52 protein-coding genes (1 of these 52 running past the window's edge) are annotated in these 57671 nt (G+C 60.4%); 31 read left to right on the top strand and 21 right to left on the bottom strand.

The features are described 5' to 3' along the window. Positions 1-383, bottom strand: the 5' portion of a protein-coding gene (locus ADG881_RS12400) for a hypothetical protein (protein ID WP_155131905.1). It extends 16 nt beyond the left edge of the window; only the first 383 of its 399 coding nucleotides appear in the window; the start codon lies at positions 381-383; the stop codon falls past the left edge of the window. A gap of 179 nt (positions 384-562) precedes the next feature. Between ADG881_RS12400 and ADG881_RS12395 the strand changes: the two genes are divergently transcribed. Further along, positions 563-805, top strand: a complete 243-nt coding sequence (locus ADG881_RS12395; RefSeq protein ID WP_007150877.1) for a hypothetical protein — start codon at positions 563-565, stop codon at positions 803-805. Positions 806-821: 16 nt separating this feature from the next. On the opposite strand, the gene ADG881_RS12390 is transcribed toward ADG881_RS12395, so the two are convergent. The 3 genes from ADG881_RS12390 to nudE form a co-directional block, all read right to left on the bottom strand. Further along, the gene (locus ADG881_RS12390) at positions 822-1709 is read right to left on the bottom strand and encodes an alpha/beta hydrolase (protein WP_039926725.1); all 888 of its coding nucleotides are present in this window, start codon (positions 1707-1709) and stop codon (positions 822-824) included. Positions 1710-1880: 171 nt separating this feature from the next. Continuing rightward, complete coding sequence (gene cysQ, locus ADG881_RS12385) at positions 1881-2696, bottom strand: 3'(2'),5'-bisphosphate nucleotidase CysQ (RefSeq protein ID WP_156790410.1); 816 nt, start codon at positions 2694-2696, stop codon at positions 1881-1883. A gap of 186 nt (positions 2697-2882) precedes the next feature. Next, complete coding sequence (gene nudE, locus ADG881_RS12380) at positions 2883-3428, bottom strand: ADP compounds hydrolase NudE (RefSeq protein WP_007149595.1); 546 nt, start codon at positions 3426-3428, stop codon at positions 2883-2885. Between the two features lie 56 nt (positions 3429-3484). On the opposite strand from nudE, the gene yrfG reads away from it, so the two are divergent. The 7 genes from yrfG to ADG881_RS12345 all read left to right on the top strand — a co-directional run bounded on the left by yrfG (position 3485) and on the right by ADG881_RS12345 (position 10372). Beyond that, positions 3485-4138: a GMP/IMP nucleotidase gene (yrfG, locus tag ADG881_RS12375; protein WP_007150574.1), complete on the top strand. Its 654-nt coding sequence runs from the start codon at positions 3485-3487 to the stop codon at positions 4136-4138. Positions 4139-4159: 21 nt separating this feature from the next. Beyond that, entirely contained in the window at positions 4160-4546 is a 387-nt protein-coding gene (locus ADG881_RS12370; protein WP_007149216.1) for an RNA-binding S4 domain-containing protein, read from the top strand. A gap of 45 nt (positions 4547-4591) precedes the next feature. Further along, complete coding sequence (gene hslO, locus ADG881_RS12365; RefSeq protein ID WP_007150498.1) at positions 4592-5446, top strand: Hsp33 family molecular chaperone HslO; 855 nt, start codon at positions 4592-4594, stop codon at positions 5444-5446. A gap of 359 nt (positions 5447-5805) precedes the next feature. Beyond that, entirely contained in the window at positions 5806-7347 is a 1542-nt protein-coding gene (locus tag ADG881_RS12360; RefSeq protein WP_007150625.1) for a phosphoenolpyruvate carboxykinase, read from the top strand. A gap of 215 nt (positions 7348-7562) precedes the next feature. Beyond that, on the top strand, positions 7563-8855 hold the full coding sequence (locus tag ADG881_RS12355; protein ID WP_007148839.1) for an NAD(P)/FAD-dependent oxidoreductase: 1293 nt from the start codon (positions 7563-7565) through the stop codon (positions 8853-8855). 122 nt (positions 8856-8977) lie between these two features. Next, entirely contained in the window at positions 8978-9391 is a 414-nt protein-coding gene (locus ADG881_RS12350) for a 3D domain-containing protein (protein ID WP_007150459.1), read from the top strand. Between the two features lie 69 nt (positions 9392-9460). After that, positions 9461-10372 (top strand): YihY/virulence factor BrkB family protein, encoded by a 912-nt coding sequence (locus ADG881_RS12345; RefSeq protein WP_007150093.1) that lies wholly within the window; start codon positions 9461-9463, stop codon positions 10370-10372. An 18-nt stretch (positions 10373-10390) separates the two neighbouring features. Here ADG881_RS12345 and ADG881_RS12340 read toward each other — a convergent pair whose 3' ends face one another. Continuing rightward, a complete protein-coding gene (locus ADG881_RS12340) occupies positions 10391-11752 on the bottom strand; it encodes a TrkH family potassium uptake protein (protein WP_007148882.1) in 1362 nt (453 codons plus the stop codon). Then, positions 11749-12399, bottom strand: a complete 651-nt coding sequence (locus ADG881_RS12335; RefSeq protein ID WP_007150526.1) for a TrkA family potassium uptake protein — start codon at positions 12397-12399, stop codon at positions 11749-11751. The genes ADG881_RS12340 and ADG881_RS12335 overlap by 4 nt, the downstream gene beginning before the upstream one ends. Positions 12400-12585: 186 nt before the next feature. On the opposite strand from ADG881_RS12335, the gene ADG881_RS12330 reads away from it, so the two are divergent. Continuing rightward, entirely contained in the window at positions 12586-13782 is a 1197-nt protein-coding gene (locus ADG881_RS12330) for a lytic murein transglycosylase (RefSeq protein ID WP_007150633.1), read from the top strand. A 163-nt stretch (positions 13783-13945) separates the two neighbouring features. Here the strand turns inward: ADG881_RS12330 and ADG881_RS12325 are convergent, their stop codons facing one another. Next, the gene (locus ADG881_RS12325) at positions 13946-15337 is read right to left on the bottom strand and encodes a PLP-dependent aminotransferase family protein (protein ID WP_007150219.1); all 1392 of its coding nucleotides are present in this window, start codon (positions 15335-15337) and stop codon (positions 13946-13948) included. A gap of 176 nt (positions 15338-15513) precedes the next feature. Here ADG881_RS12325 and ADG881_RS12320 point away from each other — a divergent pair, with 176 nt between their 5' ends. From ADG881_RS12320 to ADG881_RS12310, 3 genes are all read left to right on the top strand, one after another. Continuing rightward, positions 15514-16215, top strand: a complete 702-nt coding sequence (locus tag ADG881_RS12320) for a DJ-1/PfpI family protein (RefSeq protein WP_007148348.1) — start codon at positions 15514-15516, stop codon at positions 16213-16215. 163 nt (positions 16216-16378) lie between these two features. Beyond that, on the top strand, positions 16379-16816 hold the full coding sequence (locus tag ADG881_RS12315) for a carboxymuconolactone decarboxylase family protein (protein WP_007151287.1): 438 nt from the start codon (positions 16379-16381) through the stop codon (positions 16814-16816). A gap of 61 nt (positions 16817-16877) precedes the next feature. Continuing rightward, positions 16878-17999, top strand: a complete 1122-nt coding sequence (locus ADG881_RS12310; RefSeq protein ID WP_007150390.1) for a PQQ-dependent sugar dehydrogenase — start codon at positions 16878-16880, stop codon at positions 17997-17999. 72 nt (positions 18000-18071) lie between these two features. Here ADG881_RS12310 and ADG881_RS12305 read toward each other — a convergent pair whose 3' ends face one another. Next, positions 18072-20828, bottom strand: a complete 2757-nt coding sequence (locus ADG881_RS12305; protein WP_007149438.1) for a hypothetical protein — start codon at positions 20826-20828, stop codon at positions 18072-18074. A 293-nt stretch (positions 20829-21121) separates the two neighbouring features. Here ADG881_RS12305 and ADG881_RS12300 point away from each other — a divergent pair, with 293 nt between their 5' ends. Further along, positions 21122-23092, top strand: a complete 1971-nt coding sequence (locus ADG881_RS12300; RefSeq protein WP_007150273.1) for a CocE/NonD family hydrolase — start codon at positions 21122-21124, stop codon at positions 23090-23092. A 41-nt stretch (positions 23093-23133) separates the two neighbouring features. Here ADG881_RS12300 and ADG881_RS12295 read toward each other — a convergent pair whose 3' ends face one another. Beyond that, the gene (locus tag ADG881_RS12295) at positions 23134-23484 is read right to left on the bottom strand and encodes a VOC family protein (RefSeq protein WP_039926722.1); all 351 of its coding nucleotides are present in this window, start codon (positions 23482-23484) and stop codon (positions 23134-23136) included. Positions 23485-23645: 161 nt separating this feature from the next. On the opposite strand from ADG881_RS12295, the gene ADG881_RS12290 reads away from it, so the two are divergent. Next, positions 23646-24848, top strand: coding sequence for an MFS transporter (locus tag ADG881_RS12290; protein ID WP_007151395.1), 1203 nt, complete (start codon positions 23646-23648; stop codon positions 24846-24848). Here the strand turns inward: ADG881_RS12290 and ADG881_RS12285 are convergent. The 3 genes from ADG881_RS12285 to ompR all read right to left on the bottom strand — a co-directional run bounded on the left by ADG881_RS12285 (position 24842) and on the right by ompR (position 28135). Then, a complete protein-coding gene (locus tag ADG881_RS12285; protein WP_198005010.1) occupies positions 24842-25405 on the bottom strand; it encodes a porin family protein in 564 nt (187 codons plus the stop codon). The genes ADG881_RS12290 and ADG881_RS12285 overlap by 7 nt on opposite strands. A 603-nt stretch (positions 25406-26008) precedes the next feature. Then, entirely contained in the window at positions 26009-27328 is a 1320-nt protein-coding gene (locus ADG881_RS12280; RefSeq protein ID WP_007150769.1) for an ATP-binding protein, read from the bottom strand. A 96-nt stretch (positions 27329-27424) separates the two neighbouring features. Continuing rightward, on the bottom strand, positions 27425-28135 hold the full coding sequence (ompR, locus tag ADG881_RS12275) for a two-component system response regulator OmpR (protein ID WP_007150894.1): 711 nt from the start codon (positions 28133-28135) through the stop codon (positions 27425-27427). Between the two features lie 181 nt (positions 28136-28316). Between ompR and ADG881_RS12270 the strand changes: the two genes are divergently transcribed. The 10 genes from ADG881_RS12270 (at position 28317) to rsd (ending at position 41013) form a co-directional block, all read left to right on the top strand. After that, positions 28317-29672: an HlyD family secretion protein gene (locus ADG881_RS12270; protein ID WP_039926720.1), complete on the top strand. Its 1356-nt coding sequence runs from the start codon at positions 28317-28319 to the stop codon at positions 29670-29672. Continuing rightward, complete coding sequence (locus tag ADG881_RS12265; protein ID WP_007151507.1) at positions 29665-33276, top strand: efflux RND transporter permease subunit; 3612 nt, start codon at positions 29665-29667, stop codon at positions 33274-33276. Before ADG881_RS12270 ends, ADG881_RS12265 begins: the two co-directional genes overlap by 8 nt. A gap of 137 nt (positions 33277-33413) precedes the next feature. Then, positions 33414-33776, top strand: a complete 363-nt coding sequence (locus ADG881_RS12260; RefSeq protein WP_007150289.1) for a PleD family two-component system response regulator — start codon at positions 33414-33416, stop codon at positions 33774-33776. A gap of 182 nt (positions 33777-33958) precedes the next feature. After that, a complete protein-coding gene (locus tag ADG881_RS12255; protein WP_007148410.1) occupies positions 33959-36334 on the top strand; it encodes a Tex family protein in 2376 nt (791 codons plus the stop codon). A gap of 104 nt (positions 36335-36438) precedes the next feature. Next, positions 36439-38001 carry a glutamate--cysteine ligase gene (gene gshA / locus ADG881_RS12250; RefSeq protein WP_007150972.1) on the top strand — a complete coding sequence of 521 codons (1563 nt, stop codon included), beginning with the start codon at positions 36439-36441 and terminating at the stop codon, positions 37999-38001. A gap of 254 nt (positions 38002-38255) precedes the next feature. Then, complete coding sequence (gene rmf / locus ADG881_RS12245) at positions 38256-38447, top strand: ribosome modulation factor (RefSeq protein ID WP_007150230.1); 192 nt, start codon at positions 38256-38258, stop codon at positions 38445-38447. Positions 38448-38623: 176 nt separating this feature from the next. Continuing rightward, positions 38624-39127: a disulfide bond formation protein B gene (locus ADG881_RS12240; RefSeq protein WP_007148921.1), complete on the top strand. Its 504-nt coding sequence runs from the start codon at positions 38624-38626 to the stop codon at positions 39125-39127. 7 nt (positions 39128-39134) lie between these two features. Then, positions 39135-39518 (top strand): CidA/LrgA family protein, encoded by a 384-nt coding sequence (locus tag ADG881_RS12235; protein WP_007150322.1) that lies wholly within the window; start codon positions 39135-39137, stop codon positions 39516-39518. Continuing rightward, positions 39508-40233 (top strand): LrgB family protein, encoded by a 726-nt coding sequence (locus tag ADG881_RS12230; RefSeq protein ID WP_007151085.1) that lies wholly within the window; start codon positions 39508-39510, stop codon positions 40231-40233. The genes ADG881_RS12235 and ADG881_RS12230 overlap by 11 nt, the downstream gene beginning before the upstream one ends. Before the next feature lie 279 nt (positions 40234-40512). Further along, positions 40513-41013, top strand: coding sequence for a sigma D regulator (gene rsd, locus ADG881_RS12225; protein ID WP_007149591.1), 501 nt, complete (start codon positions 40513-40515; stop codon positions 41011-41013). A gap of 323 nt (positions 41014-41336) precedes the next feature. Here rsd and ADG881_RS12220 read toward each other — a convergent pair whose 3' ends face one another. Further along, entirely contained in the window at positions 41337-42059 is a 723-nt protein-coding gene (locus tag ADG881_RS12220) for an FKBP-type peptidyl-prolyl cis-trans isomerase (RefSeq protein WP_007148505.1), read from the bottom strand. Positions 42060-42081: 22 nt separating this feature from the next. Further along, complete coding sequence (locus ADG881_RS12215; RefSeq protein ID WP_007149274.1) at positions 42082-42423, bottom strand: DUF4124 domain-containing protein; 342 nt, start codon at positions 42421-42423, stop codon at positions 42082-42084. A gap of 198 nt (positions 42424-42621) precedes the next feature. On the opposite strand from ADG881_RS12215, the gene ADG881_RS12210 reads away from it, so the two are divergent. Further along, positions 42622-43359 carry a ParA family protein gene (locus ADG881_RS12210; RefSeq protein ID WP_007149675.1) on the top strand — a complete coding sequence of 246 codons (738 nt, stop codon included), beginning with the start codon at positions 42622-42624 and terminating at the stop codon, positions 43357-43359. Between the two features lie 185 nt (positions 43360-43544). On the opposite strand, the gene bioA is transcribed toward ADG881_RS12210, so the two are convergent. Both bioA and ADG881_RS12200 read right to left on the bottom strand, forming a co-directional pair. Further along, entirely contained in the window at positions 43545-44819 is a 1275-nt protein-coding gene (gene bioA, locus ADG881_RS12205; RefSeq protein WP_007150651.1) for an adenosylmethionine--8-amino-7-oxononanoate transaminase, read from the bottom strand. A 213-nt stretch (positions 44820-45032) separates the two neighbouring features. Further along, the gene (locus ADG881_RS12200) at positions 45033-45515 is read right to left on the bottom strand and encodes a TIGR02444 family protein (RefSeq protein ID WP_039927441.1); all 483 of its coding nucleotides are present in this window, start codon (positions 45513-45515) and stop codon (positions 45033-45035) included. A 116-nt stretch (positions 45516-45631) separates the two neighbouring features. On the opposite strand from ADG881_RS12200, the gene ADG881_RS12195 reads away from it, so the two are divergent. Further along, positions 45632-47548, top strand: coding sequence for an ATP-binding cassette domain-containing protein (locus tag ADG881_RS12195; RefSeq protein ID WP_007151413.1), 1917 nt, complete (start codon positions 45632-45634; stop codon positions 47546-47548). A 41-nt stretch (positions 47549-47589) separates the two neighbouring features. Here ADG881_RS12195 and ADG881_RS12190 read toward each other — a convergent pair whose 3' ends face one another. Continuing rightward, the gene (locus ADG881_RS12190) at positions 47590-48306 is read right to left on the bottom strand and encodes an anti-sigma factor domain-containing protein (protein WP_007148917.1); all 717 of its coding nucleotides are present in this window, start codon (positions 48304-48306) and stop codon (positions 47590-47592) included. After that, on the bottom strand, positions 48303-48848 hold the full coding sequence (locus ADG881_RS12185; protein ID WP_007149568.1) for a sigma-70 family RNA polymerase sigma factor: 546 nt from the start codon (positions 48846-48848) through the stop codon (positions 48303-48305). The genes ADG881_RS12190 and ADG881_RS12185 overlap by 4 nt, the downstream gene beginning before the upstream one ends. A gap of 167 nt (positions 48849-49015) precedes the next feature. Here ADG881_RS12185 and ADG881_RS12180 point away from each other — a divergent pair, with 167 nt between their 5' ends. Genes ADG881_RS12180 through ADG881_RS12165 form a run of 4 tightly spaced genes read left to right on the top strand, consistent with a single transcriptional unit; the run spans position 49016 to position 53069 of the window. After that, positions 49016-50536 (top strand): DUF4331 domain-containing protein, encoded by a 1521-nt coding sequence (locus ADG881_RS12180; RefSeq protein ID WP_050760157.1) that lies wholly within the window; start codon positions 49016-49018, stop codon positions 50534-50536. Between the two features lie 25 nt (positions 50537-50561). After that, entirely contained in the window at positions 50562-50801 is a 240-nt protein-coding gene (locus ADG881_RS12175) for a hypothetical protein (RefSeq protein WP_007149977.1), read from the top strand. Next, the gene (locus tag ADG881_RS12170) at positions 50788-51954 is read left to right on the top strand and encodes a lipopolysaccharide assembly protein LapB (protein WP_039926715.1); all 1167 of its coding nucleotides are present in this window, start codon (positions 50788-50790) and stop codon (positions 51952-51954) included. Before ADG881_RS12175 ends, ADG881_RS12170 begins: the two co-directional genes overlap by 14 nt. Then, the gene (locus tag ADG881_RS12165; protein ID WP_007148865.1) at positions 51951-53069 is read left to right on the top strand and encodes a HupE/UreJ family protein; all 1119 of its coding nucleotides are present in this window, start codon (positions 51951-51953) and stop codon (positions 53067-53069) included. Before ADG881_RS12170 ends, ADG881_RS12165 begins: the two co-directional genes overlap by 4 nt. 711 nt (positions 53070-53780) lie before the next feature. Here ADG881_RS12165 and ADG881_RS12160 read toward each other — a convergent pair. Next, complete coding sequence (locus ADG881_RS12160; RefSeq protein WP_007148333.1) at positions 53781-54947, bottom strand: acetyl-CoA C-acetyltransferase; 1167 nt, start codon at positions 54945-54947, stop codon at positions 53781-53783. Between the two features lie 410 nt (positions 54948-55357). On the opposite strand from ADG881_RS12160, the gene ADG881_RS12155 reads away from it, so the two are divergent. Beyond that, a complete protein-coding gene (locus ADG881_RS12155; RefSeq protein ID WP_007150946.1) occupies positions 55358-56518 on the top strand; it encodes a lipid A deacylase LpxR family protein in 1161 nt (386 codons plus the stop codon). Positions 56519-56709: 191 nt separating this feature from the next. Here ADG881_RS12155 and ADG881_RS12150 read toward each other — a convergent pair whose 3' ends face one another. Continuing rightward, positions 56710-57123 carry a YciI family protein gene (locus tag ADG881_RS12150; RefSeq protein WP_007150860.1) on the bottom strand — a complete coding sequence of 138 codons (414 nt, stop codon included), beginning with the start codon at positions 57121-57123 and terminating at the stop codon, positions 56710-56712. A gap of 23 nt (positions 57124-57146) precedes the next feature. After that, a complete protein-coding gene (locus tag ADG881_RS12145; RefSeq protein WP_007151372.1) occupies positions 57147-57593 on the bottom strand; it encodes a nuclear transport factor 2 family protein in 447 nt (148 codons plus the stop codon). Positions 57594-57671 lie beyond the last annotated feature (78 nt).

Genomic DNA, 57671 nt, shown 5'->3' with positions numbered 1-57671 from the left:
TTCTGCTCCAGGCAGTCCTGCTTGAAAGCCTGAATCATGTAACTCTGGGTCCGGCGCTGGGTAGCATACTCCGGGTAAGCCCACAGCCGCCGGTCGTTCTCCACCCGGCGCGGCTGGTAACTGATGCCTTTACTGCGCAATAACTTGTCCGTGAGCGCATCACGCTGGTCACTGCCCAGGTTGGCAGCCAACTGGCGAACACAGGACTCATAACCGGCAATCAGGGCGAACTGCTCGGCCGAGTAGTTGAAATCGCCGGCACGCACCGTGACCACCAGGCTCAGCAACAATGCCACCCGCCCCAGCCAGCAGACCACTCCACTGCGGCCCTGCTGTCCCATCGGCTGGCCAGGCTCATTTATCTGCATATCAACGCTACTCATTGATTTTCATAGAAATATGGCACGTTAGAACCAATGTCAAAGTGCCATTATCTTTTTGTGATCTTTAACACACTGGTTACATAACCGGCTGTGCATACTCCCACCTGACCTCGGGGGAGGTCACCCCTGGCACCGGCCAATACGGTCCCGCCAATGACAATAACGAAACGGGTACTGGCATGTTCAATTTAGAAAACCTGTGGCATACCGCCGGATCACACCCCTGGCTCTGGATTCCCCTTTCCTGCGCAGCGCTGATTAGCCTGGTGCTGTGGAGCGGTCGCATTCGACAACCCAGCGCCATTAACCTGCTGGCCATTGGCCTGGTGCTGCCTGCCATCAACCTGAGCCTGGTGGCGACCAGCGCGGTGATGGTGTCCAACCAGCTGTCGCTGGACCTGGCGACCCTTCTGCCTTTCTAGGCATCATTAAGCGACGCTAGCTCTCCAGGTCCCGCAAAAACGCCAGTTGATCCGCCAGGCTGATCTCCCGGGCCTCGCCCTGATAGATATCAAAATGGCCCACCGGGTAGCGCTTCACGCTGGGCCTTGCCATGGCCGCGGCCGCTTTTTCTGCGGCGCTGGCCGGCGCCACGGTATCGGTCTCACAAATCAGGATCAGCGCCGGGCAGGTTACCTTGCTGGCCTGGGTCACAGGCCGGAATAGCGGCAACGCCAGGGCAATTCGCCCCGCGACTTCATTGGGCACATGCGCCGGCATCAGCGCGGTATAACCGTCATAGGCGTCGTGACTGGACATGGCGGCCAGCTCACCGGGCCGCCCCGCCGAAGGCAGCATTTTGGGCCCCAGACCCAGCGCACTGCTGCCCACATCCCACAGGCCGATGCCGGTCATTTTCAGCGCCTGCCCGATGCCCGCATAACGGATCACCTCCATTACCGACGCCATGCCGTCCATCATCGGGCACTGGGCAATAATGCCGGCCACCGGCTCCCGGGTCGCCACGGCAGTGACCAGGCCACCACCAAAAGACGTCCCCCACAGCACGATGCGTTGGTTATCCACTTCCTCAAGCTTGCGCACACAGGCCAGCGCCGCTTGCCAGTCCGCCACTTCCCGGTGGGGCAACAACACCTGACGCGGCATCCCTTCACTTTCACCGAAGTGACGGTAGTCGAACAGGAACACCGCGTAACCGGCCTCGAGAAAAGCGTCGCGAAACGGCGCCAACCCGCATTCCTTGGTGAGGCCAAACCCGTGCCCCATGACCACCGTCAGGAAAGGGCCTTTCCCCTCGGGCAGATACAGATCCCCCCGGCAGGATTGCCCCTCACTGACGAAACGTAATTCACGCATTGCGCTCATGGAAACTCCTTGTCTGGTATAGCTGACGCCAATCATAAAACCGCAGGGTGGAAAATGCCGATCAGGCCTCCCCCCCTTTTGACTGCATTGCAATGCAGCATGCGTTTGTGACGTGGCTGCACCCCTGTCTTCAGGTTCTACTCTTTAGCGTCATGCTTCATGCATCTGGCTTCAAGCGTTCAACGCCGGGGCGATAAAACGCCATTCTTCAATGCTCTGCCCCAGCACCAGGAAGTGCGGATTGAGAATATCTTCCTTATTGTACTGCAACGGCTCGAAGGCGGTGTTCACCACCACCCCGCCCGCAGCCGTCACCACCGCGTGGGCGGCGGCGGTATCCCACTCGCTGGTGGGCGCCAGGCGCGGGTAAATGTCCGCGCTGCCTTCCGCCACCAGGCACAGCTTCAGCGACGACCCCATGGAGGCGCGCTCCACCTCGCCCACTTCGTCACGGATAAAGGCTTCCAGCTTTTCCACCGCCTCGCCACCATGGCTACGGCTGGCGACCATTACCACCGGCGTGGTGCGGGCACGGCATTGAATCGCCTGGCGCTCACCGTTGTGCTCTTTAAAGGCACCCACACCCTGGCCGCCCAGGTAGGTCACTGCCGTTACCGGCACATGCACCACGCCCAGCACCGGGGTCTCGCCTTCCACCAGCGCGATGTTGACGGTGAACTCACCATTACGCTTGATAAATTCCTTGGTGCCATCCAGCGGGTCCACCAGCCAGAAGCGCGGCCAGTCCTTGCGATCCGCATAGGCAATGCCGCCGGATTCTTCGGAAAACACCGGGATATCCGGGGTCAGCGCCTGCAGGCGGGCCTCAATAATCTTGTGCGCCGCCATATCCGCCTCGGTAATGGGCGACTTGTCATCCTTGGTTTCTACCCCCAGATCATCACGCTCATAGACAGCCAGAATGGCGTCCCCCGCTTCACGGGCAATCTCGGCAAGCGGTTCCAGCAGGGTATTAAAATCAGTCATCGGGTTTTCCATTTCTCTATGTTGAATTCTGGGCGGAGTTCAAAGTTGAAAGTTCAAAAGCGCGAAGACAGCCCATCGTTGATGGCGGGTTAGTGCTTCGCGCTGCTGAACCAGGAATGTGAAGCGCGGACGGGGCATATATCGGGAGGCCCAGCTCACCCGCGCTTTTCAACTTTAAACTTGCAACTATCTTTTCTCTAACAACCGTTTGGTCATTAATAACGCTGCGATCACCCGCGCCTCGGTCACATCGTCACGTTCGATCAAACGATCCAGCTCTGACAGTTTCCAGGGCACCACATCCAGTTCCTCCGGCTCATCGCCGGGCAGGGATTCTTCGTACAGGTCTTCCGCCAGCACCACCTTGATGCGGTGTCCCATATAACCGGGGGACAGAGTCATCTCTTTCATCAGACTCAGCTGCCGCGCGCCGTAACCGGCTTCTTCCTTTAACTCCCGGTTGGCCGCATCACGCCAGTCTTCACCGTGTTCGTAAGCCCCCTTGGGCAGGGTCAACTCATAACTCTCGGTGCCTGCGCCATATTCCCGGATCATCACCACGGTGTCGTCATCCAGCAGGGGCACCATCATCACCCCCGCGATCGGCGGGGTGCGCAAACGCTCGTAGGTGCGCTCAACGCCGTTGGAGAAGCGCAGGTGAAGCTCTTCGATCCCGAACAGCCGGCTCTTTGCTATCAGCCGGGTGTCGAGAATCTCCGGTTTCTCATCCATAATTACCTCTGAGCCTACTAACCGAGGCAAGACTAACCCGAACACGCAGGAAATTCATGATTGACTGGCAATCCGTCGACACCGTGCTGCTGGATATGGACGGCACCCTGCTGGACCTGCAATTCGACAACTGGTTCTGGCAACAACACGTGCCCGACTGCTACGCCCGGGAAAAGGGGCTGGAGCAGACCGAGGCCAACCGCATTATCCACGACTGGATCACCAGCCACCAAGGCACCCTGAACTGGTACTGCCTGGATTTCTGGACCGCCGAGCTGGGTCTGGAAATTGCCGGCTTGAAAAGAGCCGCTGGCGACCGCATCTCCGTGCGGCCGGGAGCAGAAGCCTTTCTGCAAAAGCTTCAGGCCTCGGACAAGCAAGTGATCATGGTCACCAATGCCCACCGCGATGCACTGCACTTAAAGCTCGAACGCACCGGCATTGACCAGTATTTCGACGAGCTGGTGTCCAGCCACGACTACGGCCACCCCAAGGAAGTCCAGGCGTTCTGGCAGCACCTGCAGCGGCACCTGCCCTTTGAGCCGGGCCGCGCACTGCTGGTGGACGACTCCCTGCCGGTATTGCACAGCGCCCGGCAATACGGCATTGGCCAGCCGGTGAGTATTCTGCACCCGGATTCCAGCCTGCCCAAACGGCTTGATACGGACCCGTTTCCGGCCATTGATGACTTCCTGGCCGTGCTGCCCTGACGGCCAGCTCCGGAGAAACCGATGGAAAGCGTACGCATAGATTCCTGGCTCTGGGCCGCCCGGTTCTTCAAGACCCGCACCCTGGCCAAAACCGCCGTGGAAGGCGGCAAGATCCATATCGATGGCAGCCGCACCAAGCCCAGCAAGGCGGTGCAGCCCGGCCAGACGGTGACCATTACCAAGGGCACCGAACATTTCGAGGTCATCGTCCGCGATCTGAGCAGCAAGCGCGGCCCGGCCAAGGTGGCCCAGACGCTCTATGAAGAAACCCCGGAAAGCGTGGCCAAACGGGAGATGAACAGCGAGCAGCGAAAACTGGCCCGGGCCGCAACCGCCGCTCCGGACCACAAACCCAGTAAAAAGGAACGCCGGGATATCCAGCGCTTCAAACGAGACAATCTGGAATAACGATTTTCACGGTGGCGTCACCGCGATCAACCTCAGGACATCATCATGCAAGACCACAAGCAGCGCTTCCTTTTCCCCGACTCCGACATTCGTGGCGAACTGGTACAGGTAGAAAGCAGCGTCAGCCGTATCCTTGAAGGCCACAGCTACCCGCTGCCCGTACAGGGGCTGATCGGCGAGGCGGTCGCGGCGGTGGCCCTGCTAGCCAGCACCCTCAAGTTCAAGGGCCGGCTGGCCCTGCAGGCCCAGGGCAAAGGCCCGGTATCGCTGCTATTGGCCGAATGCAGCCACGACGGTGAGCTGCGCGCACTGGCCCGCCACAGCGACGGCCAGGACTGGAGCCATGGAGACATTCAGACACTGATCGGCGAAGGCACCATGGTGATCACCATCACCCCGGATCAGGGCCGCCAGTACCAGGGTATCGTCCCGCTCAGCGGCGACACCCTGGCAGAATGTCTGCAAGGCTATTTCCAGCAATCCGAACAGCTGCCGACCTCCCTGTGGCTGGCCAGTGGCAACAATCGCGCCGCCGGCCTGCTGCTGCAGCGCCTGCCCAACCAGCTTGCCACCACCGACGGCAACAACCAGATGTGGGAACACTTGGATGCACTGGCCAGCACCCTGCAAATGGAAGAACTGCTGAACCTGGATGACCAGACCATCCTCCACCGGCTGTTCCACGACACCCCGCCCCAGCTACCGGACGCCCAGCCGCTGCAATTCGGCTGCACCTGCTCCCGGGACCGTAACCGCAATGCACTGATTTCCCTGGGCAATCAGGAGCTGCAGCAATTACTGGACGAAGACGGCGAAGTCACCCTGACCTGCGATTTCTGCCGTCACCAGGAGCATTTTGACGCGGTGGACCTGGCGGAGATGATCCGGGAAGGCAATTAATAACTCGCGATTTTGTTCTGTCTGACCTGAAACGCAAGAGGCCGCGCCCATAGCCTGGGTGCGGCCTCTTGCGTTCCGAGGCAAGGCCTAGCGGCCCCGCGCAACTATTCACTATTCATTATTAACTATTAATTGCCTCTGGCGCCGTGACCGCATGGTCCGATGGGGAATCGCCACTGATTCTCTTTTCTGGCATAATCGCGCGCCTGTGCTGATCAGTGGCGCCACTACTGGTCCCTTATTGGTCTTGTCCGGTCTCTGTCCGGGCACGAGACCGGCACTGTGTATCCGCAATGCGAACTTGAAGGTTGCACGGCCATACCCGCTGTAACCGCACGGCCACAAGCCCAGGAATAACCATGACCGATCCGATTGTTTATAACGACCTCAGCCCGGCCCAGCTGGTAGAGCTGGCTGTTCAGCGTAACGAAGGCCGCCTGGCCGATAACGGCGCCCTGGTAGTGGAAACCGGCCACCGCACCGGCCGCTCGCCCATGGACCGTTACATTGTTGACGAGCCGAGCACCAGCGAGCATATCCATTGGGGCGCCATTAACCGCCCCATCGACAGCGACAAATTTGACGCCCTGTGGGACCGCGTTACCGCGGCCGTTGCCGAAAGCGACGCCTTTATTTCCCACCTGCATGTCGGCGCCGACACTGATCACTACCTGGCCGTGAAAGTGACCGCGCAAACCGCGTGGCACAACCTGTTCGCCAACACCATGTTCATCCGCCCGGAGAAGTACAACCCGCGCAGCAAGGAAGAATGGCAGATCCTCCACGCCCCGCACTTCCAGTGCGACCCGGAGCGTGACGGCACCAACTCCGACGGCTGCGTGATCCTCAACTTTGCCCAGCGCAAGATTCTGATTGCCGGCATGCGCTACGCCGGTGAAATGAAGAAAGCCATGTTCTCCGTGCAGAACTTCCTGCTGCCGGAAAAAGACGTGCTGCCCATGCACTGCTCCGCCAACGTGGGCGAAGACGGTGATGTGGCCCTGTTCTTCGGCCTGTCCGGCACCGGTAAAACCACCCTGTCCGCCGACCCGAACCGTTACCTGATCGGTGATGACGAGCACGGCTGGGGCAAGGACGTGGTCTTCAATATCGAAGGCGGCTGCTACGCCAAGTGCATCGACCTGAGCCAGAAAAACGAGCCGGTCATCTGGGACGCCATCAAGTTCGGCGCGGTACTGGAAAACGTCATCATCGACGACAACCGCACCGCCGACTACGCCGATGTGTCTCTCACCCAGAACACCCGCGCCGCTTACCCGCTGGAAAACATCGACAAGAAAGTCGACGAAAACCGTGCCGGCGAGCCCAAGCACATTATCTTCCTGACCTGCGACCTGACCGGCGTTCTGCCTCCGGTGTCCAAGCTGTCCAAGGAAGCGGCGGCGTACCACTTCCTGAGCGGCTACACCGCCTTGGTGGGTTCCACCGAAATGGGTTCCGGTGGCGGCATCAAGAGCACCTTCTCCACCTGCTTCGGCGCCCCCTTCTTCCCCCGTCGTGCCGGCGAGTACGCCGAGCTGCTGATCAAGCGCATGGAAGAATTCGGCTCCACCGTTTACCTGGTGAACACCGGCTGGACCGGTGGCCCCTTCGGTGAAGGCGAGCGTTTCAGCATTCCCACCACCCGTGGCGTGGTCAACGCGATCCTGTCCGGCGAACTGGACAATGCGGAAACCGAGCACCTGGACATCATCAACCTGGATGTGCCGAAAACCGTTTCCGGTGTGGACAGCAACCTGCTGCAGCCCAAGAAAACCTGGGCCAACCCGGAAAACTACGAAGCACGTGCCCGCGACCTGGCAGAGCAGTTCCAGAAGAACTTCGCTGACAAGTACGCCGATGTGTCCGATGAGATCCGCGCTGCCGGCCCCAAAGCGTAACTGACGCAGCACGCTTCACGCTGCAGGCAACACGCAGAAGGCGCCTCCAAGGCGCCTTCGTTGTTTGTAGGCACGCAGACGCACCTCTCACGCCAAAAAGCATCGACGCCAGACCGTAAGTACAGCTCTTCCCCCCAACAAGTCGTAATACCATGCGACAATTGGACAAGACATGTCCAAAGGCTAGACTTGCCGTCTTAGATAAAGGACTTCTCATGAGCAAACCCAGAATTGTTGTTGTCGGCGGTGGTGCCGGTGGTCTTCCGCTGGTCACCAAACTCGGCGCCAAGCTCGGCAAATATGGCAATGCCGATATCACCCTGGTGGATTCATCCAACATCCACGTCTGGAAACCCCGCTTTCATGAAGTCGCCACCGGCGCCATCGATGCGGACCTGGATGCGGTGGATTACCGCGCCCACGCCCAGCTCAACCATTACCGGTTTGAACCCGGCACCCTGACCCAGGTGGATACCACCGGGCAGACGCTGACCCTGGCGCCCCTGCACGATGCCCATGGCAGCGAAGTCCTCCCGGAGCGCAAACTGAGTTACGACTATCTGGTGCTGGCCACCGGCAGCCAGAGCAACGATTTCGGCACCCCCGGGGTACGCGACAATTGCCTGTTCATGGACAGCCGCGCCCAGGCGGAACGCTTCCGTGAGCGTTTCCTCAATGCCTGCCTGCACGCCAACCATGAAAGCAAACCGGTCTCCGTGGCCATCGTGGGTGGCGGCGCCACCGGGGTGGAGCTGGCAGCGGAATTGCACCACGCCGTCAGCATGCTCAACTTTTATGGCCACGAACATCTGGACCGCAAACACCTGCAGGTGGATATCATTGAAGCGGCGCCGCGTATTCTGCCGGTACTCAGTGAGCGGGTCTCCGCCACCGCCACCAAACGCCTGGAAGGGCTGGGGGTGAAAGTGCGCACCGGCGTCATGGTGGCCGAGGCCACCCCCGAGGCGCTGGTCCCCAAAGACGGTGATCCCATCAAGGCCGACCTGCTGGTCTGGGCCGCCGGGGTAAAATGCCCGGAATGGCTGAGCCAGATTGACGGTCTGACCACCAACCGTATCAATCAGGTGGAAGTGGAGCCGACCCTGCAGGCGAAAGGCCAGAAGAACATCTTCATCATCGGTGATGCGGCCTTCCTGATCCCGGAAGGCGCGGAACGTCCGATCCCGCCGCGGGCCCAGTCCGCCCAGCAGATGGCCCAGCACACCGCCCGCAGCCTGCAACGTCTGCTGATGAATCGCGATCCGAAACCCTTCGAATACAAGGACCACGGCTCGCTGGTGTCGCTGTCCAACTACAGCTCGGTGGGCATGCTGATGGGCAACCTGAAAGGCGGCAACTTCTTTGTGGAAGGCTGGCTCGCCCGGATGATGTACATCAGCCTGTACCGTATGCACCAGGCCGCGCTCTACGGCTGGCCGCGCACCATCATGCTGCTCATCGCCGGTCGCTTCAACAAGCTGGTACGCCCGCGACTGAAGCTGCACTGACCCTGACAGCTTCCTGAGCACACAGCAGGCCCGGGGCGTTTCGGCACCCCGGGCTTTTCTTTGATGGCATCTTCACACCCTCCCTGCCAGTGTGGTTCTTATCACACAACACAGGGGGAACCATGCTCGACGTATTGCCACGCACCTTGCAACTCGGCCAATGGATCACCGGCCTGGCGTTGATCCTGGCCATCACCGGCTGTGACAACACCACCGAAGTCAGCCGTGAAGTCAGCGCCTCTGCGTACACCCTCTCCGAAGCAGAAACCAAGAAAGGTAACGTGGGCCTGGCCGCCTGGGGCGACCAACTGGAGCCCGGCATGAAAGCCATTGCCGTATCCCGCGACCTGATCAAGGCGGGACTCACCCACCAGACCGAAGTCCGCATTGACGGCTTGCCCGGCACCTATCAGGTGCTCGACAAGATGAACAAGCGCTGGACCGATCATATCGACATCCTGATGGAAGACCGGCAGACAGCACGGGAATGGGGCCGACAGCCAGTCACCATTCGCTGGGATGTGCCCGCGGAATAAGCCATCAGCATTCGCCTCTCCCGGCGGCAGTCGCTACACTGCCAGCAGGACACTGACGCCGGGATGACAATGAAAGCGATCGCACTCTACTGGTTCGGCATTTTCAAAAACACGGTGCGCCTGTGGCTGGAGGGCAACGCCGTCAGCTACGCCGGCTCGCTGGCTTTCTTCACCCTGTTCTCGCTCGCCCCGGTGATTATTCTGGCGGTCAAAGTCATCTCCCTGGTGATGACCAGTGACGCCGCCATGACCGAAATTCTCGGCCAGCTGGAAGCCACCATCGGCCCGGAAGCGGCCAACGAAGTCCGAAACGCCATCGCCAATACCCAGGCGCCCAGCCAGGGCCTGCTCGCCGGCATGCTCAGCCTGCTGGTCATGATCATTGGCGCCACCACGGTGTTTGCCCAGATGCAGCGCTCCATGAATGCCATCTGGGAGGTGATGCCACGGCCTTCACGCAACACCATCGCCGCGTTGATCAAAAGCCGGCTGCTGTCGCTGACGGTGGTGATCTCACTGGGCTTTGTGTTGCTGGTCTCGCTGCTGCTGAACGTGGTGGTCCAGGCAATCATCGTCTATGCGGAAAGCTGGCTGCCGATTCACGGCGCAGTGGTAGTGGTGGTTGAGATGAGCGTCTCCCTGCTGGTGATCGGCCTGCTGTTCGGCACCATGTTCCGGGTGTTGCCCGATGTGGTACTGAACTGGAAAGCCGTTATGCCCGCAGCACTGGTCACCGCGATCCTGTTTTCTGTCGGCCGCGCACTGATCGGCCTGTACCTGGCCCATACAGCCACGGCGTCCACCTACGGCGCCGCCGGGTCCCTGGTGGTGTTGCTGATGTGGGTGTACTACTCGTCCATGATCCTGCTGTTCGGCGCCGCCTTCACCCGCGCTCACTGCGAAGCACGGGGCCTGAAGATTCTGGCCCGCAGCACCGCTATTCGCGTGAAGCGCCAACAGATCGACCTCCCCGCGCAATAAGCCATTCTTCATTATCGATTAACCGATATAAACCTCGCCTTCCGGATAACGCACCACCGGTTGGCGCGGACGGGTCAGCAGGAATGACAGCGTCAACGGGCCGATCCGGCCCACAAACATGACCAGCATGATCACCCACTGCCCCGCTGACGACAGCTCACCGGTAATGCCCCGCGATAACCCCACGGTGCCAAACGCCGACACCACTTCAAACGTGAGATCCTCAAAGCCCAGACTGGCATCGGTGACCGACAGCGCCATCAACGCCACAAACACCACCCCGCAGGCAATAAAGGTAATCGCCAGGGATTTGTACACCAACGTTGAAGAAATCTGCCGGCCGAAGATCACCGGCAGGGGCCGCCCACGCAGGAAAGCCCGCGTTGCCAGCAGCAACACCATAAAGGTGGTTACCTTGATACCACTACCGGTGGAATTGGTGCCCGCACCGATAAACATCAGCAGCAGATAAAACAGGCTGGTCGGCAGCGACAAAGCGCTCATGTCCACCACATTGAACCCGGCAGTACGCGGTGTCACCGCATGAAACCAGGACGCCGCCAATTTGTCGCTGACACTCATATCACCCAGGGTGCCGGGGTTATTCCACTCCGCCAGCATGAAGAACAACAACGTGGCCGCCAACAACACCCCGGTGCCCACCAGCATCAACTTGCTGTGCAGGGACAACCCGCGCCAGCGCCAACCTTTTCCGAAATCCGCCAGCACCGTAAAGCCCAGCCCGCCCACGATGATCATGGTGGTAATGATCAGCACAATGCCCCAGTGCCCACCCCAGCCGGTGAGGCTGTCGGCACTGAGCGCAAAGCCCGCGTTATTGAATGCCGACACCGCATAGAACAGGCTGTGAAACGTGCCCTGTCCCCAACCCAGCGCGGGCACCCAGACACACATCAACAGCGCCATGCCCACCGCTTGCACCACCACAACCACCACCAGGATCCGGCGAATCAGCCAGGCGATATCACTGACCCGGCTGTAGTTCATGCAATCACGAATCAACTGCTGCTCACCGATACCCAGCCGATGCCCAATGGCCAGCAAGGTGGCCGCCGCAAAGGTCATGATGCCAATGCCGCCGGCCTCGATCAGTAGCAGCAACACCCACTGGCCGAACAGGGTGAACTGGCTGCCCACATCCACCACCGACAGGCCCGTCACCGTCACCGCAGAGGTAGCCGTGAACATGGCCTGCAACCAGCTTATTGGCGAATGGGTGGCGATGGGCAACTTGAGCAGCAACGCGCCCAATACGATTAAAAATAAAAAACTGCCGGCCAGCGCCACTGGCGGAGACACCAGCGGCTTGTGGATATGGGGGCGGGAAACACCAAAACGGCGTGCGAACCAGGGCCTCATTGCGCTTTGGAAAACCGCAGCAAGTCATGCAGCGTGCCCATCAGCACCAACTGGTCTTTCTCTTGCAATTCCAGTCCTTCGAACGGCGCTTGCCACACCTGGGTGCCGCGCTTGACCAGCGCCAGGCGCAGCTCTTCATCCTTCAGCGGCAGCTCGGATGCAGTCATCCCGGCAAAGCGTTTATCCACCTTCACCTCTACCACCAGCCAATCGTTACCCAGGGAAATATAGTCGAGCATTTCCGGGTGCACGATGGTCTGGGCAACGCGGATGCCCATTTCATGCTCCGGGTGAATAATCCGGTTGGCCCCCAATCGCGACAGGATCCGGTGATGCGGTTCACTGATCGCCTTGACCCATACCTGTTCCACCTCCGCACTTTTCAGCGCCAGGGTAGTCAGAATGCTGGCTTCCAGATTTTCACCAATGGCGACTACCACCGCATCAAAGGCTGGCAAATCCAGCTCGGCCACCACCTTGTCACTGGTGCCATCGGCAATCAGGGTTTGCGACAGTTTGTCGGCGTAATACTCCACCCGCTCACCATCGATATCCACGCCCATGACATCGTGCCCCAGGCGCGTCAATTCCTGCGCAATGGTGGAACCAAAACTGCCCAAACCGATCACAGCATACTGGTGCTTCACAGGCCCTCCTTGCTTGAAGCAATGGCAATAGCAAAAGTCTGCACCTTTTATTTGCCGCTGTCATCGCGGCAATCCGGGCAACCGTAAAGACAGATTTTTTCTGTTTTTTTGTTGTTATGTGCCGCACCCCGACAACAACAGCGTTATGCTCTGTGTCGCCTTATTCCGTTTGATGGTGGAGACCCCATGCCCTCGATTCGCGCCGCCCTGTTTGCCAGTGCCACCCTGCTCGCCAGCCATGCCAGTTATGCCCTGGACAACGCCGAGTTTGAACAATGCATGGCCCAATTACGGGCCCAGGCCGATGAGGCCGGCATCCCCGCCCAGGTGATCAGCCGCAGCCTGAATACCGTCAAACTGAACCAGCGGGTGATTGAACTGGATCGCAGCCAGCCGGAATTCACCAGCAGCTTCTCGGACTATTACACCCGCCGGGTCAGCGAAACGCGTATCGAAACTGGCCGTAAAAAGTACCGCGAACAACAACCCCTCCTACAGGCACTCACCCGCGAATACGGCATCCCCGGCCATTACCTGGTTGCTTTCTGGGGGCTGGAAACCAATTACGGCGGCTTCCTGGGCAGCATTCCTGTGCTGGATGCACTCAGCACCCTGGCGTGCGAAGGCCGTCGGGGCGATTACTTTTCCGGCGAGCTGATGAACGCTTTGCGCATCATTCAGTCCGGCGATGTGGAAGCCAGCCAGATGGAAGGTTCCTGGGCCGGCGCCATGGGCCAGACCCAATTCATGCCCGCCATCTTTCTCAAGTACGCGATCGATCACGATGGTGACGGCCACCGCAACCTGTGGAAAAGCGAAGACGACGCTCTGGCCTCCGCGGCCAATTTCCTGCAAGGACTGGGCTGGCAACGGGAACAGCGCTGGGGAAGGGAAGTCACGCTGCCTGACAATTTCGATTTCCAGCTAACCGGTTTCGCCCATCAGCGCAGCCTCAGTGACTGGGCCAAGCTGGGTGTGCGCATGCCCAATGGTCAGCCCCTGCCCCAAGCAGACATGGAAGCGGCACTGGTGGTCCCGTCCGGCCATAACGGCCCGGCCTTTCTCGCCTACCAGAATTTCCGCGTGATCATGGGCTGGAACCGGTCAGAATCCTACGCCATTGCGGTGGGCCGGCTGGCGGACCGCATTGCCGGCGGCGGCGCCCTTCACCAGGCGCCCGTTCCTGCACCCAAACTGAATCGCGAGCAGGTCACCCGGCTTCAGCAGACGCTGAATGAACAGGGCCATGATGCGGGCGCGGAAGACGGCCTGCTCGGCCCCGGCACCCGCCAGGCCCTGGCCCGTTACCAGCAGGCCAATGGCATGGTGGCGGACGGTTTCCCGGATCAGGAAGTGCTCACCCATATCGGCGTTCTCCCTTAACAGGCTGCTGAAAACCGGTCAGCTCTGCCACAGAAGCGGCACAGCGAAGACGTCGCCGGCGGCGAAACAACCGCAGTCGCGAGAAGCGAGTTTCGAAAAGCAAAACCTGAAAGAGCGAAAATGTCAGGTTTTCGTAACGCGAAACTCGGACCTCGAAACGGTTTTATCGGGCCAGTGCCCGGGTCAGGGCACTGACCCCATCCTCGATGGTGTCGTCCGGCAGGGCACCGAACCCCAGCAGCACGCCCGGCACCGCCGGTTCCGCCATATATAAACTCTCCAGCGACATGGCGGTAACGTCCTCTTTGATCAAGGCGTTAGCCAAGTCCCTCACCGGCGGCGTGCGCACCGCAATATGCAACCCGGCCATCTGCGGCAGAACCGTCAGCGCCGATTGCCCCCGCAATGCAGCCAGCAGTTTTTCACGGCGTGATGCGTAGCGGCGCTGCATCCGCTTCAAGTGACGGGCAAAGTCACCCTGCTCAATCAGATAGCCCAGCGCACGCTGGGTCAGGTCGTTACTGCTCGAGTCGGTCAGCGACTTGGCCTGCAACAACGCAGCCTGCAAACCGCCCGGCATCACTATGTACCCCATACGAAAACTGGCATGGAGCACTTTTGAAAAGCTGCCCAGATACGCCACCTGTTGATGATGATCCAACCGCTTGAGCGCCTCCAGTGGTCGCCCTTCAAAACGAAACTCGCCGTCGTAGTCATCTTCCACTATCAACATCTCGGTAGCACGGGCCCGCTCCAGCAATGCCAAACGCCGGGAAAGACTCATCGGCATGCCCAACGGAAACTGGTGCGATGGAGTCACATAGACCAGGCGTGCCTGATCTGGAATGCGATCAACACACAACCCCTCCTCATCCACCGGCACAGGTATCACTTTTGCCCCAACCGCCTCGAACACTGCCCGGGCAGGCGGGTAGCCCGGCTCTTCCATTGCCACACAATCCCCGGGAGCCAGGCGCACCCGCGCCAACAGATCCAGTCCCTGCTGCGCGCCTTGCGTAATCAGCAATTGATCCGCGCTGCATGGCAGCCCACGGCTGTAGCCCAGATAATCGACCAGCCCCAGGCGCAGACGCAGATCCCCCTGCACCTCGCCATAAAGCAAAGTCTCCGCCTGCTGATCCCGTACCGCCCGGTTCAGACAGCGCCGCCACGCCTGCCACGGAAGCTGTTCCCGCTCGGTCACCCCGCCCGCAAAATTGAAACGCCGAGCGGGCGCGTTCCCCCACACCGGATGCATCACCCAGTGGGGCCCTGGGCTCACGCCTGCCGGTAATATCGCCACCGCTTCACTGGCAGGCAAACGGGCAACAAAGGTACCGCTACCCGGCCGCGCGCAAAGAAAGCCTTCCGCGATCAGCCGTTCATACGCCACCACCACCAGTTGCCGCGACAACGCCAGCTCACGGGCCAATACCCGGCTTGGCGGCATCCGCTCCCCCACCTGCAAGCGGCCATCCTGCATAGCCTGGCGTAGCTCACGGTAAAGCTGAGCCTGCAACGGCCCTTCGCCATTCAGCACCAGATGCAGCTGCAAATTGGTCTCCTTAATAATAGAAAACTGGTCCTTTTTACCAAACCATATGGCGGTAGATTAGCATCAGGATGAACACGACTCATCGACTTTGCGCTACGGCCTCGCCCGTTAAGCCATCGTGCCATCATCAATGTTGACGAATGCGAATGAACTGTTTCCATCAAAAGGCAAACCCAATGAATAGCAAAAAGCGGATAGTGAGAATCACGATACTGATTGTCGTGGCGCTGTATTCATTACCCTCCATTGCCGCAGACCAGCGAATTGGAATCCTGGTTTATGACAAGGTGCTAACGAGTGATGTCACGGCACCAGCGGAAGTGTTTGGTGTCGCGACGAGAAAGTCGTGGTTTTCCAACTACGAGGTACTCTTGATTGGCGTAGAAAAAGACGCAACCGTTGTCACTACCGAGGAAGGGATACGCTTGACGGTCGACAACACCATTTACGACAGCCCAAAACTGGATGCACTGATCGTAACCAGCTCCTATGTCATGGATTCGCTGTTTAAAAACGCTGATCTAACAACATTTCTTACCGAACAGGCAAAAACCGCGTCATGGCTGGCCAGCAATTGCTCCGGGGCTTTTTTGTACGCCCACGCAGGTTTGCTTGATGGCTACACCGCTACCACCTGGGCAGGTGGCGAACCCCAGTTACAGCGAGAGTTCCCCAGGATCAATGTGATCGAAGACCGCAATGTCGTCGTTGACCGCAACAGGATATCCAGCAACGGAGGCGTCCCATCCTACCAGGGCGCGCTAGTCTTGCTGGCTCAAATGAGCAGCAAGAGAAAGGCCAGGGAAGTCTTTGAAACCATCCAGTTGAACCGCCTGATTCCGTGGACCGACATAACCCAATATTTACCTGAAGAGTAAGCCTGTCTTGTGGCGGGACCCGGTCACCGAATTGCAGCGTGTTTGCCTCCCCGCACATCGTGTGCCAGAAACAGGTCTCCGGCCGCCACGCCTTTACGACGGCACAGAGCACATGACGCCGACCGTTCCCGAGTCGGAACACTGACAAAAGGACTGCATCATCATGAAAGCCCGATTCAATTACTACACCGCCTCACCGGACACCATGAAAGCCATGTTCAACACCCAGGCGGTCATCGACGCCACCGGGCTAGACAAGCGACTGATTGCCCTGGTGGAACTGCGGGCTTCACAGATCAACGGCTGTGCCTTTTGCATGCACATGCACGCCGCCCAGGCACGCAAACTGGGGGAGGACAACGCACGCATTGATACTGTCGCTGGCTGGCGGGATACCGACTGGTTCAGTGAACGGGAGCAGGCAGCCCTGGGCTGGACCGAATACCTGACCCGCCTCAGCCAAGGCGGCGATGGCGACGCCGCCTATGAAGCTCTGGCGGAACACTTCAGCGAGAAAGAACGCAGTGACCTGAGCTACGTCATCGGCGTGATCAATATGTGGAACCGTTTCAGCGTCGGCTTCCAGACGCACCCGGAGTAAACGGTTTTATCTGCCACAGCCCCATGGCATGCTTCGAATCATATTCGATTCGGAGCCTGCCATGCGTCCTGCCATTACCGCCATGCTGTCCAGCCTTGCCCTCATCGCCTGCGCGGACACCACCGCCACCCTGGAGCCACAAACCAACGACAGCATCACCGCTACCGAGATCACCGATGGCCTGCATCATCCCTGGTCCCTGGCGTTTGTCTCAGACAACGAATGGCTGATTACGGAACGGCGCGGCACCCTGCGACGGGTTGTGGATGGCGAACTGCAAGACACCAATGTGGATGGCGTACCGGACGTCGTTGCCTCCGGCCAGGGCGGGCTGTTCGATGTGCTTCCCCACCCAAACTTCGCCGAGAACCAGCGCCTGTACCTGAGCTATGCCCAACCCTGCGGCGACGAGGGCGGCACCACTGCGGTGGGCTACGGCACCTATGAAGCCGGCAGCCTGAACGACTTCCAGACGGTGTATGTGGCAGAGAAATCCTGCACCAATACCGCCAAACATTTTGGTGGTCGCATCCTGTTCGATAATGACGGCTACCTGTTTCTGACCATTGGCGACCGCGGGCAACGCGAGCGCGCCCAGAATACGCAAGATCCCGCCGGCAGCGTTCTGCGTCTGCACGACGATGGCCGCATTCCGGAAGACAACCCGCTGGTGGGCCAGGCCGACCAGGCCACCGAGATCTGGAGCTGGGGCCACCGCAATCCCCAGGGCCTGGCCCTGCACCCGCAGACCGGCAAACCCTGGTTGAACGAACACGGCCCTCGCGGGGGCGATGAGATCAATGCGGTAAAACCCGGCGTCAATTATGGCTGGCCGGTGATTACCTATGGGCGGGAATATTACGGCCCCAGCATTGGCGACACAGAGAAAAAAGGCTATGCCCAGCCCCTGATGCACTGGACCCCTTCCATCGCGCCCGCCGGCATGGCCTTCATTACCAGCGACCGTTACCCCGACTGGCAAGGCCACACGGCAAACGGTGCACTCAAATTGCAGCATCTAAACATGGTGGCGTTTGACGGGCAGCAGCCAGTCAGCGAAACCCGGCTGCTGAGTGATCGTAAACAGCGCATTCGCGACGTTCGCCAGGGGCCAGACGGTTACCTGTACCTGCTCACCGACAGCAACAATGGTCAGCTGCTGAAACTGAACCCGGCAGAGTAAAGCGACATCGGCGGAAGCAATGGGAAGCGCGACGCTTGATGCACTGTTACACCAGGCGTCGCGCTTTTCCCACTAGAACGCCAGCGATGTCACCGCCTGGAAGCTGTGCTCGCTGGTGATGCGGTCGTCATCGGTATAGGCATATTCAAACGCGAAACGCAGTGGCGAACGGTGGAACAACAGCAGTTCCAGATCCATGCCAACGATGGCCTGGTTCAACTCCAGCTCGCCCGGACCGAAGTCGATGTCGTAATGCCGGTAGCGCAGATGCAGCGCCTCACGACGCAGCGACACCGGTGACTTGAAGGAATACCAGGGCAGGTTGATCACCTTGGACACACTGGCCTCCCCGAACGTCACCTTCTCGGCATAGTAGGTATCGTCCAGTGCCGGAATCACAATCCGCGACGGATCATTGGCGATAAAATCCTGCGCTTCTGCCAACTCCACCCCGCGTAGCAATCCCTGACTGACCTGCGCATCACTGCGCGACAATTGCCCACGGGCGCCAAGATAAAACTCCGCAGGCAGATCGGTCATCAGACTCAGGGTGCCACCGGAGGTCATGTCATCCCGGTCATCCACTTGATAGGCGCTCAGTCCGATATGTTTGTTGGGCAGGTAGCTGTGCCCAAACCGGGCGGTACGGCTCAGACTCCAGATACCGGCCAGCGGCTCACGTTCATCCAGGTGATAATCCTGATACCAGGTGCCGGCCAGTTCGCTGTACCAGTAACCGGACTGCAAGAACGGCAGGCGCAGCTCCGCACTCAAGCCATGATCACGCGCCTCTTCCGGCGGTGTTTCCCGGTCGAGCTGATCATCCAGCACCCAGTACTGTTTGACCCCACCAATCAGGAAGAACTGGTTGTTGCTGTAGCCCGCCCCGGCCAGCTCGGTCAGATCCGTATCCCGATAGCTGAACAGGCTGAACTCATTCTGCTCCAGCGGATCGGCAAAGCGCATCTGCACGTTGTAGAGAGTGTGGTTATCGGATTCGTCCTGCGGGGTCGCATCGTCATCCTCTTCCGTATAGGAACTCAGTGACAGGTCCGTGCCGCTGTAACGCATGGCCGTCCAGGAGTGATAACGGCGATCCATTTCCAGCGGCTGGGGCGCACTTTCGGTGGTCAGGTTGTCCCCGGCTCCCTCCTCAGTATCCCAGCGCAATTCACGCACATACGGGCTGCCCGCCTGGGACTGTAACGGTTTCAGGTAGTAACCGTAATGGTCCGCCTGAATGGCCATCGCCAGCACCCGGTCGTCATCCAGCAAACGGGCCGCGACAATATCATCTTCCGCCAGCACCCGGCTGACCTGGCCACCAGCTTCCCGATAGAGCGTGGAGCCATGCTCACTGTTGGCCACAAACAATACCCGGCCCTGACTATCCACATCGGCAATCACCCCGTAGTAGCCCTGGTACTGGTAAAGCGGCGTGCGGTTGCGGTACAGGGTGCGGGTCGCGCCTTCCTGGACGAAGTAGTAAAGGTCATCACCACGCACTTCCACGGAGGAGTTCACCTGACCATAAAAGGTATCACCCACATACAGCTGCGGCTGGTCATAGGAGCTGGCCACATCAAAGTAGACTGGTTCATCCGCCGGCGTATAACCCTGAATAATTTGCCCACGAGTAGCCTTGTTCAGATGAGCCCCCTCACTGAACAGCCCCTGATAGATACGCCAGGGCGTGCTGTAGGCGCTGGCCAGGGACCAGGTCTCACCTTCATGGCGGATCAGCTTGCCACTCAGATACGAGGAGCGCTGCTGCTCGAACTCACCACTGTTGCGATCAAGCACCACATGAAGCGGGGCGCGCACATTCTGCGGGCTGGCGAGGAAGAAAATGTCGCCCTCGTCACTGTTCAGGGGGGCGAAAAATTTGGACGTTAACAGCGGCTCCCCTTCGGACATAACCGCCCGGGCCGCCTGCTGCTCCTCATGGTTGCGCCATTGCTCAAAGGTGTTATCGAAGTTATTGCCAATCGCGGTTTTTAACGGCGCGTTGGTGACAAAAGGGAAATACCAGTAACGCGAACGCACCTTGAAGTAACTGTTGGTCGCATCCAGTCCGTAGTTGTCCGCCAGGAAATACTGATAGTGGCTGCCCAATACATAACTGGTCTCCCCGTAGGGGAAATAGTACGTCTGGTTATAGCTTCGCTCTGGAGTCAGATGACCGGCTCTGGCCTGTGCATGCACCAACGCATCGAACCGACCGCTATAGAGCCGCCCGCCATTACCGTGGCGCGACTCGTTCAGCACCGCATTGCCTTCCAGCATGAACGACGACTCGAAAGCGTTAGGAAGCACCGCAGGGATAAAGGGCGTCATCAAGGTGCCGTTGCCCAATATCGTGTGCATGGTGCTAGACACGACGTTGTCCTTGGCATTGATCTGATAGTTATGAGCCGTTTCGTGGAACAGCAGGGTATCGAGCCAGGAGGTGGTGGAGAAATAATCCACCGCGGAGGCGCCGCCCACATAGTTGATCTGGCGATTGAGCGGAATCTGGGTAGAGAACCCATTGGCGATCTGGTTGTTGTCGGAAATCAGCCCCACATACAATGGCGAATCCATCCGATAACCAAAACTGGCTTCATACTGGGGCTGCAATTGCTGCTCTATACCCGCAGCGTGCTCGGCAAATGCCCGGTTTTTCTCGGTGAAAATCAGTTCGGTATTACGCACCGACGCCTTGAAGTAAGGCTGATCATGGGGCACCACCGTGGGGTTACGCTGTACCAGTGGTTCCGCCACGGCCCCTGCTGACAGGGCCGCCCCGACAACCACCCCAAGTACCCACCACTCGCCCCGCTTGTTCATCGACGCTCTTCCCTGCTGTTATCGCCAGTCTGGTTGTTATTCGCCTCGCCATTGTGCCCGGCCTGTCGTCCTCTTCACTAGTACCCCCGTCACGCCCCGCACCGCAAACGGATCACCCAGCGGCACCGCAGGGCAGACAGATTACAGTCCGTCACAGAAGCCCCAGTTTCTTTCACGCTTGGGCACCAAGGTACCCACAGATTTGCACTGCCATCCCGCCTACGCTGATACACCTATAAAAAAATGTCTCGCTTTGTGGCGAGCCACCACCATAACAACACAGGGACCGCACCATGCCCGCTTCATCCTCAGCGCGCCTGAATGGCCGCACTCTGATCGTCATTCTCCTTGGCCTGGTACTGCAACTGACCGCCTGCGGCGGAGGTAGCGGCAGCGCCCCGACCGTTGCCAATGCACCCAACAGCCCCAACGCCAACACCGGCGGCGACAGCGGTGACGATACCGATAACGATGCTGGCGAGGAGGAAAGCACACCGGTGAACCTGGCCTGGAGTGAGCCCTACCAGCGCGACGAGGAATACCCGAACACGGTCAACCTGCCCCAGCAACTGATCACCATGCGCGACGGCATTCGTCTGGCCGCCACCGTCACCCTGCCGGCGGACGAAAACGGCAATGCCATCGACGGCCCGTTCCCGGTGATTGCGACCTTTACCGGTTACAACCAGGCGCTCGGCGCCATCGGTGCCGCCGACCCGGCGCTGGTGAAAAGAGGTTACGCCTACATCATTGTGGATCTGCGCGGCACCGGGGCAGCGGAAGGCAGCTGGCAGGCATTCAGCCAGATTGACCAGGACGATATCGGTGAGTTGCTGGAGTACATCAAGGTGCAGCCCTGGAGCAACGGCAGCATCGGCATGAACGGCGCGTCTTATATGGGCATCACCGGCCTGCTGGCCGGTGCCCAGGAAGACCCGGCGGTGAAAGCCATTTTTGCCATCGTGCCCATGGGCGATGCCTACCGGGATATCGTCTTCACTGGCGGGCAGATCAACGCAGGCTTTATTCCCCTGTGGGTCACCCTGGTCACCGGGCTGGGCATCATCCCCACCCCCGCCGGGCTGGATAACGGCGAACCGGGCTATTACCTGACCACCCTGCTGCAACATTTGCAGGGCGCCCTCACCGAGTTTCAGGTACCGGTGGTGGCCGGTGCACTGATTGGCGATGAAAACAAATACGACACCGAATTCTGGCGCATCCGCTCACCGCTGGAACAGATCGACAAGATCACCGCGCCGACCTTTGTGGTGGGCGGGTTGAATGATATTTTCCAGCGCGGCGAGCCACTGATTTATGAAGGCCTGAAAGACCACACCACCGCCAAGCTGCTGATCGGCCCCTGGGAACATCTGGACGGCTCCTCCGGGGCCGGCCTGCCCGCCGATGGTGTTCCGGCCCTGGGCCCCATCCGCCTGGCCTGGTTCGACCAGTACCTGAAAGGCATGGACACCGGCGCCGGGGATTTCCCGCCGGTGACGCAGTACTACACCGGCGAAGAACGTTTCGTCACCGCCGCCGATTGGCCACACCCGGACGCGCAAGCGGAAACCTTTTACCTCCATGGCCAGCCCGGCGCCCCCTTGTTCGGCCGTATTTCCCACAGCGCCCCAACCACCAGCAAACAGACCAGCCTGCTGCAGACGCCGGTCAATGGCCTGTGTTCCGCCAGCGCCAGCCAGTGGACTGCCGGTGTGCTCGGCCTGATCCTGCCGCCCTGCTCGGCACAGGACAACGTGGCCAACCTGCTGGAAGCGGTGTACACCAGCGAACCGCTGGAAGAAGACATGGCCATCAACGGCCCGATCACCGGGCAGATCTGGGCGTCCACCACCGCCCTGGATACCAATGTCACCGTGCGGGTCAGCGTGGTGGGCGACAACGGCATTGCCCGGCCTCTGACCCACGGCATTCAGATGGCGTCCATGAGTGCCTTTGATGCCAGCCGCTCCCGCTTTATGAACGGCAAACTGATCCAGCCCTGGCACCCGTTCACGGCAGAATCAAAACGAACCATCACCCCGCTGACCGCCTTCCGCGCCGATGTGGAAGTGTTCCCCACCAGCGCCCTGATCAAGGCCGGGGAAAAGCTGCGCATCAGCGTGGGCACCAGTGACCTGCCCCATGGCCTGAGCCCGATCCCCGACCTGCTCACCAGCCTGCTGGGCGCCATGACCATCTACAGCGCCCCGGCCATGCCATCGCGGGTGAATATTCCGCTGGTGCCAACCAGCGCCCTGTGACGCCATACCGCCTCTCCACCCTGCTCGGGCAAGAGGGGCGGTTATTGATGCTGCAAAATATTCAACAGCCGACCGAACGGATCGCGCACATAGAAGCGTCGCACGCCCCAGGGCTCACTCACCGGCCCGTATTCCACCGGCACCCCCGCCTGCTGCATCCGCTTCAATGCCTCATCCAGATCATCCACTTCAATGGACAGGTCCGGTACCGCTGTGCCTGAACCACCCTGGGAGCCAAAACTCAGCTGCACCGTCATGGTTTCTGCCGAGCCATAGGTCTGGAACCAGCCATGATCCATCATCCGGTCCAGGCCGAGAAGGTCGCCATAGAAGGCCTGCGCTTTGCCCAGATCGTCCGTGGCCACATTGGCCATGATGCGTGTCACTTTCATCGTTACCCCTTTCATTCTTGCTGCATTGTTCCTGCTGGCGTTTTCTTGCCTGCTCCGGGCACGCATCCATTCTTTCGCATGCTAGAATGAACCCTGTTCAATATCGACAGTCTCATCCCATCCGTCACAGACCTGCCCGCTGCCCTCATCCAGGAACCTTTATGTCCTCCGACTCCAGTCGCTTGCTTCGCCTTTCCCTCGCTCTGGCTCTGGGGGGCTTTGGTATTGGCAGTGGCGAGTTCGTCATTATGGGGCTGATGCAGCGCGTGGCCACCGACCTGCAAGTACCGGTTCCGGATGTGGGCTATTCCATCAGCAGTTATGCGCTGGGGGTCGTGGTCGGTGCGCCGCTGATTTCCGCTCTGGCCGCCCGGGTGCCCCGGCGAGGATTGTTGATTGTCCTGATGGTGGTGTTTGCCGTGGGCAACATGGCCAGCGCCCTGGCCACGGATTTCTGGACCTTCGTGGGCCTGCGCTTTCTCGCCGGGCTGCCCCATGGCGCCTACTTTGGTGTCGCCGCCCTGGTGGCGGCCTCCGCCGTGCCGTATCACATGCGTGCCCGCGCCGTGGCCCGGGTGATGAGCGGGCTGACCATTGCCATCGTGGTCGGCGCGCCCCTGGCCACCTGGGCGGGCAATCTGTTCGGCTGGGAAGTGGCCTTTATCGGGGTGGGCGTGATTGCCCTGTGCACCGCCCTGTTGATCCGCCTGTGGGTACCCGCCCAGCCGCCGGACCCGAACGCCAGCCCGCGTCGCGAATTGTCCGCGCTGGTCAAACAGCGGGTGCTGTTCACCCTGGGGGTCGCCAGCATCGGTTTCGGCGGTATGTTCTCCGTCTTCAGCTATGTGATGCCCACCCTCACCGAGCAATCCGGCATGGCGGAAAGCTGGGGCCCCATGGTGCTGATGATCTTCGGCATCGGCACCATCATCGGTAACTTTGCCGGTGCCCGCGCAGCAGACGGCAACTTGCTGCGTGCCATACCGCGCATCCTGATCTGGTGTGCGCTGATTCAGGCCGGCTTTTACTTTGCCGCCGATTGGCCCTTGCCCGCCATCCTCTTCGTGGGGCTGGTAGGCACCAGCATGGCGCTGGGCCCGGCATTGCAGACCCGACTGATGGATGTGGCGGAAGACGCCCAAACCATGGCCGCCTCCATGAATCATGCCGCGTTCAACCTGGCCAACGCGCTGGGCGCCTGGCTGGCCGGCGTCACCATCAAGATGGGCGCACAATGGTCCGCCACCGGCCTGGTAGGCGCGGCCCTGGCCATCGGCGGATTACTGATTTTCCTGGCCGGCCGCAGCCTGGAAAAACGTCACGCCGACGCCGCCGGCCTGGCCACGCAATCTGACGCTCAATAACGGAAAAGATAGCCCACGTTAACGGTGGTCAGGTCATTGTCGTCATCCTCCAGCTGCAGCCATTCCACCGTCAGGGCATTGCGTTCGTTCAATTTGATCGACGCCCCCATGCCGTAGGAGGGATCGCTGGCAACGTCCTCTTCGGTATCGCCGCCGGCCACGGTAATATCGCGCTTCACCGAGGAGTGCCCAAGCAGCACATAGGGGGACAGCGGCAAACGGTAGCTCAACCCCATTTTCAGATAGCCCCCCACCAGCCATTGTGGGTCCACGCTGACCCGGGCCGTATCCAGTCCGCCCTCATCATCGCTGACGCCATAGCCCAGCCGGGCCTCCAGCGCGAGCAGGGTATTGTACTGCCAGCCCCAGACCGCCTGAACGCTGCGCGGTTGCGCATCATCGCCGGCAGAAATTTGCTGATCGAGCAGGTTGTACTGCACCCCCACATACCCGGGTAATAACGGATCATCATTGGCAGACACCGGCCCACTGATCACGCAGGCCAAGGCGACGAGTCCCGCCGCCACCGAATAAGAATGCTTCCCCTGTTGTTTCATCATCGCTCCCTCAATGCCTTCAATGGCCCGCCAGCAAATCATATTCCTTTCCGAGAATAACGGGCGGCACCGTTTCCTCAACAAGAAAGTAACACCGACAGGAAAAGAAACGAAAAAAGGGCCGCACAGGCGTGCGGCCCAAAACCTCTTATGGCACACGGGCCACAACAGGCTATCGGCATTCACAACACAAACATCAACCGGCTACAGTCAACCTGTGCGCGAATCAGCGAGTCGGGTCTGACAGGAAATAACATTCATCGTGGCGGCCGCCACGCTGCGAGGGTATTCATAAGGCTCTCTCCCAAGTCCATTTGGTGTTCGCTCCGTTGCTTGCGTTTTTTTCTTGCTTATAGTTCCTGCTTATTGCGCCTGCTTCTTTGTCCCATTCGCCTGTTCTCATTGTGTTCTTCGAACAGGTTGGCAGTGGCATCAACAAGATATTATTGCAACAGGATTCAATTTTTTATCACTACTATAGGCTGTCTTTTGTTCGTTCTTTTCCAGCACCCATGCCAGTAGAATGCACCGACCCTTGCATCGCAAACTTTGCGCCAGCGCACATTCCGGGCCACAGAATGTGGTTTTTTGTTACCGCTGGATTTATCTCACACCGGCGGACAGGGGTTCGGGTTGCACGAATTTACCGGTTACCGGAAAACGCACCTCCACCAGCAGTCCACCATGGGGGTGATTGGCCAGCTGAATATCACCGTGGTGCATGTCCACAATCCGCTTCACGATGGCCAGCCCCAAACCACTGCCACTGAGAGTGCGCGCCTTTTCCCCCCGGGAAAACGGCTGCAGCAGCAACGGAATATCCTCTTCACGCACACCGCGACCGTGATCACGCACCGTCAACACGACCTTGTTTTCCGCCACCGCGGTGCGCACCTCCACCGGTGAGGCACCGTACTTCAGGGCATTGCCCACCAGGTTGGCCAGCATCCGTTTTACCGTCAGCCGTTTGAGCATAAGCCGGGGCAGGTCTTCCAGCTCGAACCGTAATTGCTCCGCCGGGTACTTGCCGGCCACTTCCTGAATCAGGTCATTGAGGTTTTCAAAGTCCGGCTGCTCATCCGCACCATCACGGATAAAGGAAATAAATTGATCGAGGATCGCATCCATATCCTCAATGTCTTCGATAATGCCTTTTGCCAGCTCTTCGTCCTGCATAAATTCCGCCGACAGGCGCAAACGTGTCAGCGGGGTTCGCAAATCATGGGACACCCCGGCCAGCAGCAACGCCCGATCTCGCTGGGCATGCTGCAAGTCACTGGTCATCCGGTTAAAGGCGGCATTCACGGCCTGAATTTCCTCCGGGCCGATGGTGGTATCCAGCACCGGCACCGCCTCTCCACGCCCCACTTTCAAGGCCACTTTGGCCAGCCGTCGCAACGGCAAGTTCAGCCCCCGGGCAATCAGCAAGCCGCCGATGATGGCCAGCAACGGCACCGTCACCCCCCAGCCCAACAACAGGTAGCGATCGTAATCCCGGAAGAACGCCATAGGCACCCGCACCCACTGCTCACCAAACGACGGCGCATTCACCCACAGAACCGGTTGGCGGTTGTCTTCCAGACGCACCGTCACCGGCTCTTCCAGCATGCCTTCCAGTTCTTCCTGAAAACGGCCCACCACCGGACGCGACAGCAGCATGGTGCCATCGTGAAGTTTCTCTGGAATCGCCACCGTAATGCCGGTGGCATTACCCAGCCGGTCAGCCAGATCCGCATCCGCTGCCGCCCGCGAATCATCAAACGCCAGCTCTGCTTGCAACACCGTCAAACGGGCGTATTCACGGATACCGGGCAGGTAGGCATTACGGGCAAAGAACCACAGGGTCAGCGCCTGGCTGATCCCAATCACCAGCCCCACCACAATGGCGGACCGGACAAAGGCAGTGCGGGGATAGAGTGTCATTGATAAATCGCCAGAAGCCGGACGCCGAACGCCAGACAAAGAAAAGAACTCCCGACTTTAAGCGTCAGGCCTCCGGCGTCAAGCGTCAGGCGTTCCTTAATCAGGCACAAACACATACCCCACACCCCAGACCGTCTGGATGTAGCGGGGTTTGGAGGGGTCGTCTTCCAGCAGGCGGCGCAGGCGCGAGACCTGCACGTCGATGGAGCGCTCCATGGCGGACCATTCGCGGCCCCGGGCCAGGCTCATCAGCTTGTCACGGGTAAGCGGCTCACGGGGGTTCTGCAGCAATGCCTTGAGCACGGCGAATTCGCCCGTGGTCAGGCTTTGCGGGTCTCCGTCGCGGGTCAGGGTGCGGTTGGCCAGATCCAGAATCCAGGGCCCAAACGTCACCGACCCTTCTTCCTTGCTGGGCGCCCCGGGCAGCTCGCGCACATGGCGGCGCAGCACCGCGCGGATACGGGCATCCAGTTCCTTGGGGTTGAACGGCTTGGGCAGGTAGTCATCGGCGCCGGCATCCAGGCCTTCAATGCGCTCGGCATCATCGCCCTTTGCGGTGAGCATGATGATCGGCATGACGTTCTCGGCCTCACGCAGGCGACGGCAGATCGACAGGCCATCTTCCCCCGGCAGCATCAGGTCCAGCACCATCAGGGAATACAGCTCGCGGGACAGGGCACGGTCCATCTGCTCCGCATCGCCCACCGCCTTTACGGTATAGCCAGCTTCTTCCAGAAACCGTTGCAGCAGGCTACGCAGTCGCGCATCGTCATCCACGACCAGAATCTTGTCTTGTTGTTCGCTCACGGCACCTCCGAAGGTTTACTGGTCCCTGATTTACGCGTTGTGGTCCGAACGTGCAAGAAAATGGCACGAAGAGATTGTATAAAAACATTGCCAGCGTTGAAGATAGAGGGTGCCAATAGGCACTACCACAAGAAAACGCTAGAGTATCTGGCTGAGAATCATTATCGATAAAGGACTTCCCTTGCGAGACCGCCTGAAACACATCCCCCCCGTGGCCCGCGTTATTCTGGGCACGGTGCTGGCGATCATCCTGCTTGCCACATTCAAACCGTCCGCGCCCACCCGAGACATCGTGGACAACCATGCCCGGGTGCGGTTCGTGCTGGCCGACCCGCAGGCACGCTCGCCGCAGATCCAACTGTTCGGCCGGGTGCAATCCCCCCGGGCGGCGGGCCTGACCGCCGTGGTCACCGCCAACGTGGACAGCATCCCGGTACGGGCCGGCAACCGGGTTAGCGAAGGCCAATTACTGATCCAGCTGGACGACACCGAAGCCGCCCTGGCCCGCGACCGCGCCAAAGCCACCCGCGACGAAGCCGCCGCCCAGCTGGAAACCACCCGCCTGCGCTACCAGAGCGACAAGAAAAACCTGGCGCTGGAAAAGAAACTGGCGCAGTTGTCCGCCGATAATCTGGAGCGTATCCAGTCCCTGCGTGAGCGCAAACTGGTGGCCCAGACCCAGCTGGACGAAGCCGAGCAAGCCCAGGCCCGGGCCGACCTGTCACTCAGCCAGCGGCAACTCAGTGTCAGTGATTTCCGTAACGAGCTGGCGCGCATGGAAGCCCGCCTGGCCAGCGCCGAGGCGCAGCTGGAACAAGCGAAGATCGACCTGGCTCGCACCACCGTGAACGCCCCATTCGACGGCACCATTACCCAGGTGAGCGTGGCCCCCGGCGAGCGGGTGCGTCCCGGCGAACCGCTGATCGACCTGTTTGCTGACACCGAACTGGAAGTACGCGCCCAGATTCCCGACCGTTATCTGCCTGCCGTACGCCAAGGCTTGATCGCCGGCGACCTGGCCGCCAGCACCCAGCTGGAAGGCCACACCCTGCCGCTGAAACTGAAACGGCTGGCCGGCGATGCCGCCGATGCCCGTGGCGGTATCGATGGCCTGTTCGCGTTCAGCCATGACAGCGTGAAAGGCGCGCCCACCGCGGCCCTGGGCCGCCCGCTGACTATCACCCTGACACTGCCCGCCCAGCCACAACTGCTGGCGCTGCCGGCCACCGCCCTGCATGGTCTCAACCGGCTCTATCGCATCGACGCCGAGGACCATTTGCAACGGGTTGACGCTCACATCGTCGGCGAAGCCATCGACGGCGACCAGTCCCTGCTACTATTGCGCGCCGACAGCCTGACCGGTGGTGAGCGCATCATGACCACCCAGCTGCCCCAGGCCATCGTCGGCCTGCCCGTGGACCCGCAACCGGTGCCCGGCAGCAACGCGGACACCGGCACTGAAACAGAGAGCAAAACGGAAAACGCCACCCCGGAAACAAACCCCCACGCGGATAACCAGGGCGGTGACAGTGAGTGAGTCGCGGGGCCTGATCGCCAGTTTTACCGAGCACAAGGTTGCCTCCAACCTGCTGATGATCCTGATGATCATGCTCGGGGTGTTGGGCCTGACCCGCCTGAACACCCAGCTGTTCCCGGATTTCGACTTCGAATACGTCACCGTCACCATCCCCTGGCGCGGCGCCAGCCCGGAAGACGTGCAGCGCTCCATCACCATTCCCGTCGAGCAGGCACTGAAAACCCTGCCCAACACCCGCAAGCTGATTGCCCGCTCCCAGCAGGGCGCCAGCGCCATCTTTATTGAACTGGAAGACGGCAGTGACCTGGGCCTGGCCCTGGATGAAGTGCGCCAGCGCATCGACTCGATCCGCAACCTGCCCCAGGACGCAGAGCGGCCAGTGATTCAGAAAATCACCCGCTATTCGCTGGTCACCTCGATTCTGGTATCCACGGAAAATGGCAGCCGGGAAGAGCTGCGCCCCCTGGTGCGGGAAATGGAGGATGAACTGCTGGCGCTGGGGGTCGGCAAAGTAGAGTTCATCGGCCTGCCGGAAGAGGAAATGGCCATTCAGGTGCCCAGCAGCACCCTGCATGATCTGGGCATGACCCTGGGACAGATCGGCGACAAGGTACGCAGCTTCAGCCAGGACACCCCCGCCGGCACCGTGGGGCGCGACGACGCCGCCAAGCAACTGCGGGCGCTGGGCCAGCGCCGTGACGAAAAGGCCTTTGCCGAGCTCCCCCTGATTACCACCGCCGACGGCCAGCAGCTAAGCCTGGGCGATGTGGCCATCATCGAACGGCGGGCACGGGATGACCAGGCCACGCTCACCTTCGAAGGCAAACCCGCCATCGAACTACAGGTGATGCGCGGCGAAGATGACGACATGCTCGACCTGGCCGAAAAGGTTCGTACCTGGGGAGGCGAATACGCACATTCGCTGCCCAATGGCGTCAAAATGACGTTCTATTTCGAGGCCTGGAAGCACGTACAAGAGCGTATTTCCACCCTGCTCTGGAATGGCATTTCCGGCCTGGTGCTGGTGATCCTGACCCTCTATTTTTTCCTCAATGCGCGAGTCGCCTGGTGGGTCACCGTGGGGATTCCGGTGTCCTTCATGGCCACCCTCGGCATCCTCTGGGCGTTTGGCGGCACCATCAACATGATCAGCCTGTTCGGCCTGATTCTGGCCCTGGGGCTGATCGTGGACGACGCCATCGTCGTGGGCGAAGACACCCTCACCCACCTGCAACAGGGCGAATCCGCCCAGCGTGCAGCCCTGGGCGGGGCCCGGCGCATGTTCTGGCCGGTGGTGGCATCATCCACCACCACCATCGCCGCCTTCCTGCCACTGGGAATGATGGGCGGCGCCATGGGCAAAATATCTTTCGATATCCCCTTCGTGATGATCTGCGTGATTCTCGCCTCACTGCTGGAATGCTTCCTGGTGATGCCCGGCCATCTGCACCACAGCTTCCGCGGCATCGAGGTCAAGGCCAGCGGCCTGCGCGAACGCATCGACATCGGCTTCAACCGCTTCCGGGATGAGCGCTTCCGGCCTTTGGTGGAATGGTCCATTAGCCACCGCAAGCTGGTGAGTGTCTCCGCCGTCTGCGCCTTCGTTATCGCCCTGTCGCTGGTGTCCACCGGCTGGCTCAAGTTCACCTTCTTCCCGCCGGTAGATGGTGACCAACTGCGCGCCGTGGCGGAATTCTCCTCCGGAACCGACAAGCAACAGGTGGACGACTTCCTCGCCGAGCTGGAACGCACTCTGGAAGAGACCAACGAGGAACTGGGCGGGCATCTGGTCCATACCATTATCAGCCATCACGGCGCCGCCGCCGGCTTCCCCAACATCGGCGGCCGCCAGGACAAGTTCGGTGATGAATACGGCACCCTGGTGGTCGAGGTCTACACCGGCTCGGACCGGGACATCTCCAACGACGAACTGATTGATGCCTGGCGCGAACGACTGGCCATGCCCGCGGGGCTGGATCAACTCACCATTTCCCAGGCCGAAGCCGGCCCCCCGGGCAAACCCATCGAGGTGAAACTCACCGGCAGTGACGCCGCTACCCTGAAAGCCGCCTCACTGGCGTTGCAGGAACGTCTTGAGCAGTTCACCGGCGTCAGCAACGTGGACGATGATCTTCCTTACGGCAAGGAACAGCTCACATTCGAGCTCACCGCTCAGGGTCGCGCCCTGGGGTTGACCCTCAGCGAAGTGGCCAGCCAGCTACGGGGCGCCTTCGACGGCAGTCTGGCGCAGCTCTACAACGAGGAAGACGAAGAAGTGGAAGTGCGGGTGATGCTGCCAGACAGCGAGCGCCGCCGCTTCAGCGCCCTCGAGCGCCTGCCCATCATCACCAATCAGGGCGAAGCCATTCCGCTACGCGACGTGGTCACGTTTGACGCCCGCAAGGGCGTGGACCTGCTGCGCCGGGTCGACGGCGAATTGGCCGCCACCGTGTACGCCGACCTGGATCCCGAACAGGGCAACGCCAACGAGATCATCGCCACCCTTAACGAAGGCATCCTGCCGGAACTGAAAAGCCGCTACGGCATCGGCGTGGGCTACGAGGGCAAACTCCAGGAACAGGCGGAAAACCTGCGGGATCTGGCCACCGGCGCCCTGCTCGGGCTGGCGATTATCTATATCGTGCTGGCCTGGGTATTCAGCTCCTACTCCTGGCCAATAGCGATCATGGTGGCGATATTCTTCGGCCTCACCGGCGCAGTGATCGGGCATATCTTCACGGCCCCGTTCGGCATCAAGTTCTCCATGTTCTCGGCCATGGGCCTGTTCGGCCTGTCCGGGATTATCGTCAACGACTCCATCGTGTTGGTGAGTTTCTATCAACAGCTGGTCGCCGAAGGCATGGAACGCTTCCAGGCAATCACCGAAGCCTGTGTGCGCCGCCTGCGTGCCGTGCTGCTGACCTCGATCACCACGGTAGCCGGCCTCACGCCGATCCTGTTCGAAAGCTCACTGCAGGCCCAGTTCCTCAAGCCCATGGCCGTGAGCCTGGTGTTCGGCCTGCTGTTCGGCACCGGGCTGATCCTGCTGGTAGTGCCCGCCATGCTGATGCTGATCGAGGAACAGCGCGACCGCTTCCATGGACTCGGCCGCAACCTGGCGCCGCACAACTGGGGCACACTGCTGCAGCGCGTCTGGCGCTTTGATCCCGTCCACCACCGCCAGCAACCCGGCCCTCAGGGCCTGGGCGGCAATCTGTGGTGGGCCATGCTGCTCGGCCCCTTCCTGCTACTAAACGTGTTAGGCAACCTGCCCCTGCTCAAGGCAGCCGCCAGTGAAGACGCCAGCCTGCTGCTGCTCGCCCCCGCCGGGCTACTCTGGCTGTTGATGCTGGGGCTGGGGCTGGCCTTTCTGTGGTGCCTGTTCCGCCGCCGGCAGCAGGCACTGGCCTTGGCACCGCGCTGGCTGCTGCTGACCGGGATCGGCAGCCTTGTCATTGCCGCGCTGGCACCGCTGGCCGGGCATCACGGCGACCTGCTGGCCAACAGTTTCTGGGCACTGGCCCGCTGGACGCTGGTCACCGCCCTGATTGTGTTGCCCATTCTGCTCTGGGGGCGGCGCAGCGCCCACACGTTTACCCGGTAAGCTGCCCCATTGCGGCACCCATGTGCCACAATTCGACAGCTTACCTTTTAAGCCGTCGCTGGTATGATTCGCGATTGGATCGAGACACATATAAAAATACAGCCGTCTGGGATCAATAGCGGCTTGAGGAGAGCAACATGGCCAAAATTCTTGTGGTGGACGATTCCCCGACCCAGCTGACCAATCTGGTTAAGATTGTCCAGGGTCAGGGCCATGATGTCGTCACCGCCACCAACGGCATGGAAGGGATAGAAAAAGCCCGTCAGGAACAGCCCGACCTGATCCTGATGGATGTGGTGATGCCGGAACTGAATGGCTTCCAGGCCACTCGCAAGATCACCCGCGACCCTGCCACAGAAAGCATTCCGGTGATTCTGGTCACCACCAAGGACCAGGAAACCGACAAGGTCTGGGGCGAACGCCAGGGCGCATTCGGCTATGTGGTGAAACCGCCGGTGGAATCGGAACTGGTCGCCAAGATCAATGAAGCGCTGGGCTGAGTCGTCGTCCGCGGCCTGTCGTGCGCGGTAACCGAACGTCCATGACCTGCGCCACAGCCACAGCCGCTTTTACAAGTCAATCTATCAACGACCGGATTCATTCCCTATGATTCCGGTCGTTTTGTATTTGAAGAACGCTTGCCGGCAATACGCTCGCAGGCCGCACGCCGTCAGGACATCTCATGCGTAGTATCGAACAGATTATTGCCGAAGAAATCGGTTGCCAGGAACGCCAGGTCAACGCCGCCGTCGCACTGCTCGACGAAGGCTCCACCGTCCCCTTTATCGCCCGTTACCGTAAAGAGGTAACTGGCGGTCTGGACGACACCCAGTTGCGTAACCTGGAAGAACGGCTGCGTTATCTGCGCGAGATGGAAGAGCGCCGTGAGGCCATCCTGAAAAGCATCACCGAACAGGAAAAGCTCACCCCGGAACTGGAAAAGGCGATCAAGGCTGCCGACACCAAGACCCGGCTGGAAGATCTCTACCTGCCCTACAAGCCCAAGCGTCGCACCCGCGCCCAGATTGCCCGCGAAGCCGGTCTGGAGCCGCTGGCAGACAGCCTGATGAATGATCCTACCCAGGAGCCGGAAGCACTGGCCGCCGGCTGCCTGAACGAGGAACACAAGATTGCCACCGCCAAGGACGCCCTGGACGGTGCCAAACAGATCCTCATGGAGCGCTTCGCCGAAGACGCCGAGCTGCTCACCCGCCTGCGCACCTTCCTCTGGGACAAGGGCCACATCCAGGCCAAAGTCGTCGACGGCAAGGAAAAAGACGGCGCCAAGTTCAGCGACTATTTCGACCACAGCGAAACCCTTAAAAGCATCCCCAGCCACCGCGCCCTCGCCCTGTTCCGGGGCCGCAATGAAGGCATCCTGCATGTCTCCATGGTGCTGCCGGAAGAGCTGGAGAATGCCCAGCCGCATCCCTGCGAAGCCATGGTCACCGCCGTGGCCGACTGGCAGCACGCCGGCCGCGCCGCCGATGACTGGCTCAAGGAAGTGATGCGCTGGACCTGGAAGATCAAGCTCAATACCCATCTGGAAACCGAGCTGCTCGGCCGGGTGCGGGAAATGGGTGAAGAGGAAGCCATTCAGGTGTTTGCCCGTAACCTGAAAAGCCTGCTGATGGCCTCCCCCGCCGGCCCCAAGTGCACCATGGGTCTGGATCCGGGTCTGCGTACCGGGGTGAAAGTGGTGGTCGTGGATGCCACCGGCAAGCTGCTGGAGCACACCACCGTGTTCCCGCACCAGCCGAAAAAGCAGTGGGACCAGTCCCTCAGCAAACTGGCTGCCCTGAGCAAACAGCATGGCGTGGAATTGATCGCCATCGGTAATGGCACCGCCAGCCGGGAAACCGACAAGCTGGCCGGCGAAGTGGTCAAGCTGCTCAAAGACCAGCCGATCCAGAAAATCATCGTTTCCGAAGCCGGCGCATCCGTGTATTCCGCCTCGGAACTGGCCGCCCGGGAATTCCCGGAACTCGACGTGTCCTTCCGTGGCGCCGTCTCCATTGCCCGCCGCCTGCAGGATCCGCTGGCCGAGCTGGTGAAGATCGATCCGAAAGCCATCGGCGTGGGCCAGTACCAGCACGACGTGAGCCAGGTAAAACTGTCCCGCTCGCTGGATACCGTGGTGGAAGACTGTGTGAACTCCGTGGGCGTGGACGTGAACACCGCCAGCGCCCCGCTGCTGGCCCGCATTGCCGGCCTTAACAGCACCATCGCCGGCAACATCGTTACCTTCCGGGAAAAGAATGGCGCCTTTGCCAGCCGCGCCAACCTGAAACTGGTGCCGCGTCTGGGCGACAAAACGTTTGAACAGGCCGCCGGCTTCCTGCGCATCATGAACGGCGAGAACCCGCTGGACAGTTCCTCAGTGCACCCGGAAGCCTACCCGGTGGTGGAAAAAATCGCCGGCAAGCATGGTCGCCCGTTGAAGGATCTGGTGGGTGATGTGCCCTTCCTGAAGAAGGTCAACGCCGCCGAATTCACCGACGACAACTTCGGCCTGCCCACCGTCACTGACATCCTCAGCGAGCTGGAAAAACCCGGCCGTGACCCGCGCCCGGAATTCAAGGCGGCGGCACTCAAGGAAGGAGTGGAAACCCTCAAGGATCTGAAACAAAGCATGATCCTGGAAGGCACCGTCACCAACGTGACCAACTTCGGCGCCTTCGTGGATATCGGCGTTCACCAGGATGGCCTGGTGCATGTCTCCGCGCTGGCCGACAAGTTCGTGGAAGACCCCCATCAGGTGGTCGCCCCCGGCGATATCGTCAAAGTGAAAGTGCTGGACGTGGATCTGGATCGCAAACGCATCAGCCTGACCATGCGCATGGACGACCAGCCCACCGAAAAAACCGGTGGCCAGCGCCCCACCAGCAACCGCGCCAATCAGGCCAATAAAGGCAATAACCAACGCCGCGGTGGCGGTGGTAACGGCGGCGGTCAACGCGCCGGTGGCCAGCCCCAGGGCGGCGGCGGCACCTTCGCCGACCTGTTTGCCAAGGCCAAGGAAGAGAAGCAAAAGAAGGACAGCAAGAAGCGCTCCTGAGCGGAGTGACTTCTCAGCGTCATTCTATTGCCCCATGATTGTCGGAATTCCGTCACACCCGCGGCCAGCCCCACACCCGGGCGGCCGCACGACAGGCCCCAACCATGAAGCATCTTGAACAGAGAATTCATGCCCTGCTGGATTCAGATGCCGCCGCCACCCTGGCTGGTATCCGTCGCGGCATCGAGAAAGAAAGCCTGCGCATCACCACCAATGGCACCCTTGCGCAAACCCCGCATCCCAAGGCGCTGGGCTCCGCACTGACGCACCCCTACATCACCACGGATTATTCCGAAGCGCTGCTGGAATTCATTACCCCACCCAGCACCGAGCTGCACAAGCCCATCGAGTTTCTCGAACAGCTCCACCGCTACGTGTACAGCCACATCGGTGATGAAGTGCTGTGGGTCAATTCCATGCCCTGCATGATCGGCAAGGACAGTGATGTACCCGTGGCGCAATACGGCAGCGCCAATGTGGGCCGCATGAAAACCGTCTACCGGGAAGGGCTTGGCCATCGTTACGGCCGCAAGATGCAAACCATCGCCGGGATTCATTACAACTTTTCCTACCCGGAAGAATTCTGGAAACTCAATCAGCAACTGGAAGGCGACAGCGCGCCGCTGCAGGATTACATTTCCCGTCGCTACTTCGACCTGACTCGCAATTTCCAGCGCTACTCCTGGTTGCTGGTGTACCTGTTCGGCGCCTCCCCGGCACTGTGTGCCTCTTTCCTGGCCGGCCGCGAGCACGATTTGCTGGAGCGTTTTGACCACTCCCTGTATCGCCCCCAGGCCACCAGCCTGCGCATGAGCGATCTGGGCTACCAGAACAATGCCCAGTCTTCCCTGGCGATCAGCTACAACAATCTGGATGAGTACGTCAGCACCCTCACCCATGCCATCAAGACGCCGGAACCGGCCTACGAGAAAATCGGCGTCAAGGTGGGAGACGACTACCGCCAGCTCAACACCAATATTCTGCAGATCGAGAACGAGTACTACTCGTCCATTCGGCCCAAGCGCACCATCAACCCGGGCGAGCGCCCCACCACGGCATTGCAGGAACGTGGCGTGGAATACATCGAAATCCGCGCGCTGGACCTCAACCCGTTCGAGCCGGTGGGCATCAACCAGCAGGAAATCCGTTTCCTGGACCTGTTCGCCACCTATTGCCTGCTGCGTGAATCGCCGCAACTGGAAAAATGCGACCTGCATGCCAGCAAGGAAAACCTGCGCAAGGTGGTCTACGACGGCCGCAACACCGCCACCCAGCTCTGCAACTGGGGCAAGTCGGTGAGCCTGAAAGACTGGGCCACGGAAAAGCTGGAACAGATGCAGCCCATTGCCGAACTGTTTGACCGCGCCCATGGCGGCACCAACTATGCCGAGGCACTGGCGCACCAGCAGGAAAAAGTGGATAACCCGGACACCACCCCGTCCGCGCGGATTCTGGCAACACTGGAAAGTCGCAATCAGGGCTTCTTCCAGTTCGCCATGGATCAGGCCCTGGCCCACCGCGACCACTTCCTGTCCCGCCAGCGCTGCGACGACACCAACCAGCGCCTGGAAGCACTGGCGGCAGACAGCCTGGCCGAACAGGCCGCCGGCGAAGCGGCCGATCAGCAATCCTTCGAGGATTACCTGGCCGATTACTTCCGCGACTGACCGGCAAACAGCCGGCAGCGGCTCCCTCCCCCGCGGGAACCGCTGCCGACCCCTTCACTCCCCAATGCTGCCCCTGACATGCACCGCCCGCCTCAACGTCACGTTGCACTGCGACACATTCCGTTGCATAGCCCACCGCTAACACTGCACACGGATCGCGCTTGCTGCATTTGCACAACAAAAATGCGGACTCGCACGCTATGCAAATAGCACCGTAGTGCTACTCTCAATGGAACGTGACAAGGAGCAAGGGCATGTCTCCAGACCGGGAGCAGTGCGAAAAAGCGTACAATCAGGGCTGCATGTGGGGGATGTCCGGCGGCGATAGCAACCGCTGCCCCTATACGGATGCCCCGCTGACGCAATGGTGGTTTGACGGTTGGCAAGCCGGCATCGACGCCTGGCACGACCGCAACCTGCAGCAGAAAAACGCCAAACAGGCCTGACGCGGATCCGCACAAGGAGCGGCCTCTCTCCTGCCTGGTGGGAGCAGTGCTGTCAGCACCGCTTCCTGTGCTTTCCACACCCGACACCGTACGTTAAGCATCCGCCCTCTTTCCCCCTTGCCGCCACCGGCGCTTTTGCCTACCCTTCGCCGGTCCCCGACGAAAAGAGCCGCCCCATGCCGTCCTTCATTCCTGCTCCACGCCCGCTGAACATCCTCGCGTTTCTTGCCTGTCTGGCCGCCATGGCCGGCGCCCTTTACCTGCAACACGTGGATGGACTGGAACCCTGCCCGCTGTGTATTTTCCAGCGCGTGGGCGTGATCGCCGCAGCCGTGATCCTGCTGATCGCCAGCCTGCACGGCCCGAAAGGCGTGGGCGTGCGCCTCTACGGCGCGCTGACCGCCCTGGCTGCCCTCGGTGGCGGCGCCGTGGCCGCGCGCCACATCTGGCTGCAGAACCTGCCGGCGGATCAGGTGCCCGCCTGCGGCCCCGGGCTGGACTACATGCTCGACGTATTTCCCCTGCAGAATGTGCTCCAGCAAGTGCTGGCCGGTTCCGGCGAGTGCGCCGAAATGGACTGGTCCTTTCTCGGCCTGAGCCTGCCCGCCTGGTCCATGGTGGTGTTTGCCGGCCTGCTGATCGTCGCCCTGATTCAGATGTTCCGCCCGTTGCCCCGCTGAGCCCGCCATGATCGATGGTCTGCTGATCCTGCTACTGTTCCAGTTTTTCGGTGAAGTGATTATTCGCCTCACCGGCATCCCTCTGCCCGCCTCCGTGGTCGGCATGGTGCTGTTGCTGCTGGCACTATTGCTGGAAGCCCCGTTCACACAGCGGGTGGCCCCGGCCGCCGGCGCCCTGATCAAGCACATCAGCCTGCTGATTTTCCCCCTCGGGGTCGGCATTGTGCTGCAATGGCACCGTTACGAAGAGTACGCCCTGGCACTGGGCGTGGCGGTGGTGCTGGGCACCCTGCTCAGCATGATCGTGGTCACCCTGATGCTGAAAAAGCTGCTGGGCGGCAAACACCAGGAAGCCACCGGAAGCCACCGTGGAGACGACCATGCCGGCTAACCTGGACAACCTTGCCGGGCTGGTGCACACGCCCCTGTTTGGCGTGCTGCTGACACTGGCCAGCTACCGTTTCGCTCTCTGGATCTACGGCCGCAGCAACAGCCTGCCCATTTTCCACCCGTTTCTGGTGGCCTCCATTCCGGTGATCATCGTGTTGCCGCTGGTGAATGTGGACTACGAGGAATACCGCGACCAGACACAGATCATTGCCTTTTTGCTGGGCCCGGCCACGGTTGCCCTGGCCTGGCCGTTATATCGGCAACTGCACACCGTGCGCAGCGTGCTTACCCCCATTGTGATCGCCACCATTCTCGGCGCCTTCATCTCAGCCGCCATCGCGGTGGGACTGGCCTGGTGGCTGGGTGCGCCCGCGGAAGTCGTAGGCTCCCTGGCGCCCAAATCCATCACCACGCCAATTGCCGTGGAAGTGGTGAAATCCACCGGCGGCTACGTGTCGCTGGCGGCCGGCGCCGTGGCCATCACCGGCATTGTCGGCGCGCTTTCCGCCGGCCCCATTTTCCGGCTGCTTAAAGTCACCGACCACCGGGTAAAAGGCTTTGCACTGGGGCTGGTGGCCCATGCCATCGGTACCGCCAGAGCCTTCGAATACGGCGAGAAAGCCGGCGCCTTTGCGGGCCTGGCGCTGGGTCTGTGTGGACTGGTCACCGCCATAGCACTGCCCTGGCTGTGGCCCTGGGTGGCGCAATATCTGTAAGAGCCGCAACAGGCTGCACGCTTCACGCCTGCCGTTACAAAGCACTAAAAGCCCCTGCCTTATGAAAAATCCGTCTTTATCAGCAAGTGGCTGACGCCACGCTGTTTTTTCCACTGTTTCTGCCCACTCCGCAAAAAGGTCACTTTCTGCCCATTGCGCCCTCGCCACGCTCCATCCTAGTCTCGATAGCCCTGCTGAAGAATCAGACGTCCGCTTGTACGGCACCGTTCGTACCCCCGGCCCAAGGCAGTCTCAGCCATTCACTAAGGAGGGAACACAATGGCGAGTTCCACATCTGCAGCACTGGCTCAATGGCAACGTATCGAAGCACTGGTTCAGGCCTGGCTGGATGAACGCCAACAGCTGATTGTGCTGCTGTGCACCATGCAGGGCCTGAAAGGCCTTTCTACCCCCCAACCGTACGACAACCCGCAACCCATGCACCGGCAGGTACAGCGATTCTGTCAGCTGCTGATGGACTACATCAGTGCCGGCTATTTCGAGGTATATCGGGAACTGGTTAACGAAGCCCGCCACTTCCACCGGGAGAACCCGGCACTGACCCGGCAGATTATGCAGAAGCTGGACAGCTCCACCGATGCCGCACTGGCCTTCAATGAAGACTTCGAACACCCCAACCAGTGCCTGGCCCAGCGCAAGGTGCTACCCCAGCGCATCAGTGCACTGATGGAAACCCTGGAAGAGCGCTTTGCCCTGGAAGACCAGCTGATTCTCAGCATTCATCAACAAGAACCGCCGCGGCAGCAGGCGACGCACTAAAGGCAGCGGCAAGCTACAAGCTGCAACACGAAGCAATGCATGGCGTGCAACAGCAGCCGCCGTGCTCCGCGCTTCAAGGTTAAACGTAGGAGCGCCGCTCTCTGTGCTCTGCGAGTATGAGGCGCGAACCGGCTTGGCAGAAAAGCGAGTCACGAGGAGCGAGTTTCGAAAGGCAAAATCCGTGAGTGGGGTTTTGGTTTTCGAAACTCACTTCTCACAACTCGCATCTGGGTCGTTGCTCCGCTGCGGCCTTGCAGAAATGCTCACAAACCAAAAAGGGCGCCCGAAGGCGCCCTTTTTGTTGAAGCATAAGACGACGGGATTTATTCCTCGTCGGCGCTTGCCTCATCACCACTGCCTTTCACATCCAGCAGCTCAATTTCAAAAATCAGCACCTGGTTCGGGCCGATGTCGCCACCCGCGCCTTGCTCACCGTAGGCCAGTGACGGCGGCAGAACGATTTTCCACTTGTCGCCTTCCTTCATCATCGGCAGCGCTTCCTGCCAGCCCGGAATGATCTGCTGCAGGCCGAAGGTAGCAGGCTGCTCACGCTCTACAGAGCTGTCGAACACAGTGCCGTCGGGCAGGGTGCCGTGGTAGTGCACTTCCACGGTGTCGTTCAGGGTCGGAGACGCCGCCCCTTCTTCACCGGAGGCCAGCACTTCGTACTGCATGCCGCTGTCGGTAACGGTCACGCCGTCACGTTCAGCATTGTCCGCCAGGAATTTTTCGCTGGCTTCCAGGTTCTTGCCGGCTTCTTCCTCAACCTTCTTCTGCTGAGCAGCCATCATGCGACCCTGAAAATCACGAATCAGCTGATCCAGATCTTCATCACCCAGGCGGGATTCGCCCTTCTCGTCGAAGCCATCACGCAGGCCTGCAACCATGGCATCCAGGTCCAGGTTTTCCAGGCTGCGCATCTGTTCGGCACTGCGGAAACCCAAAGCGTAGGACGCTTTCTGGTCGTCCGTTTTCACTTCTGCGTTTTCCTGACCACACGCTGCCAGCAAGACAGTTCCTGCCAGCACGATTCCCAATTTCTTCATTCTGCCTCCAATTGGCTTACTGTTATTGTTTCTGTTGTGTCTCTTCAAGCCCCTTACCACCGCGCATCTCTTCCGCGCTGATGGTGTCCGGAGCCTTTACCGTAATGGGTTCCGCCGACACACCCGGCGGCGGAATCTGGCCATACTGCCAGTTTCCATCGGGGTCACGCCAGCGATACAGCTCCGTGTCTCCCTTTTTTTCCAGCCAGGGAGACAGGCTCCCATCGAACAATTTTTCCGGCTGTTGCCAGTTCTGTTCCACATGCTGCCAGTCCAACAGTGGCTTACCGCCACCCAGCGGCACGATAAACAATGCCGCCAGCACTGCCAGCAGCAGCACCACAATAATGAGCAAGAAACGCATAATGCCGGATTCCCCTGTATTGAGCCTCTTCACGGGATCGAGTTCCCGGTGGGAGCAAAATAACATCACAATTTACATCACTTGTGCCACTTTTGCGGTAGTGTTGAATTTGTGAGCACAATCACCCTTTCTTCCGACAGTCACCGCACCGGCATTAGGGGCAGGTAGAATCATACGAAATAACCATAAAGAAACGGTATGAACAGCGCACAGAACAGCCCATCCACGGGGATCGGCTCCCAGCATCGTCCCCACGCATCGCGTTTGGTGATTCTGGTCGCAAACAGCAAAGGGGGTTGCGGCAAAACCACCATCGCCACCAATCTGGCCTGCTACTTCGAGGCCTTGGGGCGTCCGGTATGCCTGATGGACCTGGACCCGCAACAGTCTGCCACCCAGTGGCTGAAAATGCGCAAGTCACCCACCATTCAAACCCTCGGCTGGCCTGCCGGCGAACCGGTTTCCCTGGGCCGTCTGCAACAACGTCTGGACCAGGCCGGCAACCTGGTGATCATCGATTCCCCTGCCGGGCTGGATCCGCACCAGCTGGATCACCTGTTACGACTCTCCCAGGTGGTTCTGGTTCCTGTGCTGCCCAGCCCCATTGATATCCGCGCCACTACCCGGTTTCTGCAAAGCGTCATGCTTACCCCCAGCTATCGACGGCGTCCCCGCCGGCTAGCCGTGATCGCAAACCGGGCGCGCACTCGCACAAAAATGTACGAAGCCCTGCGCCAGTTTCTGTCCAGCCTGAAAATTCCCTACCTGGTGACCCTGCGTGATACCCAGCTCTACGTGCAAGCCATGAGCCAAGGGGAAGGCATCATGGATGCCGCCGTCTCCCGCCACCTTGAAGACCAGCAACACTGGCGGCTAATCGGCGAGTGGCTGGAGGTGCAACGACACCTGATACAGACCATGCCGGGGTTTCGGTAAACCACCTGTAGGAGTTCCCTTCCAGGGGACGAACCGCGTGTAAACGCGGAATTGCTCACAGGGCGATCAGGTTCTAGATCGACTCATGACAGTGCGGCAGGTGAAAGCTCTTGTCGCCTCGCTTCGCGAGGTTCGTCCCCTGGAAGGGAACTCTACAGCGGTTTGTAGAAAGTTAGGTCTTAACGTCAACTGCCCTCCGCCAAATCCCGCATCGCTCCGGTGAGCTTGCTTAAATCCTCCGGCTCAATCACGAAGGGCGGCATAATGTAGACCAGTTTGCCGAACGGACGAATCCATACGCCCAGCTCCACAAAACGCGCCTGCACCTGCTCCATGGCCACCGGTTCTTTCATCTCCATCACGCCGATGGCGCCCAACACCCGGGCATCAGCCACGCAGGAGAGGTCCTTGAGAGGCAGCAGCTCTTTCTTGAGCTGGGCCTCGATGGCGGCGACTTTTTCCTGCCAGCCGGAATCCAGCAGCAGCTGAATGCTGGCGTTGGCCACGGCGCAGGCCAGCGGGTTACCCATAAACGTCGGCCCGTGCATCAACACTCCGGCCTCCCCGTCACAAATACCCGCGGCTACCTGATCGGTGCATAACGTGGCCGCCAGGGTCATGTAGCCCCCGGTAATCGCCTTGCCCAGGCACAGGATATCCGGGCACACATCCGCATGCTCCAGCGCAAACATTTTTCCGGTGCGACCAAACCCGGTAGCGATCTCATCAAAGATCAGCAATACACCGTATTCGTCACACAAGGCGCGCACGGCTTTCAGATAGACAGGATGATAAATGCGCATGCCACCCGCGCCCTGCACCACCGGCTCCAGAATCACGGCGGCGATCTCCTGATGATGAGCCGCCAGCATCTGCTGGATGGAATCCAGATCCGCCGTATCGAAATCACTGTCATAGGGGCACTGCGGCGCGTCGGCAAAATAATGTTTGGCCAGCACACCACTGAACAGCGAATGCATGCCGTTGACCGGGTCACAGGCCGCCATGGCACCGAAGGTATCGCCGTGATAGCCGTTGCGCAGGGCCAGCAATTTGTCCTTGCCGGTGTACCCCTGGCTCAGCCAGTACTGCAGCGCCATCTTGATCGCCACTTCCACGGACACCGAGCCGCTGTCAGCCAGAAACACTTTCTCCAAAGGATCCGGCGTCAACGCCACCAGCTTTTTACCCAGCTCCACCGCCGGTTCGTGGGTCAGCCCGCCGAACATCACATGAGCCATACGGTCGATCTGGTCCTTGGCCGCCTGGTTCAACACCGGGTGGTTATAGCCATGCACCGCCGCCCACCAGGACGACATGCCGTCCACTAATTCACGCCCGTCGTCCAGCGTCAGCCTCACCCCGGCGGCACTGGCCACGGGAAAAGTGGGCAGGGGTTTCGAGGTAGACGTATAAGGATGCCAGAGGTGGTCGCGATCAAAATCCAGGTCGGTGCTCATGGAAAGGTCCGAATAAAACGTGGACAGGAAGAATGGCAGCGGAGGGGGGAAAGTTCAAAGTTGAAAGTTCAAAAGCGCGCCAGGCATTTGTGCCAAATCGTTAACGCCCTCACCGCGCCACGGCTCCTTATTGCTGACCGCATCAATGTCTTTGCCTATATTGCGGCGCGACGACAGCCTGATTCGAATCCCGCCCTGCCCAGCTCGCGCCTTTCAACTTTCCACTTTCAACTCGGCCAGGCGGCTCAGCCCTTCCTGCAATCCCTCACACTGCGCCGTTTCCGGAATCAGCACCAGCAACCAGCCCATCGGGTCCACCGGCTTGCCTGCCGGCAACAGGTTCTCGCACAAAGAAGGCAGGGTGGTCAGCAACCAGCGCTCGCCCTCCAGCTCCACCTGCTGGAGTTGGCGTTTGAACTCGGGCAAGCGGTCATCCTGTGCAGCCTTGCGGCGAACCTGGCGCAGCGGGCGCAGATAATCCGCTTCGAACTGCTCCGCCAGCTCCGCCAACCGTCGACCCGTCCGGGCATCCGGCTGCTTGCCCGACGCCGCCAGCCACAAGCCGCACAGCAGCAGCGACACCGGCACCTGATAGTCGTCCTGCAGATGCAGGCAGGCTTTCTCGAACCGCTTGTCCTGCCAGCGCCCCAGCGCAAAACGCCACAGATCCGCTTTCATCTCATCATTCACAGGCATCCCCTGGTTCACCTCCCCGGGCAGGTTGGTGCTTGAACAGGCCATCGCTTACACTGCGCCGGTTTCCTGCACGCCTGTCACGGCACGCAGGCCACTGTCTTGAAAATAGGCTCACCATGCTGTCTCTCGAACATATCAACCTTCGCCGCGGCCCCGACCTGCTGCTGGAAGATGCCAACCTGGTCCTGCACAAGGGCTGGCGCGTAGGTCTGGTGGGCCGTAATGGCAGCGGCAAGAGTTCGCTGTTCAAGCTTATCATGGGCGAGCTGGAGAGCGACGGCGGCAACCTCAACCTGCCTGCCGACTGGCGCCTGGCCATGATGGCCCAGGAAGTCCCCGCGCTGGAACAGCCCGCCATCGAGTATGTGCTGGACGGCCACCACGCCCTGCGTGCCGCCGAGCGCAAACTGGCGGCCGCCGAACAGGCCGGCGACAACCACGCCATTGCCCTGACCCACGGCGAGCTGGACGCCCTGCACGCCTGGCAGCAACCGGCCAACGCCGCCATCCTGCTGGCCGGCCTGGGCTTTAGTGAAGCCCAACAGCAACAGCCCGTCTCCAGTTTTTCCGGCGGCTGGCGCATGCGCCTGAACCTGGCCCAGGTACTGATGAGCGACGCGGACCTGTTGCTTCTCGATGAGCCCACCAACCACCTGGATCTGGATGCCATTCTCTGGCTGCAAAGTTATTTGATTCAGCAGCCCGGAGCGTTGTTGGTGATCTCCCACGACCGGGCGTTCCTGGATGCCATCGTCACCCAGATCCTGCACATCGAACATAACAGCCTGAAGCAGTACACCGGCGGCTACTCCGACTTCGAACGCGAGCGCGCCGAAAAGCTGGCCCTGCAACAGAAGATGCATGACAAGCAGCAAACCCAGGTCGCCCACCTGCAAAAATTCATTACCCGCTTCAAGGCAAAAGCCAGCAAGGCCAAGCAGGCCCAGAGCCGGGTAAAGGCGCTGGAAAAACTGGAACTGATTGCCCCCGCCCATGTGGATTCCGGCTTCAGTTTTGATTTTCACAGCCCGGAAAAACTGCCCAACCCCATGGAGAACCTGGACGCGGTGCAGTGCGGCTATCGCAATAACGGCGTCGATACGGTGATCCTGGACCAGGTTAACCTGAGCCTGCGTCCGGAAACCCGCATCGGCCTGCTCGGCCCCAATGGCGCAGGCAAATCTACCCTGGTGCGTACACTGGTGGGCGAACTGCCCGCCTTGGGCGGCCACTTTGAAAAAAACGATGATCTGAAAATCGGTTACTTCCACCAGCAACAGGTGGATCGTCTGGACGCCAACGACACCCCCTACCAGATGCTGTCACGGTTCTATCCGCAATGGAGCGAATCGCAATTGCGCAGCGAACTGGGCCGCTTCGGCTTTCAGGGCAATGATGTGTTTGCCCCCATCGGGCGTTTTTCCGGCGGCGAGAAAGCCCGCCTGGCGCTGGCCATGATCGTCCAGCAAAAACCCGCCTTGCTACTGCTGGATGAGCCCGCCAACCACCTGGACCTGGATATGCGCGAAGCGCTGACCCTGGCCCTGCAAGCCTTTGAAGGGGCAGTGGTGATGGTCTCCCACGATCGCCATCTGCTGGAAACCACCGTGGACGACTTTTTCCTAGTGGCCAACGGCGGTGTCAGCCATTTCGATGGCGACCTGGACGACTACGCCCGCTGGTTGCAACAAAATCGCCGCGACGGCAAACCGGTGAAAGAAGAGAAAGCCAGCGATGGCCAGGACGCCAAGGCCCGCCGCCAGCAAGCCGCCCAACAGCGCCAGCAGTTACGGCCGTTGAAAAAACAGGTGGAAACCCTGGAAAAACAACTGGCCCAGTGCAGTGACAAACTGGCCACAGTGGAAGACGGGCTGGGTGATGACGCGCTGTACACCGACCCAAACCGCAAGGACGAAATGAACGGGCTGCTGGGGGATCAGGCTCGCCTGAAGAAACAGCACGACGCGCTGGAAGGGGAACTACTGGACGCCATGGAAGCGCTGGAAACCGCCGAAAGCGAACTCGGCACCTGACGCCGCATCAACGCAGGCCAGCACCCGGCTCGCCTGCCCTGCTATAAATCCACAAGCTGAGTCTGATACACCACCGGCCCGGTGGGCTGCCCCGTCGGCGAACCGCCATGGGGCTCCAGGCTGATCGCCAGGGAACGGGATTGCAGCAATTGTTTCACCTGCTCATGATTCAGCGTGATCCGCAACTCTGCCCCCTCGGTCGGCAATACCGATAACGAGATCGGCACCCCGGATTCTGGCAACAACCACAGCTCATAATCCTGATCATCGCTTGCCGGCAACGTGGGCGGCAATGAACGCAATGTGAGACTGTGGTCTCCCCGGGAGGCGTTCAACACCCACAATGGTTGCGCCTGTGTCCCCTGCACCACGCCCACCAATGCATTCTCCGGGGCTTTCGGCGGCACCGGCGTCCAGATCAATAACGCCATCAACCCCGCCACGGCAATGCCTGTGGTCCAGCGCCAGGGCAACGCCGACTGCCACCAGGCAGCGGCACCGGCATGGGGCTCGGGCGCCGTCTCTGGCGCGGAAAACAACCGACGCTCCAGCGCATCCCAGGCACCGGCCGGCGGCTGCATGCTGGGCGCAGACTCATTGAACGGTTGCAACCGCCGCTCCCACAGCCACACCTGCCGCCGCAATTTGGGCGACAGCATCATCCACCGTTCGAAACGTTTTCGCGCTGCGCCGTGCAGGGTGCCCAGCACATATTCCGCCGCCAACGCATGATTACGCTCAGGGTTATCCGGCTTCATGAACCCAGACACTGACGCAATACGTTGAGCCCACGGCGCACCCAGCTTTTAGTGGTACCCAGAGGCTGCCCCATGGCAACCGCCAGTTCCTGATGGGTGAAACCACGAAAATAGGCCATCTCGATACTGTTTCGATAACGCTCATCCAGATCGCGCAAACAATCACTCAAGCGCTGCCGATCCACCATGTCGCCTGCATTCTGCATGGGCCCGGGTTTCTCGCAGGCATGATTCTGCGCCACCGAATCGAACTCCACGTCCCTGCGGCGGCGCCGTATCGCATCCAGCCCCCGGTACCGACAGATCGACATCATCCACGTCAGTACCGAGCCCCGGTCCGCATGGTATTCACCGGCGTGATGCCACACCTGAATATAGGTTTCCTGCAGCACGTCATTGGCCTCGTCATTATCGCGCAACAATTGCATGCACTGTCCGTACACTGCACGGCTGGTTTGTTGGTACAGGTCGGAAAAAGCCGCGCGGTCCCCTTGCGCGACTTTTGCCAGCTGATCCACCAGCATGCTTTCCCTTGCTGCCATAACGAGGTTCTCCGGACGCGCCGTTGAGTAGACCTCCTTAATGGCAGATGACCTGTTAGTAATACGTGAAAAAACGCATTCCGGATGCAGAAAAAAACAAAATATTTTTTGCATCCGCCAGGCGATCTGCTGCGTAACGTAGACACACAAATAAAAGGAGTGTTCGTATGTTACGCCGCCCTGTTCTCTTGCCTGCGGTCTGCACCGCCGCCGCGCTGCTGGCCAGCAGCACTGCGCTGGCATCCAGCCACCGCGAGGCCCCGTTCATCACCGGCATGCCCAAAGTCGATGGCACGGACTTCTATATGTTCAACAGCTATGAGTCCGGCCGTGACGGGTATGTGACCCTGATCGCCAACTACCTGCCCCTGCAGGATGCCTATGGCGGTCCCAATTATTTTTCCCTGGACGATGACGCCATTTACGAAATCCATATCGATAATGACGGCAACGCCATGGAAGACATCACCTTCCAGTTCCAATTCAATACGGAACGCAAAAACGCCACGGTCAATGTGGGCGGCACAGACGTGCCGGTACCGTTGATCAACATCGGCGCCATCACCGCCAACGACACCAGCGCCCAGAACGTGCTGGAAAGTTACACCGTAAAAATGATCACCGGCGATCGCCGCACCGGCAACGTTCAAGACATCACCCACGCCGGCAGTGGTGACGACACCTTTGCCAAACCGGTGGACAACATTGGCACAAAATCAATCAACGATTACGCCACCTACGCCGACAGCTTCATCTACGACGTAACCCTTCCCGACTGCCCGATGCCGGGCAAAGTGTTCGTTGGCCAGCGCCAGGAAGGCTTTGTGGTGAATCTCGGCGAAGTGTTCGACCTGGTGGCGCTCGACCCACTGGGCGCCCGTGATTCACGCAGCAACACCATCGGCGACAAGAACGTCACCAGCCTGGCTCTGGAAGTCCCGGCGGACTGCCTGACCGGCGACAACACCGTTATCGGTGGCTGGACCACCGCCAGCGTTCGTCAGGCCAGTGTCATCAACCCCGCGCCGCAGGGCTCCAGCACCACTGCCAGCACGGATGCCAAAGGCCCGGCCGTGAAAGGCGGCGCCTATACCCAGGTATCCCGTCTCGGCTCGCCCCTGGTGAACGAGGTAGTCATCGGCCTGCCCGACAAGGACCGCTTCAACGCCAGTGAACCCAAGGACGACGGCCAGTTCGCCACCTATGTGACTAACCCGAGCCTGCCCGCCCTGGTGAATGTGCTGTTCAGCGTTCCCGCCCCGGAAACCCCGCGTAACGATCTGGTCACTGTGTTCCTCACCGGCGTCCCCGGTGTCACCCAGCTGCCCACCGTAACCGCCAGTGAAATGCTGCGCCTGAATACCGGCATCCCGGCCACCGCCGCGGGCGCCCAGGTCGACCTCGGTGTTGCTGGGGGTGACTTTGCCGGCTTCCCCAATGGCCGACGCCCTGTGGATGACGTGGTCGACATTGCCCTCACCGCCGCCGAAGGCTTCCTCTGCGGGGCCGATGTAAACGGAGCCGATCCCGGTGGTGAAATCGGTAATTGCGGTACCCAGGACAGTCAGGTCAACGGTGGTGCCATCGTCAATGACGGCGCCCTGCCCGACCCGGCCGCCTACCTGACCACCTTTCCGTACCTGAACACGCCGCTGCCCGGTGCCGACAACGTGGCCGCCGCGCCGTAACCGCGCCCCATCACAGGAGGACATCATGCGTTTATTACTGGCAACCACGGTTTCGCTGGCGACCCTCGGGCTTGTGGCCTGCGGCGGTGACGATGACAACGATCCGCCACCGCCCCGTGCACAAGCCACGGTGGACTACACGGTCTTTGTGAAAACCCAGCTGGCCGCCACCAGTGACACCACCGACCCGGTTAGCGTGAACAACCTGCGCTTCCGGAACCAGACCAACAGCAACGAGGATGCCTATAACAGTGTCCTGGATTAACCCCCAAACAGGCCGCCGGTTTCCGGCGGCCTTACTGTTGATTCTCTGCGGGGGGCTACTGGTCAGCACGACCGGGGCAGCCCCCTACACCCCGGACAATAACAACACGGTGCTGGCCACCTTGTCGGACTCCCAACGGGCCCTGACACTCGCCAGCCCACCACAAAACGAGGCCGATGCACTGCGTCTGGCCCGCGCCCAGATTGATTACGGTCGCCAGCAGGGCGACCCGCGTTTTCTCGGCTATGCACAACGCACCCTGGCCCCCTTTTCCCAACCACCGTCCCCGGCGGTGAGCCTGCTGTGGGCGGACATCGAGCAACAACGCCACCAGTTCACCCGGGCCCGAACCCGCCTGACGCGGTTACTGGAACAGCACCCCAATCAGGGCCAGGGCTGGCTGATGCTGGCCAACATCGAGCGGGTTCAGGGCCAGTTCGATGCCGCCCGGCAAGCCTGTGGCAACGCGGCCAACAGCCTGCCACCGACGACGGTGGTGTTATGTCAGGCCAGTGTGCAAGCCATGACGGACCAACATCAGCGCGCCTACGCCACCCTGCAGTCGCTGGCCGATAGTCCACTGGTTAGCGACACCACCCAGAGCGTCTGGTTGCAGACCCTGATTGCTGAAATGGCCATTCAGCAGGGTGAACCGGAACGGGCGCAACGAGCCCTGGATGCCGCCCTGGCGCTCGCCCCACAGGATGCCTATTTGCGCTACCTGCAAAACGACCTGTGGTTACAGCAAGGTCACCCCGACGCCGTGATTGCGGATCTGAAAAACTGGCAGGACCGGGACAATGCCCTGCTGCGCCTGGCCATCGCCGGCCAGCGCAGCCAGCACCCGCAGGCCGGGCAGTGGCAACAGGCCTACCAGCAACGGCTGGACGCGGCTGAATTCGCTGGCCGCACCGTGCATCAACGTGAGCATGCCCGCTACCTGCTGCAGGTCGACCCGTCGCCCACCGAGGCCCTTGCCGTGGCCCGGGACAACTGGCAGCAGCAAAAGGAGCTCACCGACCTGCGCCTGTTGCTCGCCGCGGCCACCGCCGCCGACAACGCCGATGCCCAGGCCACCGCACGGGACTTCATCGACACCCACGGCGTCCATGACGCCGCCCTCCAAGCGCACTGGCCGGAGGCCCAACCATGAAGCATTGCCTGATACTGATGCTGCTTCTCGCCTGCGCCCCGGCGTTTGCCCATAAACCCAGCGACAGCTACCTAAGCCTGAACAGCGTCTCCAGCAGCCCGCAAATTACCGGCCGCTGGGATATCGCCCTGCGCGACCTGCAACTGGTGATCGACCTGGACAGCAACAACGATGGCAACATCACCTGGGGCGAGCTGCGTAACCGCCAACCCGAACTGGCCCAGCAAATTCTGCCCATGCTCACCGTGCAGACGGGGCAAGGGGAAACAGCCCAACCCTGCCCTCTCACGCTCACCGGTTTGCAGGCCAATGACCATGTGGACGGCACCTACGCCGCCCTGCATTTTCAGGGCAACTGCCCCGCCGCACCGTCACAACTGGGCGTTCATTACCGCTTCCTGTTCGACCGGGACCCCAGCCACCACGGCTTGCTCAAGTCGAACCACGACGGCGTCGAACTGGCGGTGACGTTCAGCGACAACCAACGTCGCCACCATCTCGATACCAGTGGTGCAGGGCAATGGCAGGCCTTTCAGGGGTTTGTGCATCAGGGCATCCACCACATCCTGATCGGCTACGACCACATCCTGTTCCTGCTCACCCTGCTGTTTCCCGCCGTGCTGGTGTGGCAACGGGGCGGCTGGCAGCCGGCACCCACCATGCATGGCGCCCTGACCCAGACCCTGGCCATCGTCACCGCCTTTACTGTCACCCATTCGCTGACGCTGGCGCTGGCCACGCTGGGCATCATTACCCTGCCCGCCTGGCTGGTGGAGTCCGCCATCGCCCTCACCGTCGCGCTCGGCGCCGCCGCCAATCTGCTGCCTGGGCTGTTCCCGAAACGCTGGATCATGGCCTTCGTCTTCGGCCTGGTTCACGGGCTGGGGTTTGCGTCAGTGCTGGCGGATCTGGGGCTGATGGGGGACGGCATTGTGTTGCCGCTGCTGGGCTTCAATATCGGCGTGGAGCTGGGGCAGATAGCCATCGTGTTGTTGTTTGTGCCGCTGGCTTATCTGGCGCGGGATACAGCGCTGTACAAGCGCGTCTTCGTGCCGGTGGGGTCGGTGGCCATCATGGTACTGGCCGGGGTCTGGCTGGTGGAAAGGCTCAGTTGATTCGCTGGCAATAACATTCTCCTGCGCACCATGGAGGACTGTCTGCAAGCGGCCCTGCCTTGCTGCGGGAACGGTATCGAGATACGAGTGACGAGTTGCGAAAGGCAAAACCCAAGATCCAAAGAGAGGGCTTCCGGTTCTGAACTTCGCTCCTCGAAACTCGTGACTCGTGACTCGTGACTGAATCCTTCGCCGTGCAGGCATGGCTCCTGCAGATAAAACCGTGCGCTAGAAAAGGTTCTTCGCGGATTAGAGTGAATGACTCGCTTTTCGCCGTCTGATGGATTTATCGCGAATACCCGGCACTTTGCCAAACGCTAGACGCCGGATGCCTGACGTAAAACCCCATAGCCTGAGAGGTTGTCGTTATTGCGGCCTCTCCTTTGAGGGGTGTTCAGAGTCATCATTCAGGCAACTATCGGGTAATGCATTTTGCGCAGAGAGCCTGGCGGCCAAGGTGTTCAGGTTTTGAATGCAAGCGTCCGTCGTCGAGCATCAGGCGTCCAGCGGTTGCCAGGGCGGGATAATGCGACAAGCTCTGAAGCTGGCTGATCACTTCATTCCGCAATGAACCAAAAAAAGCCGCCCCGGAAAACCAGGGCGGCTTTTTTTCAAGCTGAAAAACGCGAAGGAACGGAGCTGAATTTCAGGTGGGCGGCCACACGCCCCTCCGCATTTTCACTTTGCACTTTTCACTTTCATCGACAACTTTTACAGCACTTCGATAATGGTCGCGTTAGCGGTGCCCAGGCCTTCACAGATGGCCAGCAGACCGTACTTGCCGCCACGGCGTTTCAGCTCATACACCAGCGTGCCCATCAGCTTGGAACCGGTGGCCCCCAGCGGGTGGCCCAGCGCCTGGGCGCCGCCGTTCACGTTCAGTTTTTCGTAATCCGCACCCACCGCCTTCATCCAGGCCAGCGGCACGGAGCCGAACGCTTCGTTGACTTCGTACAGGTCGATATCCGCCATGGTCATGCCGGCCTGCTTGAGCACTTTTTCGGTGGCCGGGATCGGGCCTTCCAGCACCATGGTCGGGTCAGAGCCCACTACCGCCATGGCGTGAATACGCGCCAGCGGCGTCAGGCCCAGTTCCTTGACCGCCTTTTCGCTGGCGATCATCACCGCCGAGGCGCCATCGGTAATCTGGCTGGCGTTGGCGGCGCTGATATGGCCCCCTTCCTGCAGCGGCTGCAGCGCCTTGATGGCATCCAGCTCCGCTTCCCAGCGAATTCCTTCATCGACCAGATGCTCTTCCTGGGAGCCGTCTTCCAGGGTCACCGGCACCGGAATGATTTCATCCTTGAAGCGGCCCGCTTCGGTCGCCGCCGCCCCACGTTTGTGAGAGTCGTAGGCGAACTGGTCAAGCTCAGCCTTGCTTACCCCGTATTTCTCCGCCATGCGCTCAGCACCATGGAACTGGCTGAACGTTTCGCCCGGATAGCGCTTGCTGATTTCACCGGTAAACGGGTTGCCCATTTCCTTGACGGCCATCACCGGAGAACCGATGGGCACCTGGCTCATGGATTCCACCCCGCCGGCAATCACCAGGTCCTGGGTGCCACTCATCACCGCCTGGGCGGCAAAGTGAATTGCCTGCTGGGAGGAGCCGCACTGACGGTCAATAGTGACACCCGGTACGGACTCCGGCAGGCAGGAGCTCATGATAGAAGTCCGCGCCACGTTGAAGGTCTGCGGGCCGATCTGGCTCACACAACCAAAAATCACGTCGTCGATTTTTTCCGGCGCCACCCCGGTGCGCTCGACCACTGCATCAATAACGCGGCCGCCCATATCTGCCGGGTGTACCTTGCTCAGCCGACCGTTCTTCTTGCCACCAGCGGTACGCACCGCCGCTACGATATATGCTTCTGCCACCGTGCTCTCCTTATCATCACTGTCTGTTGAGCGTCAGCTCATGAATATGTCACTGAGGCTACGCCGCCTGGGTAACGAAGCTCAATGACCGAAGAAGACGGCAGTGATGGGTATCTTGTCATCCGCGGATAAGGGCGCGTTCCGAATAAATCGAAAAATTCGATTAAATGGCCAACGCTGTCGCACTGTTTCATCGAACAGTCATCGGTGATCCTAGTCCTATTGAACACTCAGCGGCTCGACAATGGCGCCGCTGCCGCTGGCAGAACAACAACTCTCTGTAGAAACAGGCAACAACCGCCCAGCAACGCGATACCGACCATGCGCGTGCGGGGCATACCGTACGCGTCACAGAATTGCAGTTCCGGCGAGCCGCTTGCGCGCTTCCGGAGTGAGACGGATACGGAGCCATGACAGAGAACACACGCGACAGCCTTTTTCCTTCCCCCGGTTTCCGGGTCGCCAGCTTACTGGCGATCATCATGCTGGCGAGCCCGGGACTGACCGCTGCCGCGTCCCTGTCCGACACCGCCTCGCCGCTGGCCCGGGCCGGGGACCCCGGATTCGCCGAAATGCGCCCACGCCAATCCCGCCCTCAACCGCAGCAGGAGCGCGAAACCGGTAGCTGGGCACTGACCCTGGATAACGACATGCTGGTGCCGGGCACCCGTGATCAGGATTACACCTACGGCCTCAGCATGGCCGCCACCGGCACCCGGGCACGGGATTTTCTGCTTTCCCTGGATACCCCGCTGGGCTGGATCGATACCGCCCTGGGCCTCAATAGCCTGTCCGGGAGCCGGGTTCGCGGCCACAGTTTTGAAACGGGCATTTTCGGCTTCACCCCGGAACAGAAAGAGCGGCCCGAGCCCCTCTACGACGACCGCCCCTACGCCAGCATGATCTACCTTTCCAGCAGCCGCGTGCAGGTGAATCCCGACGACCAGGTGGCCTGGCACAGCACCCTGACACTGGGCGCCCTGGGGCTGGATCTGGCCGGCAACATTCAGAATGGTGTGCACAAGGTCGTCGGCAGTGAACAAGCGGAAGGCTGGGATCACCAGATCAGCGATGGCGGCGAACCCACCGCTCGCTACGCGGTGGCACGGCAGAAGAGCCTGCCCATTTCCAGCGACAACCTGGAAGTGAAAAGCACCGTGGAAGGCTCCGTGGGTTACCTCACCGAAGCACGCTGGAGCCTGAGCTTTCGCGCCGGACGCCTGCGCAGCCCCTGGTGGCAGAGCAACCCGGAGCTGACCCGCTACGGCGAGCGCAACAACACCACCGCCACCAGTGAGGATAACGAGCACTATGTGTGGGGTGGCATTGCCCTGGTCGGCCGCGCCTACAATGCATTTCTGCAGGGCCAGTTCCGGGACAGCGACGTGCGCTACCACAGCGACGAAGTGAACCATGGCGTCGCCGAAGCCTGGTTGGGTTACACCTATGCCTTCAGCGACGGCTATCGGCTCAGCTATGTCCTGCGCGGCCACACCTCCGAACTGAAAGAAGGCGTGGGCGACCGCAATGTGCTGTGGGGCGGTTTGGTGTTCGCGAAGACCTTTGATTAGGACCTGTTAACACTACCGAGATGACGCCTGTTGAGCCCCCCAAAGTTTTAGGGAGCCTCTGAAAAAAGACAGTCAGGCTGTGGGAAGCGATGCTTGCATCGCGAAAGGACCGGCCACGCCCCGACGTTATTCGTGATGCAAGCATCACTTCCCACAGAAAATCAGGGGTGACGGGCGTTTTCAAAAACGCTTTAGTCCGTCACCTTCTCGTTTTCCGATACGGCGCCCGCATAAGGCACGGCATCCGACGACTCACCGTAGATATCGCGCACCGGTCGCACCTCGATGCTGCCGTAGCGTGCCGGCGGAATACGGCTGGCCACACGGATCGCATCGTTCAGGTCATTGGCGTCGATCAGGTAAAAGCCCGCCAGCTGCTCCTTGGTTTCCGCAAAGGGGCCATCGGTGACACTCACCTGTCCGTCGCGCAAACGCACCGTGGTCGCCGTGGACACCGGTTGCAGGGCGGAGCCATCCAGCATCACCCCGGACTCCTGCAAGCCGCCGCTGTAGGATTGACACTCCTGATTAAGCGATTGCCAGTGATCGTCGCCACGTTCCTGCATCGCCGCTTCGTTGTAATACACCAGACATAGATATTTCATCGTGCTCTCTCCCGGGCTTGTTATTAGTTAAAAGGTACCGGTGTGTGCTCCGGTTGCCACGTCATAATCAGCGACATGTCCTCCGGATTGAACGGGCAGGAAAAGTGTTCGTGGACAATCTTCCACTGGTCGCCATCACGTTTCCATACATGCGTACAGCGCATCCAGCCGCCCTGCTTTTCCCCTTCCACGGTGGCACCGCAATGGGTCAGGCTGTGCGACACCGCCAGCGAATCGGATGCCTCCACAACCAGGTCGTGCATCTCGAAAAACGGCTCCGCCGGGCAGGATTCCATGCACTTTTTCCAATGCGTCCGATACGCTTTCTCGCCAGATACCTGAATAGCCAGAATCGCATCGAATGAACGAATATCGGCATGATAGAGGGCCATGATCGCCTCGACATCATTATCGGCTGCGCCTTTCAGCCAACGGCGAGTAAGGTCCTGAATGGTTGCTTCAATGCTCATGTTCAACTCCTTTATGGGCCACTTTCACATTAGGGCTTGTTAACACTATCGAGATGACGCCTGTTGAGCCCCAAAAGC

It is taken from the genome of Alcanivorax sp. DG881 (assembly GCF_000155615.1).
Classification (GTDB): Bacteria; Pseudomonadota; Gammaproteobacteria; order Pseudomonadales; family Alcanivoracaceae; genus Alcanivorax.
Note: the sequence above shows the minus strand (reverse complement) of the source record. Positions and strands in the feature narration are given on the sequence as shown.

What these genes read in the sequence shown, in the direction of transcription:
- ADG881_RS12295 (WP_039926722.1), bottom strand. Translation starts at nt 23,484, where the DNA reads ATGAAAGTGACACGCATCATGGCCAATGTGGCCACGGACGATCTGGGC.
- ADG881_RS12180 (WP_050760157.1), top strand. Translation starts at nt 49,016, where the DNA reads ATGTTACGCCGCCCTGTTCTCTTGCCTGCGGTCTGCACCGCCGCCGCG.
- ADG881_RS12220 (WP_007148505.1), bottom strand. Translation starts at nt 42,059, where the DNA reads ATGAAGAAATTGGGAATCGTGCTGGCAGGAACTGTCTTGCTGGCAGCG.
- ADG881_RS12150 (WP_007150860.1), bottom strand. Translation starts at nt 57,123, where the DNA reads ATGAAATATCTATGTCTGGTGTATTACAACGAAGCGGCGATGCAGGAA.
- gshA (WP_007150972.1), top strand. Translation starts at nt 36,439, where the DNA reads ATGAAGCATCTTGAACAGAGAATTCATGCCCTGCTGGATTCAGATGCC.
- ADG881_RS12175 (WP_007149977.1), top strand. Translation starts at nt 50,562, where the DNA reads ATGCGTTTATTACTGGCAACCACGGTTTCGCTGGCGACCCTCGGGCTT.
- ADG881_RS12235 (WP_007150322.1), top strand. Translation starts at nt 39,135, where the DNA reads ATGATCGATGGTCTGCTGATCCTGCTACTGTTCCAGTTTTTCGGTGAA.
- ADG881_RS12185 (WP_007149568.1), bottom strand. Translation starts at nt 48,848, where the DNA reads ATGGCAGCAAGGGAAAGCATGCTGGTGGATCAGCTGGCAAAAGTCGCG.
- cysQ (WP_156790410.1), bottom strand. Translation starts at nt 2,696, where the DNA reads ATGACTGATTTTAATACCCTGCTGGAACCGCTTGCCGAGATTGCCCGT.
- ADG881_RS12345 (WP_007150093.1), top strand. Translation starts at nt 9,461, where the DNA reads ATGAAAGCGATCGCACTCTACTGGTTCGGCATTTTCAAAAACACGGTG.
- bioA (WP_007150651.1), bottom strand. Translation starts at nt 44,819, where the DNA reads ATGAGCACCGACCTGGATTTTGATCGCGACCACCTCTGGCATCCTTAT.
- ADG881_RS12350 (WP_007150459.1), top strand. Translation starts at nt 8,978, where the DNA reads ATGCTCGACGTATTGCCACGCACCTTGCAACTCGGCCAATGGATCACC.
- ADG881_RS12240 (WP_007148921.1), top strand. Translation starts at nt 38,624, where the DNA reads ATGCCGTCCTTCATTCCTGCTCCACGCCCGCTGAACATCCTCGCGTTT.
- ADG881_RS12310 (WP_007150390.1), top strand. Translation starts at nt 16,878, where the DNA reads ATGCGTCCTGCCATTACCGCCATGCTGTCCAGCCTTGCCCTCATCGCC.
- ADG881_RS12355 (WP_007148839.1), top strand. Translation starts at nt 7,563, where the DNA reads ATGAGCAAACCCAGAATTGTTGTTGTCGGCGGTGGTGCCGGTGGTCTT.
- ADG881_RS12285 (WP_198005010.1), bottom strand. Translation starts at nt 25,405, where the DNA reads ATGAAACAACAGGGGAAGCATTCTTATTCGGTGGCGGCGGGACTCGTC.
- ADG881_RS12320 (WP_007148348.1), top strand. Translation starts at nt 15,514, where the DNA reads ATGAATAGCAAAAAGCGGATAGTGAGAATCACGATACTGATTGTCGTG.
- ADG881_RS12155 (WP_007150946.1), top strand. Translation starts at nt 55,358, where the DNA reads ATGACAGAGAACACACGCGACAGCCTTTTTCCTTCCCCCGGTTTCCGG.
- ADG881_RS12280 (WP_007150769.1), bottom strand. Translation starts at nt 27,328, where the DNA reads ATGACACTCTATCCCCGCACTGCCTTTGTCCGGTCCGCCATTGTGGTG.
- ADG881_RS12305 (WP_007149438.1), bottom strand. Translation starts at nt 20,828, where the DNA reads ATGAACAAGCGGGGCGAGTGGTGGGTACTTGGGGTGGTTGTCGGGGCG.
- ADG881_RS12165 (WP_007148865.1), top strand. Translation starts at nt 51,951, where the DNA reads ATGAAGCATTGCCTGATACTGATGCTGCTTCTCGCCTGCGCCCCGGCG.
- ADG881_RS12360 (WP_007150625.1), top strand. Translation starts at nt 5,806, where the DNA reads ATGACCGATCCGATTGTTTATAACGACCTCAGCCCGGCCCAGCTGGTA.
- ADG881_RS12190 (WP_007148917.1), bottom strand. Translation starts at nt 48,306, where the DNA reads ATGAAGCCGGATAACCCTGAGCGTAATCATGCGTTGGCGGCGGAATAT.
- ADG881_RS12315 (WP_007151287.1), top strand. Translation starts at nt 16,379, where the DNA reads ATGAAAGCCCGATTCAATTACTACACCGCCTCACCGGACACCATGAAA.
- ADG881_RS12210 (WP_007149675.1), top strand. Translation starts at nt 42,622, where the DNA reads ATGAACAGCGCACAGAACAGCCCATCCACGGGGATCGGCTCCCAGCAT.
- ADG881_RS12330 (WP_007150633.1), top strand. Translation starts at nt 12,586, where the DNA reads ATGCCCTCGATTCGCGCCGCCCTGTTTGCCAGTGCCACCCTGCTCGCC.
- ADG881_RS12145 (WP_007151372.1), bottom strand. Translation starts at nt 57,593, where the DNA reads ATGAGCATTGAAGCAACCATTCAGGACCTTACTCGCCGTTGGCTGAAA.
- ADG881_RS12260 (WP_007150289.1), top strand. Translation starts at nt 33,414, where the DNA reads ATGGCCAAAATTCTTGTGGTGGACGATTCCCCGACCCAGCTGACCAAT.
- ADG881_RS12195 (WP_007151413.1), top strand. Translation starts at nt 45,632, where the DNA reads ATGCTGTCTCTCGAACATATCAACCTTCGCCGCGGCCCCGACCTGCTG.
- ADG881_RS12300 (WP_007150273.1), top strand. Translation starts at nt 21,122, where the DNA reads ATGCCCGCTTCATCCTCAGCGCGCCTGAATGGCCGCACTCTGATCGTC.
- ADG881_RS12230 (WP_007151085.1), top strand. Translation starts at nt 39,508, where the DNA reads ATGCCGGCTAACCTGGACAACCTTGCCGGGCTGGTGCACACGCCCCTG.
- ADG881_RS12200 (WP_039927441.1), bottom strand. Translation starts at nt 45,515, where the DNA reads ATGCCTGTGAATGATGAGATGAAAGCGGATCTGTGGCGTTTTGCGCTG.
- ADG881_RS12390 (WP_039926725.1), bottom strand. Translation starts at nt 1,709, where the DNA reads ATGAGCGCAATGCGTGAATTACGTTTCGTCAGTGAGGGGCAATCCTGC.
- ADG881_RS12255 (WP_007148410.1), top strand. Translation starts at nt 33,959, where the DNA reads ATGCGTAGTATCGAACAGATTATTGCCGAAGAAATCGGTTGCCAGGAA.
- yrfG (WP_007150574.1), top strand. Translation starts at nt 3,485, where the DNA reads ATGATTGACTGGCAATCCGTCGACACCGTGCTGCTGGATATGGACGGC.
- ADG881_RS12395 (WP_007150877.1), top strand. Translation starts at nt 563, where the DNA reads ATGTTCAATTTAGAAAACCTGTGGCATACCGCCGGATCACACCCCTGG.
- ADG881_RS12340 (WP_007148882.1), bottom strand. Translation starts at nt 11,752, where the DNA reads ATGAGGCCCTGGTTCGCACGCCGTTTTGGTGTTTCCCGCCCCCATATC.
- nudE (WP_007149595.1), bottom strand. Translation starts at nt 3,428, where the DNA reads ATGGATGAGAAACCGGAGATTCTCGACACCCGGCTGATAGCAAAGAGC.
- ADG881_RS12370 (WP_007149216.1), top strand. Translation starts at nt 4,160, where the DNA reads ATGGAAAGCGTACGCATAGATTCCTGGCTCTGGGCCGCCCGGTTCTTC.
- ADG881_RS12215 (WP_007149274.1), bottom strand. Translation starts at nt 42,423, where the DNA reads ATGCGTTTCTTGCTCATTATTGTGGTGCTGCTGCTGGCAGTGCTGGCG.
- hslO (WP_007150498.1), top strand. Translation starts at nt 4,592, where the DNA reads ATGCAAGACCACAAGCAGCGCTTCCTTTTCCCCGACTCCGACATTCGT.
- rmf (WP_007150230.1), top strand. Translation starts at nt 38,256, where the DNA reads ATGTCTCCAGACCGGGAGCAGTGCGAAAAAGCGTACAATCAGGGCTGC.
- rsd (WP_007149591.1), top strand. Translation starts at nt 40,513, where the DNA reads ATGGCGAGTTCCACATCTGCAGCACTGGCTCAATGGCAACGTATCGAA.
- ADG881_RS12290 (WP_007151395.1), top strand. Translation starts at nt 23,646, where the DNA reads ATGTCCTCCGACTCCAGTCGCTTGCTTCGCCTTTCCCTCGCTCTGGCT.